48 protein-coding genes (1 of these 48 running past the window's edge) are annotated in these 57,671 nt (G+C 69.8%); 9 read left to right on the top strand and 39 right to left on the bottom strand.

The window, feature by feature from the left end; translation table 11 throughout:
* Positions 1-1,328, bottom strand: the 5' portion of a protein-coding gene (locus D7Y21_RS05665) for a WGR domain-containing protein (protein WP_121711727.1). 16 nt of this gene lie to the left of the window's left edge; only the first 1,328 of its 1,344 coding nucleotides appear in the window; its start codon is at positions 1,326-1,328; its stop codon lies beyond the left edge, outside the window.
* Between the two features lie 62 nt (positions 1,329-1,390).
* Entirely contained in the window at positions 1,391-2,701 is a 1,311-nt protein-coding gene (locus D7Y21_RS05660; protein ID WP_199735365.1) for an OmpA family protein, read from the bottom strand.
* A gap of 179 nt (positions 2,702-2,880) precedes the next feature.
* On the opposite strand from D7Y21_RS05660, the gene D7Y21_RS05655 reads away from it, so the two are divergent.
* Positions 2,881-3,633, top strand: a complete 753-nt coding sequence (locus D7Y21_RS05655; protein ID WP_158627237.1) for a biotin/lipoyl-containing protein — start codon at positions 2,881-2,883, stop codon at positions 3,631-3,633.
* A 13-nt stretch (positions 3,634-3,646) separates the two neighbouring features.
* Here D7Y21_RS05655 and D7Y21_RS43415 read toward each other — a convergent pair whose 3' ends face one another.
* Together D7Y21_RS43415 and D7Y21_RS05645 are read right to left on the bottom strand one after the other, a co-directional pair.
* On the bottom strand, positions 3,647-5,206 hold the full coding sequence (locus D7Y21_RS43415; RefSeq protein WP_121711721.1) for a ribonuclease H-like domain-containing protein: 1,560 nt from the start codon (positions 5,204-5,206) through the stop codon (positions 3,647-3,649).
* Between the two features lie 16 nt (positions 5,207-5,222).
* A complete protein-coding gene (locus D7Y21_RS05645) occupies positions 5,223-7,643 on the bottom strand; it encodes a DEAD/DEAH box helicase (RefSeq protein ID WP_199724259.1) in 2,421 nt (806 codons plus the stop codon).
* Between the two features lie 184 nt (positions 7,644-7,827).
* On the opposite strand from D7Y21_RS05645, the gene D7Y21_RS05640 reads away from it, so the two are divergent.
* The gene (locus D7Y21_RS05640; protein WP_120563208.1) at positions 7,828-9,075 is read left to right on the top strand and encodes an SLC13 family permease; all 1,248 of its coding nucleotides are present in this window, start codon (positions 7,828-7,830) and stop codon (positions 9,073-9,075) included.
* Here D7Y21_RS05640 and D7Y21_RS05635 read toward each other — a convergent pair.
* Positions 9,072-9,893 (bottom strand): hypothetical protein, encoded by an 822-nt coding sequence (locus D7Y21_RS05635; RefSeq protein WP_199735364.1) that lies wholly within the window; start codon positions 9,891-9,893, stop codon positions 9,072-9,074. The genes D7Y21_RS05640 and D7Y21_RS05635 overlap by 4 nt on opposite strands.
* Before the next feature lie 91 nt (positions 9,894-9,984).
* On the opposite strand from D7Y21_RS05635, the gene D7Y21_RS05630 reads away from it, so the two are divergent.
* Genes D7Y21_RS05630 through D7Y21_RS05620 form a run of 3 tightly spaced genes read left to right on the top strand, consistent with a single transcriptional unit; the run spans position 9,985 to position 14,796 of the window.
* Positions 9,985-10,743: a general secretion pathway protein GspE gene (locus D7Y21_RS05630; RefSeq protein ID WP_233611992.1), complete on the top strand. Its 759-nt coding sequence runs from the start codon at positions 9,985-9,987 to the stop codon at positions 10,741-10,743.
* A gap of 7 nt (positions 10,744-10,750) precedes the next feature.
* Complete coding sequence (locus D7Y21_RS05625) at positions 10,751-12,676, top strand: hypothetical protein (protein ID WP_121711717.1); 1,926 nt, start codon at positions 10,751-10,753, stop codon at positions 12,674-12,676.
* On the top strand, positions 12,673-14,796 hold the full coding sequence (locus D7Y21_RS05620; RefSeq protein WP_121711715.1) for a hypothetical protein: 2,124 nt from the start codon (positions 12,673-12,675) through the stop codon (positions 14,794-14,796). Before D7Y21_RS05625 ends, D7Y21_RS05620 begins: the two co-directional genes overlap by 4 nt.
* 17 nt (positions 14,797-14,813) lie before the next feature.
* Here the strand turns inward: D7Y21_RS05620 and D7Y21_RS05615 are convergent, their stop codons facing one another.
* The 23 genes from D7Y21_RS05615 to trpS all read right to left on the bottom strand — a co-directional run bounded on the left by D7Y21_RS05615 (position 14,814) and on the right by trpS (position 43,734).
* On the bottom strand, positions 14,814-15,326 hold the full coding sequence (locus D7Y21_RS05615; protein WP_120563298.1) for a hypothetical protein: 513 nt from the start codon (positions 15,324-15,326) through the stop codon (positions 14,814-14,816).
* Entirely contained in the window at positions 15,323-19,150 is a 3,828-nt protein-coding gene (locus tag D7Y21_RS05610) for a type VI secretion IcmF C-terminal domain-containing protein (protein WP_121711713.1), read from the bottom strand. The genes D7Y21_RS05615 and D7Y21_RS05610 overlap by 4 nt, the downstream gene beginning before the upstream one ends.
* 1 nt (position 19,151) lies before the next feature.
* Entirely contained in the window at positions 19,152-19,469 is a 318-nt protein-coding gene (locus D7Y21_RS05605) for a hypothetical protein (protein WP_233611991.1), read from the bottom strand.
* A complete protein-coding gene (locus D7Y21_RS05600) occupies positions 19,466-20,107 on the bottom strand; it encodes a DotU family type IV/VI secretion system protein (RefSeq protein WP_120563204.1) in 642 nt (213 codons plus the stop codon). The genes D7Y21_RS05605 and D7Y21_RS05600 overlap by 4 nt, the downstream gene beginning before the upstream one ends.
* A gap of 12 nt (positions 20,108-20,119) precedes the next feature.
* On the bottom strand, positions 20,120-21,766 hold the full coding sequence (locus D7Y21_RS05595; RefSeq protein ID WP_120563203.1) for a type VI secretion system baseplate subunit TssF: 1,647 nt from the start codon (positions 21,764-21,766) through the stop codon (positions 20,120-20,122).
* A 52-nt stretch (positions 21,767-21,818) separates the two neighbouring features.
* A complete protein-coding gene (locus D7Y21_RS05590) occupies positions 21,819-22,445 on the bottom strand; it encodes a hypothetical protein (RefSeq protein ID WP_014396958.1) in 627 nt (208 codons plus the stop codon).
* A gap of 13 nt (positions 22,446-22,458) precedes the next feature.
* On the bottom strand, positions 22,459-24,153 hold the full coding sequence (locus D7Y21_RS05585) for a hypothetical protein (RefSeq protein ID WP_121711711.1): 1,695 nt from the start codon (positions 24,151-24,153) through the stop codon (positions 22,459-22,461).
* Positions 24,153-24,542: a GPW/gp25 family protein gene (locus tag D7Y21_RS05580; protein ID WP_120563201.1), complete on the bottom strand. Its 390-nt coding sequence runs from the start codon at positions 24,540-24,542 to the stop codon at positions 24,153-24,155. The genes D7Y21_RS05585 and D7Y21_RS05580 overlap by 1 nt, the downstream gene beginning before the upstream one ends.
* 5 nt (positions 24,543-24,547) lie before the next feature.
* Positions 24,548-25,798: a type VI secretion system baseplate subunit TssK gene (gene tssK, locus D7Y21_RS05575; RefSeq protein WP_120563200.1), complete on the bottom strand. Its 1,251-nt coding sequence runs from the start codon at positions 25,796-25,798 to the stop codon at positions 24,548-24,550.
* A gap of 85 nt (positions 25,799-25,883) precedes the next feature.
* Positions 25,884-26,468 carry a hypothetical protein gene (locus tag D7Y21_RS05570; protein ID WP_120563199.1) on the bottom strand — a complete coding sequence of 195 codons (585 nt, stop codon included), beginning with the start codon at positions 26,466-26,468 and terminating at the stop codon, positions 25,884-25,886.
* A 55-nt stretch (positions 26,469-26,523) separates the two neighbouring features.
* Entirely contained in the window at positions 26,524-28,011 is a 1,488-nt protein-coding gene (gene tssC, locus D7Y21_RS05565) for a type VI secretion system contractile sheath large subunit (protein ID WP_120563198.1), read from the bottom strand.
* Positions 28,012-28,051: 40 nt separating this feature from the next.
* Positions 28,052-28,702: a type VI secretion system contractile sheath small subunit gene (gene tssB / locus D7Y21_RS05560; protein WP_121711708.1), complete on the bottom strand. Its 651-nt coding sequence runs from the start codon at positions 28,700-28,702 to the stop codon at positions 28,052-28,054.
* 136 nt (positions 28,703-28,838) lie between these two features.
* A complete protein-coding gene (locus D7Y21_RS05555; RefSeq protein ID WP_120563196.1) occupies positions 28,839-29,735 on the bottom strand; it encodes a hypothetical protein in 897 nt (298 codons plus the stop codon).
* A gap of 5 nt (positions 29,736-29,740) precedes the next feature.
* Positions 29,741-30,823, bottom strand: a complete 1,083-nt coding sequence (locus D7Y21_RS05550) for a type VI secretion system protein IglI family protein (protein WP_121711706.1) — start codon at positions 30,821-30,823, stop codon at positions 29,741-29,743.
* Positions 30,816-31,202, bottom strand: a complete 387-nt coding sequence (locus D7Y21_RS05545) for a DUF4280 domain-containing protein (RefSeq protein WP_120563194.1) — start codon at positions 31,200-31,202, stop codon at positions 30,816-30,818. Before D7Y21_RS05545 ends, D7Y21_RS05550 begins: the two co-directional genes overlap by 8 nt.
* Before the next feature lie 14 nt (positions 31,203-31,216).
* Positions 31,217-32,932: an AMP-binding protein gene (locus tag D7Y21_RS05540; protein WP_121711704.1), complete on the bottom strand. Its 1,716-nt coding sequence runs from the start codon at positions 32,930-32,932 to the stop codon at positions 31,217-31,219.
* Positions 32,933-32,938: 6 nt separating this feature from the next.
* Positions 32,939-33,853, bottom strand: coding sequence for a hypothetical protein (locus tag D7Y21_RS05535; protein ID WP_147469191.1), 915 nt, complete (start codon positions 33,851-33,853; stop codon positions 32,939-32,941).
* Between the two features lie 108 nt (positions 33,854-33,961).
* Complete coding sequence (locus D7Y21_RS05530) at positions 33,962-35,860, bottom strand: cyclic nucleotide-binding domain-containing protein (RefSeq protein ID WP_121711701.1); 1,899 nt, start codon at positions 35,858-35,860, stop codon at positions 33,962-33,964.
* Positions 35,861-37,978: a HEAT repeat domain-containing protein gene (locus D7Y21_RS05525; protein ID WP_120563190.1), complete on the bottom strand. Its 2,118-nt coding sequence runs from the start codon at positions 37,976-37,978 to the stop codon at positions 35,861-35,863.
* 97 nt (positions 37,979-38,075) lie between these two features.
* Entirely contained in the window at positions 38,076-40,688 is a 2,613-nt protein-coding gene (locus tag D7Y21_RS05520) for a pseudouridine synthase (protein WP_121711699.1), read from the bottom strand.
* Positions 40,689-40,718: 30 nt separating this feature from the next.
* Positions 40,719-41,720, bottom strand: a complete 1,002-nt coding sequence (scpB, locus tag D7Y21_RS05515) for an SMC-Scp complex subunit ScpB (protein WP_121711697.1) — start codon at positions 41,718-41,720, stop codon at positions 40,719-40,721.
* Positions 41,707-42,519, bottom strand: coding sequence for a ScpA family protein (locus D7Y21_RS05510; protein ID WP_370038178.1), 813 nt, complete (start codon positions 42,517-42,519; stop codon positions 41,707-41,709). Before D7Y21_RS05510 ends, scpB begins: the two co-directional genes overlap by 14 nt.
* Before the next feature lie 201 nt (positions 42,520-42,720).
* A complete protein-coding gene (gene trpS / locus D7Y21_RS05505; RefSeq protein WP_121711695.1) occupies positions 42,721-43,734 on the bottom strand; it encodes a tryptophan--tRNA ligase in 1,014 nt (337 codons plus the stop codon).
* A 245-nt stretch (positions 43,735-43,979) separates the two neighbouring features.
* Between trpS and D7Y21_RS05500 the strand changes: the two genes are divergently transcribed.
* Together D7Y21_RS05500 and D7Y21_RS05495 are read left to right on the top strand one after the other, a co-directional pair.
* Positions 43,980-45,167 (top strand): DUF4388 domain-containing protein, encoded by a 1,188-nt coding sequence (locus tag D7Y21_RS05500; protein ID WP_120563185.1) that lies wholly within the window; start codon positions 43,980-43,982, stop codon positions 45,165-45,167.
* Between the two features lie 4 nt (positions 45,168-45,171).
* Complete coding sequence (locus tag D7Y21_RS05495) at positions 45,172-46,146, top strand: RNA ligase family protein (protein ID WP_121711693.1); 975 nt, start codon at positions 45,172-45,174, stop codon at positions 46,144-46,146.
* Positions 46,147-46,428: 282 nt separating this feature from the next.
* Here the strand turns inward: D7Y21_RS05495 and D7Y21_RS05490 are convergent, their stop codons facing one another.
* The 3 genes from D7Y21_RS05490 to D7Y21_RS05480 are packed head-to-tail and all read right to left on the bottom strand — an operon-like array spanning position 46,429 to position 48,424.
* Positions 46,429-46,791, bottom strand: a complete 363-nt coding sequence (locus D7Y21_RS05490; RefSeq protein WP_121711691.1) for a DUF2019 domain-containing protein — start codon at positions 46,789-46,791, stop codon at positions 46,429-46,431.
* 20 nt (positions 46,792-46,811) lie between these two features.
* Positions 46,812-47,174 (bottom strand): DUF2019 domain-containing protein, encoded by a 363-nt coding sequence (locus D7Y21_RS05485; protein WP_121711689.1) that lies wholly within the window; start codon positions 47,172-47,174, stop codon positions 46,812-46,814.
* Positions 47,171-48,424, bottom strand: coding sequence for a hypothetical protein (locus tag D7Y21_RS05480; RefSeq protein WP_121711757.1), 1,254 nt, complete (start codon positions 48,422-48,424; stop codon positions 47,171-47,173). The genes D7Y21_RS05485 and D7Y21_RS05480 overlap by 4 nt, the downstream gene beginning before the upstream one ends.
* A gap of 81 nt (positions 48,425-48,505) precedes the next feature.
* Here D7Y21_RS05480 and D7Y21_RS05475 point away from each other — a divergent pair, with 81 nt between their 5' ends.
* Positions 48,506-48,889 (top strand): hypothetical protein, encoded by a 384-nt coding sequence (locus tag D7Y21_RS05475; RefSeq protein WP_121711687.1) that lies wholly within the window; start codon positions 48,506-48,508, stop codon positions 48,887-48,889.
* Between the two features lie 7 nt (positions 48,890-48,896).
* On the opposite strand, the gene D7Y21_RS05470 is transcribed toward D7Y21_RS05475, so the two are convergent.
* From D7Y21_RS05470 to xerD, 5 genes are all read right to left on the bottom strand, one after another.
* On the bottom strand, positions 48,897-49,424 hold the full coding sequence (locus tag D7Y21_RS05470; RefSeq protein ID WP_233611990.1) for a PAS domain-containing protein: 528 nt from the start codon (positions 49,422-49,424) through the stop codon (positions 48,897-48,899).
* 43 nt (positions 49,425-49,467) lie between these two features.
* The gene (locus tag D7Y21_RS05465; RefSeq protein ID WP_121711684.1) at positions 49,468-50,190 is read right to left on the bottom strand and encodes a glutathione S-transferase family protein; all 723 of its coding nucleotides are present in this window, start codon (positions 50,188-50,190) and stop codon (positions 49,468-49,470) included.
* 57 nt (positions 50,191-50,247) lie between these two features.
* On the bottom strand, positions 50,248-52,131 hold the full coding sequence (locus tag D7Y21_RS05460; protein ID WP_121711682.1) for a hypothetical protein: 1,884 nt from the start codon (positions 52,129-52,131) through the stop codon (positions 50,248-50,250).
* A gap of 24 nt (positions 52,132-52,155) precedes the next feature.
* Complete coding sequence (locus tag D7Y21_RS05455; RefSeq protein WP_147469190.1) at positions 52,156-53,679, bottom strand: hypothetical protein; 1,524 nt, start codon at positions 53,677-53,679, stop codon at positions 52,156-52,158.
* Between the two features lie 292 nt (positions 53,680-53,971).
* Positions 53,972-54,907: a site-specific tyrosine recombinase XerD gene (gene xerD, locus D7Y21_RS05450; RefSeq protein WP_120563175.1), complete on the bottom strand. Its 936-nt coding sequence runs from the start codon at positions 54,905-54,907 to the stop codon at positions 53,972-53,974.
* Between the two features lie 125 nt (positions 54,908-55,032).
* On the opposite strand from xerD, the gene D7Y21_RS05445 reads away from it, so the two are divergent.
* Positions 55,033-55,347 carry a hypothetical protein gene (locus D7Y21_RS05445; RefSeq protein WP_147443177.1) on the top strand — a complete coding sequence of 105 codons (315 nt, stop codon included), beginning with the start codon at positions 55,033-55,035 and terminating at the stop codon, positions 55,345-55,347.
* Positions 55,348-55,371: 24 nt separating this feature from the next.
* On the opposite strand, the gene D7Y21_RS05440 is transcribed toward D7Y21_RS05445, so the two are convergent.
* The 3 genes from D7Y21_RS05440 to D7Y21_RS05430 form a co-directional block, all read right to left on the bottom strand.
* Complete coding sequence (locus tag D7Y21_RS05440) at positions 55,372-56,358, bottom strand: hypothetical protein (protein ID WP_120563173.1); 987 nt, start codon at positions 56,356-56,358, stop codon at positions 55,372-55,374.
* Positions 56,359-56,381: 23 nt separating this feature from the next.
* Positions 56,382-57,002, bottom strand: a complete 621-nt coding sequence (locus D7Y21_RS05435; RefSeq protein ID WP_120563172.1) for an L-threonylcarbamoyladenylate synthase — start codon at positions 57,000-57,002, stop codon at positions 56,382-56,384.
* A gap of 52 nt (positions 57,003-57,054) precedes the next feature.
* Positions 57,055-57,671 (bottom strand): cation:proton antiporter (locus D7Y21_RS05430; RefSeq protein WP_199735363.1); only part of this gene is annotated, 617 nt, incomplete at its 5' end.

The following is a 57,671-nucleotide window of genomic DNA, read 5'->3' as shown; positions in this document are numbered from 1 at the left end:
GCGTAGCGCGACTCCTCGTCGTAGGGCTCGCGCTGGTTGCCACTCGCCACGGACTTCGCGACGTTGGCCACGGTCTTCTGCCCCGCCTTCGTCAGGAAGTTCTGGGTGACGTCCAGCGTCTTGAGGTGCGCGAAGGCCTTGGCGTTCTGGGCCAGCGTGTCCGCGCCCGCGTCGCTCATGGTGCCCATGGACAGATCCAGCGCTTCAATCTGGGCCAGGATCTTCGACTTGGACAGCGCCGCGCACAGCTCGTCCGTGAACTCCGCGTTGCGCAGCCCCAGCTTGCGCAGGGCCGGCACGCCCTCCGCGTCGAGCAGCGGCTTGAGGTCCTTCACCCCGCCGCTCGCGCCGTAGTTCTCCTGGCCGAACCAGATCTCCAGCGACTCCAGCTTCGGCCACTTCGCCTTCACGATGTCCTTCACCGAGCCCTGGCCGAGGCCACCCGTCTCCACGGTGAACGAGCGCAGCTCCGGCAGGTCGATCTTCCCGAACCCGATCTCACCGCCGCGCACGCGCAGCTCCTGGAGCCGGGGGTAGACCTTGTAGAGCGGCTTGAGGTCGCCCACCTGCGTCCAGGAGATCTCCGTCTCGTCCGGGAACTCGAAGTCGCCGATGAACAGCGAGCGCAGCGGCGGCGCGGGCTTCGCCTTCGCGAGCACCGTCAGCGCTTCGTCGTAGTCGTTCTCGCCGTCGAAGCTGGCCATGCCCAGGGTCAGACGGCTCAGGAACCGCGCGGAGGGATGGGCCAGCAGCTCGGCCAACAGGTCCGCGATGTCCGTCGTGGAGTCGTAGTCCACCTGGCCCAGGCGGGCCTCGCGGATGTAGCCCAGGTGCCACTCGAGCTTGAGGGACTCGTCGGAGATGGCCTCCGTCAGCGATTCGCCCAGGAGCTCGTTGGCGTGGTCCTCGATGAGCTTCGCCACCTTCTTGCGCGTGGCCGCGGGCGCGTTCAGCGCGGAGTGCTGGAGGAGGATCAGCTCAGCGCGCGGGTCTCCCTCACCCTTGAGCCATTCGGCGTAGGCGAGATAGCCCTTCTCGTCGTCGGGGTTCGCGAGGATGGCGGCCTCCAGGTCCGGGTTGACGGCGGACTCGGCGGTGGCCTCTCCGCCGTCGCTGTCCTCGCCTTTGGCGAGCGTGTAGCCCTTGCCTTCCTTTTCGCGGATCTGCGAGTCGTAGGCCTTCTTCGCCTCCGCCTTGGAGTCGAACTCCTCGACCTTCTCCTGGCCGTCGGTGCCGATGCGGCCCCAGCGCTTGGTCAGCGTGGTGCCCTCCAGGGTGATCTCCCAGAACTTGCTGGAGCTGCCTTCCGTGAACTCGTAGCGAGGCATCGCGCGTCCCTTTGGCGAAGAACGCCCGGGACGCTAGAGGAGCCCTCCAGCAACCTCAAGGCTCAGGGGCGCAGCAGCACCAGCTCCACGCGGCGGTTCAGCTCACGGCCGCGAGGAATCAGGTTGGGGGCCTTGGGGCTGCGGTCGCCCAGGCCCACGGCCTCCACGCGGGACGGGGCCACGCCGGCGCGGATCAGCATGTCGGCCACGGCGCGGGCGCGAGCGTCGGAGAGGCTCTGGCGCGCGGGCTCGGGGACCTCGCGCGAGTCGGTGTGGCCCTCGATGCGCAGGCGGGCCTTCGGGTCGCGCACGAGCAGGTCCACCGCCAGGTCCAGGCCCGTGAGCGAGGCCTTGGCGGGCACGGGCTTCTTCTCGTCGAAGCTCAGGGGATCGGGCAGCTCGATGCGGCCCTCCTGCACCTTGGCGGCCTTGGCGGCCTTGGGCGCGGGCACCAGCGCGAAGGCGAGCGACGTGTCCGCCCCGGCGGCCAGCTCCACCTGGCGCGTCTGCGCGAGGAAGCCGTCGGCGATGAGGTCCACGGTGTACGCGCCCGCGGACAGGGGCACGTCCTGCGGCTTCTTGCCGGGCACGGTGAGCTTCAGGGGCTCGCCCGTGCCGCGCACGAAGGCGGTGGCGTTGGTGGGCTTCTTCGACGTCACCTGGAGGCGCAGGCGGCTGGCGGCCACCGGCGGGCGCTCCACGGGCGGCGTCACGGAGACGACGGTCGTCGTGGGCTTCACGCCCGCGTCCGGCGTGGGCTGGGCGACCTTCACCGGGGCGCCGGCATCCACGGGCGCGGGCTTCACGGGCGGCGGCGCGGTGACGACGGCGGGCTCGTCCTTCAGCGGCTGGATCATCTCCGCGGTGACGGCGTGGGTGAGCTTGAGCTTGAGGCGCGGATCCGGCGCGTTGGGCACGACGCTGGGGGACGCCTTCACCACGACGCGCAGGCCGCGCTGGGTCTGGAAGCCGACGGAGGCGGTGATCTTCCAGAGGAAGCCGTTGGTCTCGCTGAACAGGCTCCAGGAGCCGTTGGTGTACGTGACGCGCGAGACGAGGGTGTGCTCGCCGGGTTCGACCTTCAGGTTCGCGAGCCGGTGGACACCGGGCGCGTTGAGCTCCTCCAGCCCCGGGACGGCGAGCGGTTCGCCATCCAGGAGGAAGTCGGTCTCCACGAGCCGGTAGCCGTCCTCGGGCTTGAAGCCCGCGAAGAGCACCTGCACTTCAGAGGGGGATTCGGGGACCATGTCGCGCAGCTGGCGTTCCAGCTCCGCGCGCACCTGTTCCTCGCGCGTCGGCTCCGCCGCGAACGCGCCCGGGGCGAGGAGTCCGGCGAGGACCAGGGACCCGAATTTGAGGAAGGAGGAATCCACGAGGCGCCATGCAGCATGGCACAAGGTGCCCCGGGACGATGCAGGGATACATCCCTGTAGGGCGAGCAGGCGTGCGCGTCCGTCAAGTTTCGGGGATCTGGTTGAAGGCCTGGCGGTGAATCCCGCGTTCCAACCAGTCCTGGCGCAGGGAGGCCGGGATGGATCATCCTGTTCCGTGCATGGATCCGCGGACCGAATCCCCTCCGACGCCTGTCCCCTCCTCTCCCAAGTCGGCGTCCCGCTTTTCACGGCGGGCGTGGGCCTGGAGCGCGGTGGGCGCGGTGGTGACGCTGGGGGTGCTCGCGGGGATGGTGCGGGTGGAGCGCTCCGCGCGAGGCCCGGTGCTCGTCCAGGTGGGAGAGTGGGTGGATGTCCCGGCCCCGGTGGCGGGGCAGGTGATGTCGGTGCACGTGGGGCTGAGCCAGAAGGTCCAGGCAGGTCAGGTGGTGGCGCGGCTGGAGACGGCGTCCGGGGCCGCGGAAGTGGTGGCGCCCCTGGCGGCGATGGTGGGCCGGGTGTCGGTGACGAAGGGGGCGCGGGTGGGGGCGGGGCAGCCGGTGGCGAGCCTGTTGAACCGGGACGCGGTGCTGCCGTCGCTCTACGTGCTGTTCTCGGAGGACTACCGGCCGGAGTTGGCCCCGGGAATGACGTTGGAATTCCAGACGCCGGGCATGCCCCACCCGCTCGAAACGGTCATCGAGCAGGTGGAAGGCCCGGAGGAGTCGCTCCAGTTCACGAAGGCGCAGCAGCGAGACGCGGCGTACCCGGAAGGCGCGGTGCTGATCCGGGCGCACGTGCCGGCCCGGAACTACGAGCGTGACGGCAAGAAGCGCGTCTACCAGGACGGCGAGTCGGGCCGGGCCCAGGTGAAGCTGGGCACGCAGCGGTTGCTCGTCGCGTGGTTCCCGGGCTTGCGTGATGCGCTGCCGTGAGGCGGCCCGATGCTCAGGCCCCCTGACGCGACAGCCGGCGTTCCAGACGCTCCAGGCGGAGCTGGTGGTCCTCGGGCAGCTCCACGGGGGCGGCGAGCCTGGCGTGGTACAGGGCCCGGGGCAGGTCCTTGAGGGAGTGCTCGTAGAGCTTCGTCAGGGACAGGTGCAGCACCGCGCCCTGCCCGGGCTTCGCGAACGTGAGCGCACGTTGCAGGTGCGCCACCGCCGTCTCGCAGTCCCCCGAGCGGCGGCAGAGGCGCGAGGCCAGCACCAGCGCTTCGATTCCCACCGGGCCTCCGCTCTCCGCCGCGGCCTTCGCGAACGTCAGCGCCCGCGCCGCGTCCCCTGCCCTCTCCGCCACCTGCGCGAAGCCCAGCAGATCCCGGGGGTCCTGCTGCTCCGTGCCTTCCGACTGGAAGCGGCGCACCAGATCGCCCATCAGCGCCGCCAGCAGCAGCAGGTCCTTCTGGTTGTGCTCCAGCACCGGCACCAGCTCCGAACCGTCCGTGCCTCGCAGGAAGCGGAAGTACAGCTCCGGGATCAGTGAACCGTCCACGTCCCCGACCCGGTGATGCCCCAGCACCTTCGACTCCAGGTGCACCAGCCGCGCGCCCTCGCCGCGGTGCTTGAACACGCGCCGCGCGCAGTGCAGCAGGTCCAGGTGCGGCAGCTCCTTTGGCACCGGCACCCGGTTGAGCACGAAGCGCGTGCGGAGCAGCGGCCAGTCGAAGCTCTTGCCGTTGTACGTGACGAGACAGGACGACGACGCCATGCGCTCGGCCAGCAGGCGAAGCATGGGCGCCTCTTCTCCCATGCGCCGCAGGAAGAGCTGCTGCACGCGCATCGAGCGGCCCTCGAACCAGCCCAGGCCCACCAGGAACGGCACCGTGCCCGTGCCGCCCGCGAGCCCCGTCGTCTCCGTGTCCAGCATCAGCATCCGCGTGAAGTCCACCGACTCCAGCTCCGGATGCAGCGCCAGCCCCGCCACCAGCCGCGCCTCCACGTCGAGCGCCGCCGCCACCGGCGCCGTGCCGTGACGGTGGTCCGGCGCATACACCTGATCGGCTACGTGCACCGTGCCATGCGGCGTCGACCGGGCCTCCACAGGCAGCGCCCGAGGCTCGGGGACCGGCGCCACCGCCTTCCGAGCGGACGCCGTGCCCTGACGCTCCGCCCAGAACGACAACATCTGGCGCAGCTCTTCCACCCGTGGATCCGAAGCGCCATCCGCCGCGCCGCCGCGCTTCGCAGCGAACCGCCGCCGCGCCTCCTCGCGCAGGTCCACGAGGCCGTCCGCCCGTGTGGCCTCCTGGGAGGGAACGTCCTGAGGAGGAGGCACATCGAGGGCAGGTTCCCCCTCCCCGTCCATGGACATGCGCTTGCGCAGCGCCTGGACCAGCACCTCCGCGATGGTGGTCGTCCCCGCCTCTTCCACCGGCGGAATCCGCGCCACCTCCGCGCCCTGCGCGCGAGCCTCCACCGCCGGTGTCTCCACCACGGCGTTCACGGGCGCCCGGGCCTGACTGCCGGGGCCCGCGTTGGTGAGTCGGGACAGCTTGCGCTTCAGGTCCATGCCGCGCCCGTGCTCCTCACTGCACCCCGGCGACGCCGAGCGCCGCCAGCAGGTCCAACGCCAGCCGCTTGCGCGGATGCGACCCCGACTGCGCGCTCCCCGGCTGCCCACCCGCCGCGGGCCCGATGCACGCCGGACACCCGTCCTCGCATGGGCATGACTCCAGCAGCTTGCGCCCTCGCAGGAGCAGCTCCTCGCGCTGATCGTACAGCCGCGCCGCCAGCCCCACGCCACCGGGCACGTTGTCGTAGAGGAACAGCGTCGGGTCGAAGCCCACGCCCCCCTCCTTGCGCGGCGGACCGTCCGGCTCGTCCTTGCTGCCCAGCGTGCGGCCCAGATCGCGCGGGTCGCTCATCAACCCCACGCACGCCACCGTGCGCAGCGCGGAGCCCAGGCCTCGCAGCGCGTCGATGACCGCGGGCCGGGGCGCGTCCATGCTCCGCACCACCGCCTCCGGCACCGTCAGCCACAGCGCCGACGTGTGCATCTGCATCTCCGGCAGCCGCACGTCGCCGTAGCCCACGTTCTCGTGCGTGTGGAACTTGATCTTCTTGTAGCCGACCACCTTCTCGATGACGGACACCTCGCCCAGCCCCGCGTGCAGCGCGGGCCCCAGCGGCGCGCCCTGGTCCTCCTGGATGACGCTGACGCGCACGTTCGTCATCGCGTCCGTGAAGTAGTCCGGCGCCACCTTGCGCACGAACGCCTTGTGGTTCTCCAGGTCCAGCATCTCCACCTGATACTGCTCGGAGTCGTGCTGGTAGATGGCCTGCTCGTGCAGCTGCGTGTGCGCCGAGCGGAAGTCCATCTCCGCCAGCGTCTTGTCCGTGCCGCGCTCGATGACCACCACGTTGTCCCAGCCCACGCTGCGCAACGACACGTGGTGCGCTGGATATGCGTCCGAAGACCAGTGGAACATCCGCCGCCCGCCCTCCGGCGCCTGCGACGGGTGCACCACCTGGTGCTGCGTGAGGAAGTCCAGCGCCTCCGTGGTGTTCTCCACCGGCACGTCGCCGAACGCGTCCCCTTCCTCGAAGGGCAGCTCGAACGCCGCGCACTTCAGGTGCTGGACCAATATCTCCACGTTGTCCGGATCAATCCGCGCATGCTCCACCGGTGCTCCCGTGAGCGCGCGTGGATCCGCCGCGAAGTACTGATCCAACGGCGCGCTGGACGTCACCAGCAGCGCCAGGCTCCCCATGCCGCGCCGGCCCGCTCGGCCGAAGCGCTGCGCCAGCGCCGCCACGGAGCCCGGGTAGCCCGCGCACACCACCGCGTCCAGCGACCCGATGTCGATGCCCAACTCCAGCGCGTTGGTGGCCACCACGCAGCGCACCTCGCCCGCGCGCATCGCGGCCTCCGTCGCGCGGCGGGTGCCCGGCAGGTAGCCGCCCCGGTAGCCCTGGATGAGCGACGGGTCCAGCTTCTCCTCCACGAACCGGTCGCGCAGGTACTTGAGCATCACCTCCACGTTGTTGCGCGACTGGCCGAACAGCAGCGTGGACACGCCCGCGCGCACCAGGTCCGAGGTGAGCCGCACCGCGCTCTTGAGATAGCTGGCGCGGATGCCCAGCTCCGCGTTCACCACCGGCGGGTTGTAGACCAGCACCCGGCGCTCGCCGGACGGCGCCCCGCTCTCCGATACGAGCGCCACCTCGCGCCCCAGCATCCGCTCCGCGTGCGCCTTCGGGTTGCCGATGGTCGCCGACGCCAGGATGAACGTGGGCGATGCCCCATGGAACCGCGCCACCCGCTGCAACCGCCGCAGCACGTTCGCCAGGTGCGAACCGAAGACGCCCCGGTACGTGTGCAGCTCGTCGATGACGACGTAGCGCAGGTTCGAGAACAGCCGCGCCCAGTTCGCGTGGTGCGGCAGGATGCCCGTGTGCAGCATGTCCGGGTTGGTGAGCACCACACCCGCGCGCTCCCGGGCCGCCCGGCGCGCGTCCCCCGGCGTGTCACCGTCGAAGGTGATGGCGCCGTGGCCCAGGCCCGCCTCGCGCATGAACGCGCGCAGCGATTCCTCCTGGTCGCGAGACAGGGCCTTGGTGGGGAACAGGTAGAGCGCCCGCGCTTCCGGCTCGCGCGCGAAGCGATCCAACAGCGGCAGGTTGTAACAGAGGCTCTTTCCGGACGCGGTCGGCGTGGCGATGACCAGGCTCTCCCCGTCGCGGGCCCGCTCGAAGGCCTCCGCCTGATGGGAGAAGAGCTGCTCCACACCCCGGCGCTTGAGCGCGTCCCGGACCTGGGGGGACAGCCCCTCCGGCAGCGGCGCGAACACGCCAGCGCGGGCCGGCGTCACGGCGTCGTGGACGATGTTCGGCCAGACCTGCCGGTCCGTCCGCCATCCCTGGAGGACTGCATCCAGCCCGCGAGCCCCCGACCACGGCGTGCGGCGCGGGCCGGAGAAGGCCTCGGTTTCCTTCTCGGGCTTCATAGGGCCGGCCACTGTACAGACGTGTACCCGGAAGGACAACGCGCGTCAGGACCCACCACGGCGGTCTTTTGGGGGCCCATCACCCACATTCCCACCCGACAGTAGCCGGCCCGATTCCCTGCTGGACAGGCGGCTCCGGCGGACCTCGACGGGCCTCCGGCGCGGACCCTAGTGTCCCGCGCCCGTGGCGCTCGCGATCTTCCTCTTCACTTACATCTTCATCGCCGGGGCGAGGCTGCCCTTCATCAAGCTGGACCGTCCCGGAGGTGCCCTGCTGGGCGCCACGCTGATGGTCGTCGCCGGGGCCGTCACGCCCGCGGAGGTCTTCGGTCACAGCGCGGACCGGGGCCAGCAGGCCATCGACATGGACACGCTCGTCCTCTTGCTGGGGATGATGCTGCTGGCCGTGTACCTGGCGCAGGCGAACTTCTTCCGCGCCGCCGGGGCCAAGGCCCTCAAGGTCGCGCACACGCCGCGGCTGCTCCTGGTGGCCGTGACGTTCGTGAGCGCGTTCCTGTCCGCGTTCCTCGTCAACGACACCGTGTGTCTGTTCCTCACGCCGCTGGTGCTGGTGGTGGTGGAGGACGCGCGCCTGCCGCCCGTGCCGTACCTGCTCGCGGTGTGCATGGGCAGCAACAGCGGCTCCGTGGCCACCTTCACCGGCAACCCGCAGAACATGCTGATCCAGGGCGCGTCCGGCCTGGGCTACGCGCGGTTCGCCGCGTACATGGCCCTGCCCGCGGTGCTCTCCACGCTCATCGTCGCCGTGGCGCTGCTCTACCTCTTCCGCAAGGAGCTGCCGTCCGCGCGCTTCGAGACGCACCCGCCCCCGCTGGAGGTGGATCGCCGGCTGCTCGTGCTGGGGCTGGGAGGCCTGCTGGGCGTGGTGGTGGCGTTCTTCGCCGGGCTGCCCATGAGCTGGAGCGCGCTCGCGGGCGGCGTGCTGGTGATGACCCTGTCCGGGCACGAGCCGCGCGAGGCCCTGGAGCGCGTGGACTGGGTGCTGCTGCTCTTCTTCGCCAGCCTCTTCGTCGTCGTGCACGGGGTGCACAAGGCGGGCTGGGCGGAGGAGATCCGCCACATGTTCTCCCCGCTGATGGCCGGGCCTCCGTGGCGCGAGACGCTGGGCTTCGCGGGCCTGACGCTGGTGGCGTCCAACCTCTTCAGCAACGTGCCCTTCGTGATGCTGGCGCGCGCGTGGGTGCCGTCCATGCAGGAGCCGGAGCTGGCGTGGCACGTGCTCGCGCTGGGCTCCACGCTCGCGGGCAACCTCACGCTGGTGGGCAGCGTGGCGAATCTCATCGTCTTCGAGGCCGCGCGCGGCAAGGTCCGCATGGGCTTCATGGACTACCTGCGCGTGGGCGTGCCCGTGACGCTGATCAGCTTCGCCGTGGGCCTGGGTGTGCTCCTGGCGGAGCACGCCCTCTTCTAGGCATCCGGATCCGGCAGCTCGCCCGGGGGCAGCTGGTGCTCGGGCGGAGTGGGCGCGGGGGTGACGGCGGAGGGCACGGTGTCCGGCGCGTTGCTGCCCGAGGGAGCCGCGCCCTTGCGGTTCGTGGGCGTCAGGTCCTTCACGAACATGTCCGCCACCTTGTCCAACAGGTCCGTCATGGCCAGGCGGAACAGCTCCGGATCCTTGCCGACCTTGAACGGATCCAGGTGCTGCGCGCCCTGCTCCACCGCGTCCAGGTCGAACGGCCGGCGCCACAGCTCCGAGCGCCCGTCCAGCCGGAACATGCGCCCGTAACCCTTGAGGTAGGCCCCGGCGTGCCCGTCATCGCTGCGCATGCCGTAGTCCTGGATGACGAACTCCACGATGGTGTCCGCGCCCAGCGGGGCCATCAAGTCGTAGTCCGGCGCGTTGGCGGGCACCTCCTCCACCAGGAAGCTCTCCAGCGCGGAGGCCACCCGGGCGGGGTCCACCGCGTTCGTCCAGGGGGCCTCTTCCGGCAGGCGCGACAGGGTGGTGACGCGCAGGCGCTCGGAGAGTTCGAAGCGCGTCACCGCCTGCTGCAGCTTCACGGTGAGCCGGCGGTCCGCCTCCTTGGGCTCCAGCTTCTTGAGCTTGTCGGAGTACGCGCTGTCCTCCTGGAACACCTTGCTCTTGGGCCCCGCGCCGTCCTCGATGCGGGAGATGAAGGCGGGCCGCTGGACCCGGTCCAGGTCCGCGCCGGACAGGCGCTGGGAGGCGCAACCGGCGGTGAAGGCGACGAGGACTGCCGCGAATAGGACGCTTCGGCTTCGCACCATGGGGCCCAGGCTATCCCATCCCCGCCCCCCTGGCCTGTTTGTGACCCCCCGAAGGCCTGGGGAGTGTCCGGCGCTGATATGATGCCCGGCCGTGAATCCTCCCCCTTCTGTTCCTCCCGGCCCGGGCCCCAATCGCAAGCGGCGGTTGGGCGAGATCCTGATGGACGCCGGACTGCTCACCGAAACCCAGCTGCGTACGGCGCTCGCCGAGCAGCGCAAGTGGGGCGGCCGGCTGGGCCTCACCCTGGTGCAGATGGGCGTCGTGGACGAAAGCTCCATGGTGCACGCCCTGTCGCGGCAGCTGGCCATCCCCACGGTGAACCTGGACACGCACGTCCCCGTGCCGAACGCCCTCCAGGCGCTGCGCGTGGACATCGCCGAGCGCTACACCGTCTTCCCCATCGCCTACGAGCCCGGCACCAAGATGCTCACCGTGGCCACGTCGGATCCCACCAACGTGGAGTCCCTACAGGAGCTGGCCTTCCACTCCGGCCAGAAGCTCCAGGTGGTGGTGGCGACGGCGTCCTCCATCGAGCGCGCCATCCGGCACCACTACCACGGCGAGGTCACCTCCACGGCCGCCACGCCGCTGAGCTTCGGCATGGAGGAGGCCACGTTCGAGCTGGCCCCGCCCCAGCAGGCCGAACCCGCCGCGCCGCCGCGAACCCCCACGCCGCCGCCGGTGGTGCGCGACATGGAGCTGGCGTCGAAGGTGGAGGCGCTCACGCAGCAGGTGGCGGACCTGGAGCGCATGGTGGCGCAGCAGGCGCGCGTGATGCGCGCGATGATGGACGCGCTGGAGGCCCGGGGCGCGCTGACCCGCGAAGAGGTCCAGGCGAAGGCCCGGTGAACACGGCATGGCGCTCCCCTTCTCCGAAAAGCTGAAGCTGGAGCTGACCGTCACGGCGGGCGAGCAGGCCTTCGCCATTCCGGGCGGCCAGGTGCGGGATTTCTCGCTGCGGATGACGCCCACCGGCTTCCGCTGCGAGCTGACGTTCTGGACCGCGCTGGAGAAGGCGGACGCGGCGCTGTTCACCGCGTTCAGCAAGCCGGACCTGGTGCGGGTGCGGCTGGCGCTGTCCGGCGTCTTCGACCCGCCGCCCGCGCCGCTCGTGGTGCAGGGCATCGTCACGGAGAAGCGCGTCGGCGGCACCGCGCACGGCAAGAAGGACAGCGTGGCGGTGGCCTTCCGCCAGTACACGGTGACCTTCGAGGACCCCGCGCGCGTCCTCTGGAAGCAGCACCGCCCGGTGGAGCTGCACACGGCGAAGAAGCTGTCGGAGCTGCTGGACGCGCACAAGCCCGGCGGCCTGCTGCTCACCTACGACTGGGACGCGCTGGAGGCGAAGCAGGCCCTGGTGTGCCTGGGCATCGGGGATGATCACGCGGCCGCGAGCTTCTACGACTTCGTCCTCTGGTACGTGGACACGCGCGGCGGCGTGCTCACGTATGACAGCCCCAAGGACACGTACACCTTCTCCGCGAAGAAGCCGGCCACGGGCGCCGTCACCGGGCTCAGCCGCAAGCACGTGTCGCGCGTGGACGTGGAGATGCCGCCCGTCATCCGGCACAGCGCGCGGGTGCTCAACGCCTTCGGGGCCGGGGCGACCACGGTGGCGCTGGAGCAGTCCCAGGCAGTGGCGGGCATCCAGCACGACATGCTGGTGCGCACGCCGATCGCGACGGAGGCGGAGCAGCGTCAGTCGCTGGAGAAGGGGCGCCTGCGCGTGCGCAAGCGGCGGCTGCGGCTGACGTTCCTGGACATGCCGCCCATCGCGCTGCACCCGGGGGCGTTGATCAAGCTGGACGGCGGGCGCTGGAGCCCGGACCTCACGGGCCTGGGGGAGGACCATCGCGTCGCGGAGCTGGCCTTCGACGGCGTGGGGCTCCAGGCCGGTCCGCACGACGGGCAGCAGGAGACGATGCAGGGCTTCACGGTCTCCCTGTCCGTGCTGCTGGAGCAGAAGTCGGATCCGGTGCCGGAGCTGCCCGCGTACCGGCCGCCCCGCTACCCCATCTACGTCGAGGGTAAGATGCACAGCCCCGGCGGCGAGGCCTCGGACCGCATCTACCTGCAGGTGGATGATCAGAAGACGTCCGTGACGAACTACCGGGTGGCGATTCCCCTGTGGAACAAGACGGTGAGCGTGCCGGCCGAGCCCGGTGAGTTCCCTGGGACGTTCTACTTCCCGCCGTACAAGAACGAGCGGGTGCTGGTGGCGCTGCACTTCGACCACGCGGCGCTGCACCGCTTCCTGGACTGGGGCGAAGGCGTGCGCATGCCCCAGGACAGCCAGGGCGATCAGATCCTCTTTGGCAAGAACGGCGCGAACCAGACGGCGCTCACGCACGACTTCAAGGACAACAAGCCGGTGTGGAACCTGGGGCGGGTGAACTCCAACGACACGGAGATCATCCGCATGTCGGAAGGGCACCTCCTCATCCAGACGAAGGAGAACCCCGGCGGCGCCGCCACCACGCCCACGTATGACGTGACGCCGCAGGTGGAGACGGCGAAGGGCGACCTCACCGCGGGCGTGGACGGCGCGGTGAGCAACGCGACGGCGGCGTACAAGGAGTCCTCGGCGGCGGTGAACGCCAAGCTGAACGCGGCGACGGAGGAGACGGGCGCGGCCCTCTCCGCCGCGGAGGCCCAGGTGAAGGGCAAGGCCGCTGAATCCCGCGCCAAACTCACCGGCGCGCTCAACGGCGTGGATGGCCAGGCGGGCGCGCTCTCCGGCGCCGCCGCTGAAGCCAAGGCCGCGCTCGCGGGGCTGAAATGAACGAACTGCGCGCCACCGTGGCGAAGCACAAGTCGGCCGTGGAGGGCTTCGGCTCCGGCCTCACGCCGCGCCTCGCCACCGCGAAGGGCGAGGTGGAGACCCTGGCCCAGGGCGTCGTGGAGCAGGTCGCCGCGCTCCGTCCCTCCATCAGCGCGTCGCTGGGGGCGCTGCTCACGCAGGTGACCGCGACGAACGTGACGCTGGCGGACCCCTCCCCTCGCTTCGACGCGCTGGCCTCGGAGGTCGAAGGCCACCAGCAGTCGCTGACCGCCTCCAGCACCACGGCGCGCACGAAGGCGGAGTCGCTGGGCCAGGAGGCGACGGCGAAGAGCCAGGGGCTGGAGGCACAGGCGAAGTCGTCCGCGGAGTCGTCGCAGGGACAGCTCACCGCGCTCCAGCAACAGGTGGCCCAGAAGTGTGACGCGGACAAGAAGTCCTTCGACGCGAAGCTGGCGAAGCGCAAGGGCTCCAAGCAGGAGACGGAGGCCCGCCGCGCGCAGGGCTACGCGCTGATTGATCAAACACGCTCGCAGCTCACGCAGGACCTCACGGGCGTGGGGTCGACCCTCACTGCGGCGCTGGCGGCGGTGCTGGTGCGGCTGACCACCTCGCGCGACGCGGCGACGGGCCGGAGCACCCAGCTCACCTCCACGCTGGACGGCGCGGTGAAGAACCCCGTGAGCGCGCTGAAGACGCTGCACCAGGAAATCGTCAGCGCGGGCACGACGGCGAAGGACACCCACCAGCAGCAACAGTCCGCGCTGGAGGGCCAGCGCAAGACGCTGGTGGATCAGCTGATGGCCGCGGCGGCGGCGGCGGCGGCCATCGTGGATCCGCTGGACACCCAGGTGGCCCCGTCTCTGACGGTGGGCAAGGCGCAGGCGGACGGGGCGCTGGACACGCTGGGCAAGACGATTGGCGGACAGGTGGCCAGCGTCACGGCGCAGCTCACGGCGGTGGAGAAGCTCATCGACCAGGTGCAGAAGCAGGTGGAGACCGCCATCACCACGGTGAGCGGCACCATCGACGGCGTGGTGCAGGGCGCGCTCACGGCGGTGGAGACCCTCAAGGCGCCGCTGAAGGCCACGCTGGAGGCGGCCTTCACCACGCTGGATACCCTGGTCGCGACCATCAGCGCCCTCAAGCAACAGGTGATGGCGCTGTTCGAAGCGCTGCCGCAGATGCTGGAGCAGCTCCAGACCCTCTTCCAGCAGATCGTCGGCTCGCTGGAGTCGCTGCTGGAGCGCGCCATGGGCCTCCTGGACGCCATCCCTGCCGCGGACCTGCCCAAGCCGCTGGTGAGCCCCGCGGTGCAGGGCATCAGCCAGGTGGTGGGGCAGATCACCACGCAGCTGGGCACCCTCTCCTCGCAGGTAGGCACGCAGCTCCAGGCGGTGCAGAAGACCATCGTCTCTCAGGTGGAGACGGTGCAGACCCAGGCCCAGACGCAGATAGACACGGCCACGACGCAGGCCGTGACGCAGATGGGCACGCTCACCCAGTCCGTCCTCCAGGGCATCGAGCAGGCCACCGCGCAGGTGGGCCAGATCGTCGCCGCGGCCGTCACGCAGATTGGCACCGTGAAGGACCAGGGCGTGCAGCAGATCGAGGCCATGAAACAGCAAGTGGCCGCCCGGGTGACGCCGCTGGACACGCAGGTGCCCCAGCGCCTGGAGGCCCTGGACGCCCAGGTGGGCTCCGGCATCGACGCGGCGGTGCAGGCCATGCAGACGGCGAGGGACTCAGCGGAGGGCCAGGTGACGTCCGCCAAGGGCCGGCTGGACTCGCAGCTGGGCGGCACGAAGACTTCCGTGGCGGCCGGGCTGACGTCGCTGGAGCAGGCCCGCGCGAGCGCGGACACGTCGCTCGCCTCCCAGGCGGACTCGGCGCTCGCGGCCTTCAAGCAGCGCGCGGAGGGCCTGAAGACAGGGGCCCAGACGCAGGTGGACTCCGTCTCCACCCAGGCCACGGGACAGAAGCCGCAGCTCCTCTCCCCTCTCGACGCGATTGGCACCCAGCTCCAGGGGGGCGCCTTCGCGAAGCCGGTGACCGCGGCGAACGGCCGGGTGACGTCCGCGCTCAACGCGCTGGGGCCGAAGCTGGACGCGCTCGCGTCCTGAGCCCTCCGCCGCCGCTCCTACTTGGGAGAGGCCAGGGACATCTTGGGCTCGGGCACCTTGGGCGCTTCCGGGGCCTTGGGCGCTTCGGGCGCGGCCGGCGTGGACTCCTGCGCGGGCACGCCCTTCGGCAGGTCCGTGCGGATGCGGCTCTCCTGGAGCTCGATGTCCACCGTCTTGGGCACCGGCACGTCCAGCAGCGCCTGCCACGCGCCGTTGGGCGTGGTGAAGAGGAAGCTCACCGCCACCGCCTGCTCCGGCGGCAGGGGGATCTTCACCTGCTTCGTGCGGCTCGGGTAGATGACCACCGTCTGGAGCACGGAGTCGTCCGGGCTGATGACCTTGGCCGCGACGTCCGCGTAGCCCTCCGTCATCGCCGTCTTCGACACCGTGCGGATGAGCATGTACAGCGGCCGGCCCTGGTTGGTGCCCGCGGGCGCATTGACGTTCACCGTCAGGCTGGGCGCCGCGCAGCTGCCCACCACCACCGCCGTCACCAGCCCCGCCGCCAGCCTCACGCTCCTGTCCTTCATGGCACCACCCCACGGAATGGCGCCCAAGGCTCGCCGCGCAACCCGAAGCTGATCTCCAGCACCTTCTCGTTCGCCGCCAGCCCGCGGCCCGGCAGCACCCACACCACGTTGGACTGGTCCGTCAGCGTCGCGGACTCCAGCAGGCGGAAGCAGTTCCACGACGACTCGGACATCTCCATGGAGCGGTAGCGCTTCCCGTCCCGCTGCGGCGAGCGCAGCTCCACGCCGATGGACGACGGCTGCGGGCTCCACCAGCTCAGGGGGAACTCACCCCACGCCGGCCGCTGGTTGAAGCCGAACGACGCCGCCCCGCCGCACTTCAGGTACGACAGCGTCACGAAGCTGTCCGGCGTGGGCGCCGTCGGCAGCGGCAGCGGACGCACCTGCATGGGGATGGGCCGGGGCTTGCCCTCGTCGTCCCACAGGAGCTTCGACAGGCGGCCCAGCTGGCCCAGCGCGGAGAGCATGCGCGGCGGCAGCAGCAGCCGGGACTTCAGCGGATAGCGCACCGACCAGTCCGTCCCGCGCTCCTCCACCACCGGCGCCAGCACCTGCGTGACGAAGCCCCAGAAGGCCCCGTCCTTGCGGCGCAGGACCTCCAGCTCCACCGGATCCACTTCCTGCGACGCGCTGGGATTGAACGGATAGCGCTTCACCAGCGGGTCCAGCGTGCGGCGGGCCTGGTAGGTCCACTGCTCCGCGATGACACGCTCCAGCTCCGCGCGGCCCCGGTTGCGCACGATGATGAAGGGCTGGCGGAACGGCTGCCGGAACTCGCCCACCAGGCCGTGCTGATCCAGCCACGCGTCCACCCGGCGCAGATACGAGTCCTCCTCCTCCAGCAGCATGCTCAGCGCCACGCGCCCCACGGGCGACAGCATCTCCGCCAGCTGCGAGCCCGCCGAGGACGCCGTCGCGCCAGCGGCCCCGGGCGCCGCGGGAGTGGTGGGGGCGGCGGGCTTCGCGGCAGCGGGCTTCACGCCGGACAGCTCCTGCTGCAGCTGCGACACCAGCGTGGTGTAGGCCGCCAGCTCCACGATCGCGCCGCTCTTGTCCGGCGTCATCAGCTGCACGATCGGCTTGAAGGGCGCCACCGCGTCGCGCATGGGCGCGTAGTACTCGCTCTCCAGCGGGCCCACGCCGGCGCGGGTGGCCACGTCGCGCAGCATCGCCTCCAGCGGAGACGACGGCTGCAGCAGCACGGACAGGTCGCTGGACAGCGAGCCTCGCGGCGTGGTGCGGAAGCGGTAGCCCCGGAACGTCGCGTAGAGGTCCTGGCCGTAGCGCTTCGCGAACGTCTGCACCTTGCCCTGCACGAAGGTGGCGCGCTCCACGGCCTCCTCGCGCGACAGGCTGGACTTGGCGAGCCGCTCCGTGAACTCGTCCACCAGCGGGCTCAGCTGCGCGTCGAAGGCGGCCTTGCCCAGCACCTTGCCCACCACCGGAGCCGTCCCGCTGGTGAACTCCGTGTCGTCGTCCCCCACCCCTTCGGTGGCGACCTCCGACGTCATCTCCCCCGTGCGCGGGTTGAGCGCGTTGCCGTCGAACGGCGTACGGCCCGTCTCCTTCAGCGAGCGCAGCACCTTGTCCAGCAGCTGCCGCGACACGTCCATGGGGCGGAACTCGAAGTCGCGCCGGAGGACCTCCACCTGGTAGCGCGCGTCACCATCGCTGGGGGCGAAGAGGCCGTCCGCGCGGGTGAGCAGCTCCGCGGGCGTCATGCGGGCGGCGGCGCGCAGGGCGGCGTCCGTCTCGTCCTCCATGCGCAGGATGGCCTCCAGCGTCTGGCGGTTCTGGCGCAGCCAGTCCAGCGAGTCCAACAGGCTGCCCACGCCCTTCAGCTGGCTGGCGTCCGGCTCCGCGTCCGACGCGTTGATGAGGTCCATCACCTTGCGGGCGGAGCTGTACGGCGCGCTCTCCACCAGCGAGGCGCGCAGGCGCTCACGGTCGTCCGCCAGCGCGCGCCACCGGGCCAGGTCCAGCTCCTTCGCGGCCAGCGTCTCCTGCAACTGCATGAAGTGGTCGCGCCACGGGCCCAGCAGCCCGTCCATGGTCAGCCAGCCGTAGGGCCAGCGCGTCCAGGGGACGTTCTCGTCGAAGGGCTTGTCGCTGGCGATGACGTAGTTGGCGATCATCGGCTCCGCCAGGCCCATCGCCTCCAGCCAGTTGTGCTCCTGGTCGGTGCTGGCCAGGCTCAACCCGAAGGCCTCCGCCGTCCACCCCAGCTGCTTCTTGTGCGCCCCGTGCACGCTGCGCAGCACGAACTGGCCCAGGTCCTCGTTGCGCGAGGCGTAGAGCACGCCCAGCGTGTAGAGCACCTGCTCCGGACGGCACAGCGTCTCCATGTGGCAGCTGTCATCCACCGAGGGCGCCGGGACGAGCGGCGTGGCGCGCGTGCCGCGGCTGGCGAAGGCGGGCGCGGGCTGGCAGCCGGGAATCTGGCCAGGGCAGCGCCGGCACTGGTCCTGGCACTTCTCCAGCATCGGCTTCAGGTAGGACATCCGGATGCTGCGCGCGAGCCGCGCCCGCAGCTCCTCCCACTCGTCGGTGAAGCTGTGGGTCAGGGGCGGCCAGAAGCGCGTGGCGCCCCAGAGGTCCTCCATCGCCTTCACCGCGTCGCCCGTCTGGGACTCCACCACGGAGCCGGACACGCTCTGGTTGCGCTGCTCCAGCCGCTGCACCGTCACCTGGAACGCGTCCAGCTTGTCCTGCGCGCGCAACAGCAGCCGGTAGAAGTGCGCGTACGCCAGCAGCACCGGCAGGCACCCCACCGCGAGGATGGCCGCGCACCGGCGCAGGTGCGTCCAGCGGTAGTCCCGGACGAGCAGCTCCGCGGGTTGATCCGCCTGCACCGCCAGCGCGCCCGTGGGCTGGGCATCCGCCCCTCCCGAGGACAGGAACACGCGCTGGAGCTTCAGCGGGTACGCCAGCGAGCCGCCCTCCAGCAGCGTGGACACGAAGCGTCCCAGCGCCGCGAATGCATCGCCGCCGCGCGAGTAGAAGGACGCCAGCCGCTCGAACGCGTCCGGCGACAGGGAGGTGAGCCCCAGCGACAGGTACTTCTCCATGGGCTGGAGCGCTTCGCCCAGCTCCCCTTCCCTGCCGGGCGGCGGCACCGCCAGCTCCAGCGGCACGCCGTTCTTCCGGAGCAGCTGCGCGAAGTCCGCGTAGCCGTCCAGCGTGTCCATGTGCGTGAGGACCAGCCGCGTCTCCACGGGCGCCTGGCACACCTCCGACAAGAGATTGACCTTGCCGCGCAGCAGCTGGGTGACGCGCTTCACCTCGTCCGGAGACGTCTCCAGCAGCCAGTCGACCTTTAGGACGATGACGGCCCGGCCCACGTGCCGGCGCCCGAAGGTGGCCTTCCACAGCCGGCGCAGCGCGCGCCGCGCGTGGCGCGAGTCGTCCTCCAGCACGGGCGCGGCCAGCTCCTGCACCACGACCTCCGGCCCCAGGAACACCTTGAGGAGCGGGTCGTCCGTGTAGCTGGGCATGAACTGGCGCTGCTGCCGCTCCCAGTCCACCTCCGCTTCGATGAGGTCCGACTTGCCGCTGCCCGCCGGGCCCAGCACCACCAGCGTGGGGAAGTCCCGCACGGACGCGCGGAAGCGCCACGGCAGCTTCGCCAGGAACTGCTTGCGGATGGCCAGCAGCTGCCCCGACCCGAGCGGCTTCTGCTCGCCCGCGAGCGCAGGTCCGCGCTGCTGCCGCTTGCGCCACCAGAGCGTCACGCCCGCTCCAATGGCCGCGAGCACCACCACGATGCCCAGCACGAGCACCCAGTGGGCCTTCAAGGCCGCCAGCATGGACTGAAGCGCGCCCACGTCAGCCGCCGCTCCTTCCGCCCGGCTTCACGGCCAGCTGGAGCGCTTCCAACACGTCCTCCGCCTCCTCCAGCGTGGACGTCAGCTTCGCGCGCAGCTTCTCCTGCTCCTGCGGCGACGGCAGCATCCCGTCCCCGGGCGGATCCAGCGCCACCAGGCCCTCACGCACGGAGTCCAGCAGCGGCTGCACGCCCTCCTTCAGCGACCCCAGCTCCGCGTCCACCTGCTGCTCCAGCGCGTCCAGCAGCGCGACCGTCTTGGGCGGAGCCTTGGCGGCCGGCGCGGGAGGCCGGCTGTCGTGTGTCGGGAAGGGCCTCAATTGGAGACCCACCACAGGAGGATGGGCAGCCCCAGCACGATGGCCGCCGTCACGGCGTAGTAGTGCACCGGGAAGTCGTAGACGGTGGGCACCGCCGCGGGCACCACCGGCGCGAGCGGCGCCATGGCCGCCGGCTGCGGGATGCGCTGCGAGATGCGGTCCTTGAGTTCGCGGATGCGCTCCGGCTGCCCTACGAGGCGGCCCGTGAAGCCCGCGGCCAGGCAGAAGCGGATCATCTCGAAGACGATGGAGGGCGTATCGTTGCGACGCAACTTCTCTTCCACGAACTCGTAGAAGAGGTCTCCGCCTGCATCAACCTGAAACAGGTTCTGCTGCAGGAGCGGCCAGAGATGTTGCTCCGCGTCCGACAGCCGCCGCAGCACCCACTCATCCAGGAAGAAGACGAAGGGGCGGATCAGATCCTCCACTTCATCCGGGCGCATGTCCGCGCCGAACGCGGCGCGCAGGCGCTCCAACTCCACCATCAGCGCCTGCTCCAGGTGGCCCAGTGCCTCCGGCCCCACCCTGCCCTGCGGCCGGCGCGCACCCGGGGCGGGCTCGGCGGGCAGGGCCCGGTCGAGGAGCTGGCGCACGCGACGCTGCGTGGCCAGGAGTGCGTTCCAATGCTCCAGTTTCATGAGAGTGTTTGACTATGTTGGAAGCTGTAGCGGCCCCAAACCCGCCACCGAGGCCTTGAGATCAACAGTCGCCTCGTTGTTCCAAGCATCAAGCAGGTCCCTCAACTGCTCAAGAAAGCAGATGACGACAGGCTCGAAGCTTTGGTCGAAGGGCTCCATCACGGCTTCATACGCGTGGCGGATCCCCGAACCCTTGAGCGCGCTGTCGGGCACAACACTGAACTTCAACTCCTTGAGCCATGGAAGGACGCGGCGGAACGGGCTCTCCGCGGGGGTCCCCAGGTGACCCAGCAGGGCGACCACCTCGTCGCGGCCCAGCGTGGGCTTGGCCTTCCACGCGAGGAATTGGGTCAACGCCTCGACATCATCCCGTAGCACGCTGTCGCGGTGGGGCTGGAGGCTGCCCACCGTCTGCCATTTCAAGCCTTCGATGTGACGGCCCGGCACGGACACCTCCACCCTGCCCGCCGCCTGCGCGGAGAACTGCGGCTGGTGCCACAGCGCCTCCAACACAATCTTTCGCGGCGCGGTGAAGGCCTCCGGCATGCGCACGATGAGGCTCTGCCGCGAGGCGAGCTTCTCGTCGAAGGTCTCGTCCACCTCGTAGCTGGGGCCCTTGCCGGGCAGGAAGGCGGGCCGCAGCGGGGCCAGGCCTGCCTTGGTCATCTCGAAGACGCCCGTCACCGAGTGCAGCGTGAACTCGCGCCCCGCGCTCATGCTGATGATGGGGTGCTCCGCGCGCGTGCCGTCCGCCACCACCACCTGCGCGGGCTCCGCCTTGAGGTTCACCACCGGCACGGTGAAGAGCTGGAAGAAGTCCGGGTGCAGCGAGCGGCCGATGTTCCAGTCCTTGTCCAGGTCCAGGCAGATGCAGAACCGCATCCAGGAGCTGCCGCGCGGCGGCGGCACCTTCACGTGCACGAAGAGCTGCTGCTCCGGGAACTGGAAGAACGCGCGCAGGCGCTGGAACGGGTGCGCGTAGAGGCCGCTGTCGTCCGGCGCGGGCGGGTCGCGGTTGAAGGACACCTCGCAGGGACTGCCCACGGAGTGCTCATCCGCCTCTTCGTCGTAGACGACGCTCACCTGCTTCACGTGCTTGCGCAGCGCATGGAACACCGCCAGCGACGAGCGGTAGTCGTCCAGGTGCCGCACGTGCAGGCTGAGCACGTCGATGGCGTCCTTGCGCGCGAAGCGGGACTCGAAGCGCAGGATGAGCCGGTGGCCGCTTCTCACCTGCGGCACCACGTCCGTGCCCTTGAGGAAGATGGGCAGCACGCGCAGGTCGCGCTGGAGCCGGAAGGAGCCGGACACCCCTTCCGCGGGCGTCAGGCGCAGCTCCGTGCCCCGGGTGAGCAGCACCGGCTCCACCATCTTCTCCGTGGGCACGGCCTGCGCCATGGCGGCGGCGGGCACGGGCTCCAGGAGGAAGTCGAAGAAGCCCGCGAACAGCCGGCGCCAGGTGGAGCGCAGGTTGTGCAGCGTGGCGTGCCGCGTCTGCACGGAGAAGAACGCCATCGCCTCGATGAGGCGGCGCACGTCCGGGTCCTCGCGATCCAACGGGGCCGCCGGGTGCCGCTCCTGGAAGCGCTGACGGAAGCGCTCCAGCCCGTCCAGCTCCGACAGGAAGTCCAGGTAGATCTTCTCTGAGAAGTCCTTCACCGCCCGCTCTCCCGCCGTACGTCTGTTGTTGCCATGTGTGAGTCAGCCGTCTTCAGCCCAGCTTCACCAGGGTGCCGCCCACGCTGGTGATGGAGCCCTTCAGGTTCGCCATGCCGGAGCTCTCCAAATCGAGCTTGCCGGTGCCGGACACCTTGGTCATCGCGCCGGACATCTCCGCCTGCGACTTGCCGGCGAGCTTCAGCGTCACGCCGTCCACCTTCGCTTCGCCGCCGGACGTGACCATCTCCGCGCCCATGTTGCCCTTCATGGCCAGCTTGGACGTGGCCTCGATGTTCACGTTCGCACTGGAGGACAGCTTCGCGTCGCTGGTGGCCGTCTGCGTGAGCTTCGCGCTCGTCTTGAGCGTCATGTCCTTGGTGCTCTCCACCGTGAGCGTGTCCTGGCTGGTCCACTTGGACACGCCCTTGGACTTCATCGTGATGGTGTCGGTGTCGAAGGTCAGGTCCTTCACCGTCACCACGATGCTGTCCTGCTTCTGCACGATGGTGCTCGTCTCCTGCTGGCCCTTCACCGTGATGGTGATGCTGGTGCCGTCCATCACGATGGTCTGGGTGATCTGATCATCCCCGTTGTCGACCTGGACGGTGATGCCCCCCTTCTTGTCCAGTTCGATCTTGCAGACCAGCGTCCCTGCCGCTCCCGGTCCTGAAGCTCCCATCGTCCCTCCCGCCTCAGGCGGACTCTTCCTTCACCAGGATGAGCAGGTTGCCTTCCTTGAGTTCGACCTTCTCCGTGTCGCTCTCGTTCGTGCGCTGCAGGCGCCACAGCGGCTTGTTGTCCTCGTAGAAGTGCCTCATGGACGTGCCGCTCGTCGTGGTCTTTCCGACGAGCAGGTGCACGCCCTGCCCGTCCGAGGGCAGCCGTGCGCCCGCCCGCCAGTCCAGGTTGCGCTTGAGCCACGCGCGCAGGAAGTCCAGCGCCACCAGCACCCGGGCACCCTTGTAGGCCGGGAAGTAGAAGTGCCCCGGCTGCAGGTTCGCGTTGAAGGGCACCTGGACGATTTGATTGGCGAAGAGCGGCAGCTTCACCTTGTAGCTGTCCAGCGACGTGGCCTCGTCCGTGTACGCCTGCCAGGTCTCGTCCTTCTTCTCGCCCACCTCGCTGACGATGAGCCCCTCCACGAAGCGCGGGTACACCGGCGCGGTGAAGGGCGGCAGGTCCACGTGCGCTTCGGCCTTCTTCTCCAGCCGCGTGGTGAACGAGATGAGGAAGCGGCTCTCCGGCTTCGGCCGCCGCACGGGCTCGTCTCCTCCGGGGCCGGGCCCGGACGCGTCCCCGCCCGCGGGAATCTCTCCCTCCTCCACGGGCAGCGGCTCCGCGCGCAGGCTCATCCGGCGCACCCGGAAGTCCTGCGTGGCCGGCACGCCCGCCGCCGTCCACCCGGCGGTGTCCGGCAGCTTCACCAGCGCGCCCGGGGCGAAGGCCACCGCCGGGAAGCGGTTCCAGTCCAGCTCCACCTCCAGGCCGCGCACCTTGAGGCGCGCCGTCTCCAGCGTCACGCGGGCCTGCACGTCGTCCGCGATGTCCGTGCGCAACAGCACGTCCTGGCGGACGCCGGTGACGGCCTGGGTGTTGGTGATGGCCTGGTTCTTGGGGCTCTCCGCGGCGGCATTCAGGATGGCCACGTCGTGGCGCGCCACCTCCGGGAACACCACCGACACACGGTCCACGTCCGCCGCGCGCAGGGTGATGGGCGTCCCGCTGGTGTCCTTCGCCGCGCGCAGCTGGTAGCCCTGCGCCGTGTAGTCGTACGCCAGCACGCCGTTGCGCGTGTGCACGAACCAGACGACGAAGTCGTAGAAGCTGGCGCCGGACTCCGGGGCCAGGCCCAGGAAGATGAGCGGCAGCGTCTTGTCCAACTGCGCGGCCCAGTCATTGGCCAGGGCGATCTTGTCGCCCTTGTGCGCGTCCAGCACGTCCTGGAGCGTCTTCTGCGTGTAGAGCACGCAGGGGTAGTGCTGCGTCCACAGGAGCCGCGCGGGGTCCACGAAGCGCACGGTGTAGTGCCGGTAGGTGATGCCCGCGCCCTTGGCCTGGGCGACGGCCTCCTCCGTGAGCGACTTCTCCTGCACCAGCCCCTTCACCTTCAGCGACGTGAAGGTGGGCTTCGTCGCCGTGTCGGAGTGCAGGGCCTTCAGCTCCAGCGCCACCTCCGCCAGGTCCGGCTTGAGGAAGTCCGCCAGCAGCTTGTCCTGCTTCTGGCCGCCGTGCCCCGTCTCGTCGAGCACGCGGAACTCCACCCTCCCCTCGTGCCCCCAGCCGTGCAGATCCAGCTCGAAGGCGAGCACGTCCGATGAAGGGATGGCGTGCGCCGTCCCGCCAATGGTGAGCGTCAGGCCCAGGTCCAGGCGGTCGGCGAAGGCCATCAGGTGTCCTCCGCCTGCACGCGCACCCGGCCGGTGGTGGAGTGGAACATCAGCGACAGGTGGCAGGGCTGTCCGTTGAAGGTGCCCTTGCAGTCGAAGTAGAGCCACAGCGCGCTGTCGCGGCCCCGCAGCTTCACCTCGGGCTCCACCAGTCGCGGCTCGTGCCGCGTCACTTCCTGCTGGATTTCGGCGGTGAGCGCCTCCACCAGCTCGCGCGTGCCCAGCTTCTCCGTGTACCCGCCCAGCCCGAAGTCATGCATGAAGAAGCCGTAGCCCTTCTTCGTGTTGAGCACGGCTTCGATGTTGTGCATCACGTGCTCCAGGCTGTCGCGCGAGTCGGAGCGCTCCCTGCGGGTCGCGAACTTGTCCAGGAACGGTGCGCGCGCCATGGCGTCTAGCTCCTCCGCCAGAACAGCGAGGTCTGGGCGCCCCGGAGCGCGGGCGTCACGTAGAAGGCCAGGCCGTCCTCGCGCAGCGCGTGCTGCCACTCCTCGCCGTTGCTCAACAGGTACCAGTCGATCTCCGGCCCCAAGGCATGCGGGAACGACGGATACGGCACGTGCTTGAAGGGCACGCCCTTCAGGGCCTGGCGGCGCACCAGCGGCAGCCGGGACGGGCTGGCCAGCTTCACGCCGTCCAGCGGCGTGCGCTCCCCGGGCTGGGTGCGCTGCACCAGCAGGTAGGCCTCGCTGGCGGAGCGGATCTCCGGAGGCAGAGGCGTCATCTGGAACTGCCCTTCCTTCGCCTGGAAGGCCTTGTGCGTGGAGCGCGTGGCCTCCGGCTGGAAGCTGCGCTGGAGCAGGCGGATCCACCCGCCCAGGGACTCGTTGAGCCCCTCGTGCTGGTACACCGGCATCTGGTCGTCCGGGAGCATCTCCAGGTAGCAGCACGCCTCGAAGTACAGCCGGCGAAGCGCGTCGAACAGGTGGTACGGGTGCACGTACACCTGACGGAACATGTCCCGGCGCAGCGCGATGAGCCGCTGCACTTCAAAGAGCGCCCGGCGCGCGTTGGTGAGCCGGTCCGTGCGCAGGTACGTGTCCGAGATGTTGGTGAGCAGCTGCTGGCGCACCTGATCCAACAGGTCATCCAGCGTGGAGAGCAGCTTCTCCAGGAAGGGGTTGGGCCCCACGAGAAGCAGCGGCGGCACCCAGTCCGGGGACGTGTGCCACGCGCCGTCCTCGTCCTGCGACACGGCGGCCAGCCCCAGGGAGCCAATGGTCCCGTCCAGCACCGGCTCCGTGGACAGCTGCAGCTTGTGCAGCACGCGCTGGAGCACCGGCGGATCATCCGCGTACAGGCGGATGCCCTCCGCGCTGACGGTCTCCTTGAGCACGTGCAGGTAGATGATGAACTCCGTCTTGCCCACGGCTTCCAGCGACAGGGGCGAGATGACGGAGTTGCCCGGGACGTCCAGCAGGTCCCCGGACTTGGTGACGACGGTGAGCGCGGAGATGGACAGGCTGCCGCTCTGCAGGAGCGACTCGTTCCAGGCCAGGTTCGCGACGCCGTAGGAAGGCAGGCCGGACAGCGTGGAGTGGAGGCGGATCTCCGCGTCCAGCGCGTCCTCCTGCGCGACGAAATGCTCCGGAAGAAGCGTCTGGCCTACGTGCCAGCGGACCCGTGCGAGCTTGTACCGCTGCATGCGCCTTGTGTTCCTTCCACCCGCCTGACCCGGCCGGGAGCGAATCCTGCTCCCGGCCCGGTTTAGACCCGGACCGCGGCCGATGCTACTTGGCGGCCGCTTCGGTGATGCCCCACTTCTTCGCGATCTTCTTCGCGGAGGAGGTGGCCAGGTTCAGCGACTGCTCGCTCGCCTGGGGCTTGATGCCGATCTGGAACGTGAAGTTCTTGGGCGACTGCACTTCACGCGACTCGTTGTCCGCGACGGACATGTTCAGGTCGTCGCCGTTCTTCTCGAGCAGGCCCTTCATCTCCGCGTCGAGGAAGTTGGACTTGAAGTACTTCTTCCCGATGGGGTCGTACTCGTAGATGACGTACTTGAAGTTGACTTCAATGTTGCTGAAGTTGCCCAGCAGCATCTCCGCGATCTTCTGCTTGTTCGCCACCGACACCTGGCCGGAGAAGTACATGGCGTCCGTCACGCCCGTCTCCCACAGGTAGTGGTTGAGCACCGCGACGACCTTGTCCGCGATGGCCGCGTCCGGATTCTCAGGATCCTTGATGGTCTCCTGGTCCGCCGCCAGCGCCTCGCCGCCAATGGTGATGGCGGTGATGTAGCCCACGGGGCTCTGCTTGTCCTTCTTGAAGTTGAAACCCTGATACACGTCCAGGTTGCGCGAAAACTGGGGCATCGTTCACTCCAGGGTAAGCGGGGCAGGCTCTCACCTGCCCCAAGTGGGATGCGGCTTAACCGAGCCGCGACTCGAGCATCAGCTCCACGTTGAGGCCTTCGAACTGGATGTGCGGGAGCACGGCCAGCTTGCAGTCGTACCAGCCGATCTCACCGGGGCGCGGGAAGACGACCACGCTGCTCGCCTTGAACGGGAAGCGGCGCACGGTGAGGTCGTCCGGGTTGGCCACGGTCGTGACGTAGTTGGACAGCCACGAGTCCAGCTGCCGCTGGATGTAGGGCGCGTCCGCCGTGTTACCGATGTTGTCACGCATGATGCACTTCACGTAGTGCGCCAGACGCGTGATGGAGAACGTGTAGGCCAGGTTGGTGACCAGCTGCGAGTTCTCCGAGTCCTTGGGGTCCTTGAACGTCTTGGCGACCTTGGCGGACTGGGTGCTGAAGAACGTCGCGTCGCTGGAACCCTTGCGGTACACGAGCGGGATGAAGCCGGAGCGCGCGAACTCGTACTCGCGGTAGTCCGGGATGGCGATCTCCACCGGGGCCTTGATCTCCTCCTGGCCGCGCAGGGAGAAGGTGTCCACGGGCAGGCCGGAGATGAGGCCACCGCCCTTGGGGCCGCGGATGGACTGGCACCAGCCGCTGATCTCGAACGCCTTCACCATGTTGCGCGCGAGCAGGATGGCGGAGTTGCCCCAGAGGTACTTGTCGGAGTCGCCGCGCGCCGTCTCGGTGAAGTTGAGGACGTCGCAGGGGTTCTTGTCCGGGTGCCAGGGCAGGCGCAGCACGTAGCGCGGGAAGGTCAGGCCCACGTACGCGGCCTCCTCCGTGTCGCGGAACGCGTTCCAGCGGCCGAACCGCGGGTGGGCGAGCACGCCCTCCAGGTTCTTGATGGCCTCCATCTCCTCGATGGTCTCGCAGCCGAAGAACTTGTGGTTCACGGCGGAGATGAACGGCGCGTGCGCGGCGTTGGAGACCTTGGCCATGCGCTGCAGCCAGGTGAGGTCCGCGGGCGACGAGGAGAAGTCGTACAGGCCCACGATGGCGCCGAAGGGACGGCCGCCGTACTGGTCGTACTCCTGGATGTAGACCTTGTCGAACAGCGCTCCGGCGAAGATGTTGCTGGAGTTGTTCTCGAAGTCCTCCGCCAGCTCATCCTTGGCGACGTCCAGGATGTCGATGGCGATGTTGGCCTTGAAGTTGGTGTGGTCGACCAGGTCCTCCAGGCCGCGCCACGTGGACTCCAGCTTCTGGAAGGTGTCGTTGTGGAGGATCTCGTTCATCTGCGCGTCGATCATGCGATCGATGCGGCTGATGACGTCCAGCACCTGGCCCTTGTCGAAGCGGGCGGTGTTGTCCGGGCCCTCCACGGGGGCCACGTTCTGCAGCAGCGCGGCGACGCTGGAGAGGAAGCGGCTCTCCAGGGTGACCTGCTGCTCGTCGCCGGCGGGCGCGAAGTTGGTGGTGATCATCGGCGCCGATTCCTGGGGCGGATCGAGCCGGACGCTGGTGAACAGGCGCTTCAGGTAGGTGGTCTCAGCCATGGCGGAGTCCTTTTAGAAGTCGAAGGGTTGGGAAGTCGGATCAGGAAGCAGCCGGGGGCTTGGCACCCGCGGCGACGGTGGCGGCGACCGCGGCCGTGGCGGCGGCGGCACCCCCGGCGGGCTTGCCAGCGGCGGCGGCGGCACCGGCGGCGGCGGGCGCGTCCGTCTTCACCGCGGTCTCTCCGGCGGGCAGGCGCATGGTCTCGTAGCCCTTCAGCTCGTTGAGCAGCTCCTTGAGCGCGTCCGGCTTGGAGAACAGCTCGTAGAGTTCGCGGCGCAGGTCCTTGCGGTTGTCGATGTTCGACTGCATCTCCACGAGGAGCGTCTTCAGCAGCAGCAGCGCCTTGAGCTTCGGCACGTGCTTGACGATCTCATCCGGGTGGAAGGACTTCATCCGGTCGATGGGGAGCGTGACGTTCAGCTCCTCCTCCACGTCCGGATTGATCCGGTTGGCGACCTGGAAGTTGGCGGACATCTTCATGTCCTTCATCAACTCGTCCAGGTTGCGGCCGTCCACGGAGCGCAGCTTGCGCGTCTCCAGGTCCGTCTTGCGGTCCTCGGAGGTCCCCAGCGAGTAGTCGCCCATGACCAGGAGGCGCAACGGCAGGTTCACCGTCTCCTGCTCGCCGTTGATGGTGGTGCGGTACGTGAGGGTGATGCGGGATTTGGGAAGCTGGTCCTGAATGGCCACGGTGACTCCCTGACATTCGCAGCGCGTTTGATTCCCCCCGTCCTACTGGAGCCGCCCCGGGAGTACGCCCTGCCGAGTGAACATTTACAGCCTAGGCGCGATCAGGAATTCCCGTCAACCAGCCGACATGACAGGTCTAGCGGGGTTCTGATGATCGCAGTTGAGCGGTGTCCCCCGTGAACAGGAGGACCTCCTGGGTCTGTTCCGGACCGCCTACCAGCGGTTCGTAACCCAGATGACTTCCGTCGATGAGCCGGGCGTAGCTGCTCTGATCACGCAGGCACAGGATGACGGCGAGCGCGAGCGGGGTCTCCGCGAGGCTCGGGAGGATGCGGGCGTTGAGGCGCCGGCGGGCCTCCACGGCCCAGGGGGTGCCGGTGCCGGAGTGAGGCTCGTTGAGGAACAACCGCACCTCCACGCCGCCCGTGGGAACGGTGGCGAAGCCGCCCACCGCGCTGCCGTCTCCGAGCGCGGCGGCGCCCAGGCGGATGCCCTTGGCTTCGATGCGCTGGCGGCGCGTCTCGCGGCGCACCACCACCTCCGCCTCCGGGAAGACCTTGGCGAACAGCCAGTGCAGGCTGCTGGGACACGCGAGGCGAAGCAGGCGCAGCCGGTGCGCGGTGGAGTGCTCCCAGCCGGGCAGCAGGGATTCGTCGCGGTCCGGGAACTGGCCCGCGAAGCGGGTCCGCAGCAACAGGTGGTCGAAGTAACCCAGGAAGTCAGCCATCGTGTCCTGCTCCAGGCGGTCCATGGCCTGGAAGAGGAAGGATGGCAGCGGAGTCTGGAGACTGAGCAGGCCCAGGTTGACGGTGATGACCACGCGTCTGCGCGGGTGGCGGGTGAATTCGATGGCATGCACCAGGTGGGGTTGGTGCACGGTGCTGCGGTGGCTGCGGAACTCCACCTCCGCCTCGCCGTAGCCCTCCTTGGCGAGCAGGTCCAGGAGGGCCGGCACGTCGAAGCTGCGGATGCGTTCGCTGATGCGCTCCTCGACGGTGAGCTTGCGGTTCGGCTGTTCGCGCTCCAGTGCCATGGGGGCTATTCGTCGTATTCCGAGCCGCCGCCGCGCGGCTGGCGCTGCTGGGCGACGAGGAACGCGTCCAGGTCCACGCGGTAGAGCTGATCCATGGCGCGGAAGGACAGCGTCTCCGTGTTGTGCAGCATGGGCTCAATGGCTTCCGCGTGCTGTGCCAGGCCATTGAAGAAGCCGGAGAAGAGCTGCGGCAGGTACACGCGCGGGTCGAAGCGCTCCACGGTGGCGAGCACGTCCACGGCGATGACGCTCGCCTTGGAGTAGTCCTCTCGCTCCACCAGCGCTTCAAAGGCAGACAGCTTGCGGACCAGCTGCGCGAGCGCGGGCGACATGGGCACGCTGGGGCCGGAGTCCTGCTCCTCCTGGCGGGCGGCCTTCTTGCGGCGCGCGGGGCGGACCTCCTCTTCCTCCTCCCCTTCGTCGTCCTCTTCCTCCTCGTCGTCCGGAGCGGCGGCGAGCTCCGGCTCGGGGGCCGCGGCGGGCCCGGGCTCCTCCGGCGGGGGCAGGAAGGGCACGGCCTGGGCGTGGGAGCGCAGCGCGCCGAGCAGCGTGCGCATGGCGTCCATGCACGCGCTCTTCTGCAGGATGGCGAGGGCGGCGATGAGCGGGTCGCCCAGGGCCAGGGCCTCTTCGATGGGCTCGCGGTTGCCGGGCGCGCTCCACGTCTGCCATTGCGCGTCCTTGAGGCGCGAATGGTGTTCCAGGTGCTTGCCCATCATCTTCAGCAGCCAGCGCAGGCCGGTGTCCGCGAAGACGAGCTTCTTCTCCAGCGGGCCGAAGAAGTCCCAGTTCTCCGTCAGCGTGCGCTTGAGGGAGCGGAACAGGACGGGCAGCGCCTTCATGCCCTCCGCGAAGAAGTGGCCGAAGAGGTACGGCCCCACCACGCGCACGTCGCGCACGCCCTGGCGCAAGAGCCCCGCGGCGGCGTGGGCCGCGTCCGCGTACTCGCTCTTGGCGACGAAGCCGGTGATGGCCTCCAGGCGCGGATCCGGGCCCTCGGACTCGTCGAGCGGTACGGGGGCGGTGGTGAACTCCACGTCGAGCAGCGTGAAGTCCACGGGCTCCAACGCCTGTGCGGGGCTACCCATCGATGGCCACCATCTGTCCGGGGGAGACGACCTGGATGACGCCGCCGTAGCTGCACATGCACTTGGAGTTGCTCTCCAGCGCCGGCATGTTGCCGATGAGCACCTTGGGGCACCCGGGCATCCAGGGGGCCGCGGTGGCGGGGATGCAGGGCATGGGGGTGAGGACGCCGAAGGCCGCCGCGGTCGCCGCCGCTACCATGGGGTTGGCCAAGGACTGGCACATGCCGAAGGGCAGCACGTTCAGGAACGGCTTGTTGTCCATGATGTTCGCCGCGGGTGTGGTGGCCATGATCCGGTTCACGGGCAGCACCATCAGCGACGAGGGCGCCATCCCGAAGCTGCATTGGAGCATCGCTCCCATCACGACCTGAGCACCCATGTGCCGCTCCTCTTTCAGCGCCCTGGCGACGGGTCATCTTCGCCCGAAGCGCCAGCGCTTTCCAGCAGTCGTTCCCGCAGGGCGGTGAGGGCCTGGAACATCGGGTCCTTCGCCTTCTTGTGTAGCGCCCCGGTGAAGAACTGCGAGGCGCACCACGCGTCGTCGACCGCGCCCTTCACCCGGTGGGGAAAGAGCGGGAAGAACTCGATGCGGTCGGGCAGGAAATCCCCGCCGAGCAGCATTTCGATGCGCCGGTGGATCTCCTGCTCGCCGGACGAGGGAGCAGGCGTGGCCCCCGTGAAGGCCAGGAGGATGAAGCGGGAGTGGCTGGCGAGGCCGCCGGTGGACACCGGCACCACGCTGGTGCCCACGAGGAACGGCAGGCCCTCCAGCGCGGCGGTGACCTCCTTCGCGGAGTACGTGCGGCCGTCGTGCCGGAAGCCCAGCGTGCCCGCGTAGTGGTAGCGCTGGCGGATCCGCGCGAGCAGGACGTGGCCCGGCGGGTACTCCTTGTCCGGCAGGAGCGTGAAGACGCCCACGTCCGTGGGAGCGCCCTGCCCGCTCGCGTTCGGATCCTTCAGCGTCCACGCGCGGCCCGGGACGGGGAAGACGTCCGTGTGCACGTCCGTGGTCGCCTCGCTCACCCCGCGCGACGACGCCAGCACCGCGCCGCCGGCGGACGCGTCGATGAGGACGTTGGAGGACGGCACGGCCTGGAGGCCGCACTGCTTCACCCACGCGCGCCACGCCTGGGCGTCGAAGGGCTCCTCCGGATTGCGGAACCAGTGCTGCACGTTGCGCAGGTTGGCGCGGTGGCGCAGGAGCAGGTCGCGCAGCTTCGGCGTGACGCCCAGCGCGCGCAGCGGGTGCTCCAGGAGCGGGGCCGGGTTGAGCGCCAGGTCCGCCATCTCCAGGTGCAGGTAGGTGGCGCCGCGCAGGAGCGTGGCGAAGAGGAGCGCCGGCAGGTGCTGGAGCACCGGGAAGTCCGGCGCCGCGAGGATGTCCCCTGGCGACAGGCCGAAGGTGAGCATCCCGTCGCCAATGGCGCCCTTCCACGCGTTCTCCGCGGTGAGGGGCACGGGCGTGTGCGGCGGATCCACCAGCGGCGAGAAGAGCAGCCCCACCACGTCCGTCGGCTTGTACGTGTGGGACGTGAAGCCCGGCGCTCCCCTCCCCTGGCTCTTGAGCAGCAGCTGCTCGTGGCCCTTGAGGAGCGGGAGCTGGTGGGGCTCCGCGGCGATGAAGTCCGGCGTCAGGGACTCCAGCCGGGTGGCCATGGCGCGCGGGCCCATGGGCGGCAGGAGCGTGAAGCAGCCGCCCAGCTTCAGCGTGGCCAGGAGCGACACGAGCATCTCCTGCCCCACGCCGTGCACCAGGCACACCTTGGCTCCCGGCTCCACGCCCTGATCCGCCCATTCGCTGGCGCGGCGCGAGGCCAGGTCGTGCAGCGTGCGGTAGCCCAGGGCCTGCCAGCCCTGGATGCGCTGGTGCGTGCGGAACGCGGGGCGCTCCAGCGCGACGTGGCGCACGATGAGATCATGGAAGAAGTCGTACTGCTGGCCCGGGCGGCTCTTGGGCGGCGGGACGCCCCGGCCCGCGTGGGCCTCCGCGAGCGCCACGGCGAACCCTTCCGGATCCTCCCAGCTCTCCTGCCACCACTTGGGGGCCCCGGACTCCGGAGCGAAGCCGGCTTCCTGCTGCCGGAGGATGTCCTTCACGTCGAAAGGCATGGGTGTCTAGCGGGAGGGAAAGTCGAAGCCGACCTTCACCATGAAGCGGACCTTGGAGCGCACGTTGCTGTCCGGGGCGTAGTCGATGGGGGTCGCCCCTCGCTTCGCGGGCGTCTGCTGCTTCGCGCGTTCGATGGACGTGGGCTCGACGGCGCGCACCAGCGGGTGGCGGGCCAGGAGCGGCGGCACGTGCATGTCCACGTCCCGGCCGAAGAGCCACGCGCCACAGCGCCAGAGGACGTCGTGGCGCCGGGTGAGCAGCGTCCAGAAGCGGTCCCGCGTCTCCGTGGCCTCGAAGAGCAGCGGCGAGCTGTCGTCCTCGCGGGCCTCTCCCGGGGCCGCGAGCAGGGCGCGCAGTTGCTGCGCGACGCGCTCCACCTCGTTCACGTCCTCGGGGGAGACGGGGGAGCGGCCGGCGAGCTTCTCCTCGTGCCTGCGGAACAGCGCCACGAGTCCCAGGCAGTCCCCCACCACGTCGCGGTGGCCCTCACCGTGGGCGGCCGCCACGTCCGTGGCGGCGAGGAAGGAAGCCTCCGCGAGCGCCTCCGCGGTCTTGAGCAGCTTGCGGCGCAGCTGCTGGGCGCGGTCGAAGAGGGCTCCGAAGGAGCTGGCCCGCATGTCGCGCTGGACACGCAGCGCGGCCCACGCCAGGCCCTGGGCGAGCAGCGGCAGCTCGCGCAGCTCCTCCACGTTCACGCCCGGGAGCGCGGCGACCTCCACCTCACGGGCCAGGACGCTCTCCACCCCGCGCTTCGTGTTGTGGAAGGCGAGCGCGATGTTGGAGCGGCACTCCTCCACGGGGCCTTCGAGGGCACGCGCGGGGGCCAGGAACACGTCGTAGCCGGGCTCGGAGCCAAGGGCTTCCAACTCGGCGATGTCGTCGGGCCCCAATCCCGCTGTCGCGTGCTGGCCTCCAGCCATGCCGGCCAGGATAGCGGGCGCTTCCGGGCGTCACAACCTGGCGCCCTGCCCGGCTGCGTCAGGTGACTCGCGGGGTGGGATGCGGGCCGGGGGACCCGCGAGGCCACGTCAGACGAGGATGAGGTCTTCTTCCTCGTCGTCCGGCGCGGTCCCTGCCTGACCGTCCAGCACGTGCTGCGTGCGGCGCAGGCGTTCGTCGCTCAGGTCCGAGACGAGCATCAGGACCTGCGGGTGGCTGGAGATGAGCGAGTCGAAGTCCTCGCGCGGCAGGCGCAGCAGCGTGGTGTGGCGCGTGGCCTCCACGGTGGCGGTGGCCGGCGTCTTCTGCAGGAGGGAGATCTCTCCGAACAGGTCGCCTTCCTTCAGGGTCGTCAGCCGCTGCCCGCTCTTGTGGACCTCCACCTCGCCGGAGAGGACGACGTAGAGGCCGTCCGTGGCGTCGCCTTCGCGGATGATGACGTCACCGCGCTCCACGTCGCGGGCCCGGAAGCGCTCCACGAGGTTGCGGCGATCCTTGCGGTTGAAGGGGCGGAACAGCGCGGAGCTGTTCATCACGTTCGCGAGGAGCCGCTCGCGGCAGAACTTCTTGAGGGCCTTCGCCACGGGCGGATGGCTGAGCGAGAGCGTGGCGAGCACGGCGGCGGAGATTTCGAGCACCTGCGTGTCGTCGGACACGGACTCCACGGAGGCGGCGCGCGGGGCTCCGGACAGGAGCGCCATCTCACCGAAGAAGGCGCCGACCACCAGCGTGGCCAGGTCCTGGCGGCGGCCGTCCTCTTCACGGAAGACGCGCACGCTGCCTTCGCAGATGACGTAGAATGCGTCGCCGTGCGTGCCCTGCGCGAGGATGCGCTCGCCGGGGCCGAAGCGCCGCAGCGGGCAGCGTTCGAAGAGCTGGATGAACGCGTCGCGCGGCAGGTCGGAGAAGAGCGGGATGGACGGCAGCGCGTCCCAGGTGCCGGGGCCGGCCTCCTCGGTCAGCTCGTAGACGGGCTCCTCCTCCAGCGCTTGTTCTGACAGTCCCCGCTGGGCCGCGAGCTCCACCGCGTGCAGCAGCGAGTCCGCTTCGAGCTCCAGCTCCGTGAAGCTGGAGACACGCAGGGACGCGCGCCAGGGCTCCGGGGCTCCGGCGGTGGTGGGCACCACTGCGGCTCCGGCGGCGACCGTGGCCGTGGGCCTGGAGGGCGTGTCCACGCGGCGGGGGCGCAGGCCCGGGGGCGCGGCCTGAGAGGGAGACTTCGGCTCGGTGGGGGCCGGCGCGGTGTCGGGACCCGTGATGGGCGGCGCGAGCGCCTGCCAGCGTCCGCTGGGCGTCCGGATCTGGGGAAGCTCGGGCATGGGAGATGGGGACGGCGGTGCGACCTGGACGGACTGGCCCGTCGGTGCGGGGACGGCGGATGGCGGCGCGGCGGCCCCGGTCGCCGTTGGCGCCTTGGGCTCGTCCTGCGTGGGCTCGAGCTCGAGCTCGACGGAGAGGACCACCTCGGTGCCGTCCGCGACGGGCGCGGGCGCGCTCGACAGGGCCAGCTCGGGCGGGAGCGCATCCGACAGGTCCACCGGTGCTCCGCCGGCCTCCAGCGGCTCGGGCCTGGGGCTGGCGGCTTCGGGCGGGACCTCCCGTTGGGTGATGAGCTTCTCGGAAGTCGATGGGGGCGCTGCGTCCTTCGGCTTCGCCCTGGACGTGGCCGGCGTGCCCCTTCGCGCGTACAGGTCCGCGAGCATCTGCTGCACGCCCTGGTGGGACGGATCCAGCTCGAGGATCAGCTTGCTCGCGGCGATGGCGCGCGGGAGGAAGCCCTCCTTCGCGAAGCCCTCCGCCGCGGACTGGTACGCGGAGACGGCGCGGTCACGCTGACCGGCCTTGGACCACGCATCCCCCATGCGCAGGCGGCTCTGGTGATCCTTCGGCTCCTCCTGGCAGTAGTCCTCGTACAGCTCGGCGGCCTTGGCGAAGCGGCCCTTGCCGAAGGCCTCCGTCGCCTTGTCCTTGAGCGCGCGTGACTCCATTCACTGCGCCCCGCCGGCCGCCGTGCCTTCCTTCGCCAGCGAGGCGCCCGCCGCGACTCGGACCTCGCGGAAGTAGTCGGCCTTCAGCGCGTCCAGCGGCTCGGCCTCCGCGCCGGTGTTCATCTTGCGCAGTGCCGTGGCCGCCGCGGCCCGGATCTCCGGCAGGTCGTGGTACAGGTCCCGCCCCACCACCTCCGCGGACTTCGCGTCGCCCATGGCCCCCAGCGCCAGCAGCACGTCGCGGCGGGCCACGCTGTTGGAGTCGTCCAGCGCCTTGAGCAGCGTGGGCACCGCGTCCTTCGCGCCCATCCGCCCCAGGAGCTGCGCCGCGAGCGCCGCCTCCGCCCCACCCTCCTTCACCACGCCCTGCAACGCCTCCGACGCGGACGCGGGCGGCGGCCCCACGCGTGACAGCGCATCCAGGACCACCAGCTTCTCGCTGCCCATCTTCGGCAGCGACGCGATCAGCGCGAGCTGCCCGGCCTCACCCTGCTCCGCCAGCGCCAGCGCCAGCGTCTTCTGCAGCTCGCGGTCGGGCTCCAGCAGCGCCGCGCGGGTCACCTCGAGGCCCTCGGGGCCCACGGACGCGAGCCCCACCAGCGCCGCCGCGCGCAGCACCGGGCTCACGTCGTCCGCGTAGCCCTTGAGGATCTCCAGCGCTCCGGGCGCCTTGAGCGCCCCCAGCGCGGTGAGCAGCGTGGCCAGCGGTTGCAGCTTCGCGGGCTCCACGTCGTCGCTCAGCTCCGAGGGGACTCGCGGCGGCACCACCACGCGCCCGGCCTCCTTGGCGCGGGCCGCGTTGAGCGCCTGGAGCCGCTCGAAGAGCTGCGCGTGCTTGGCGGACCGTGGGTCTTCCTTCCCCTTGGCCACTTCCGGACGCGGGGCCGACGGATCCAGATCCGCGGCGTACTTCCGCGGCAGCACCTGCGGGATCCAGTCCGCGCGCAGCGCCGTGAGCCCGGCGACCTCCTGCTCGTAGAGCTTCTGGATGACGGGCACCACGGAGGCATCGCCCACGTGCGTCACCGCCTCCACCGCGAGCGTGCGCAGCCCGGCGTCCGGCTGGTTGAGCCACGGCGTCACCTTGGGCAGCAGCGCCTGTGCCGCCGGGCCCAGGCCCGTCACCGCCTGGAGCCCTGACGCCGCGGAGGCCGGGCGCGACAGCCGGTCCGCGATGGGGTCCGCCGGGCAGCCGCCTCGCGAACGCATGGCGCGGGCGGCGTCCACGGCCTCGTCCCGGGCGCCGTCGAGCGCGATGGCGCACAGCGCGGCGTCCGTCGTGGGCGTGCGCGGGAAGGTCAGGATGGCGTCGGTGGCCAGCGGGCTCACCGCGCTCTTCTCCACTGCCACGGCCTGGAGCTTCGTCGCGGCCGTCGGGTCCTGCAGCTTCATCAGCGCGCCGATGGCGGACTCGCGAAGCTCCGGGAAGCTCTCGTCGAGGAGCAGCGCGATGGGGGCCACAGCGCGGGTGTCGCCCGCGTCGCCCAGCCCGCGCACGGCGGCGGCGGCGAGGATGACCTGGCTGTCGCGCACCATGGGCAGCAGCCGGTTCACCGCCTCCGAGCGGCCGCTCTTGCCCAGCTCTTCGGCGGCGCCCACGCGTTCCGGGAGCGCCCCTTCGGTGAGGGCCAGGAGGTTGCGCTCCCAGAGGCCCTTGGATTCGGCGGCGACGACGGTGGCCATGGCGCCGGGGACGTTGGCGCTCTTGAGGGCCTGGACGATGACCCGGCGCGTGGCGCGGCCCCGCCGTCCGTACTGGAGCGTGAGGTACGCCTTGGCCTTGTCGTTCTTCACCTTGGCGAGCGCCAGGGCGGCCTGGCCCTGCACGGCCTCGTCGGGATCCTCCAGGAGCTCTCCGAGCAGATCCACGACGCGAGGGTCCTGGCTCTCCCCGAGCGCGCTGGCGGCCTCGCCCCGGACGAAGGCGGAGAGGTCCTTGGCGGCGCGGGTGAAGAGGACCAGGTCGTCCGCGTTGTTCTGCTCGGCCAGCTTCCTCACGGCGGCGGCGCGGACTTCGGGACGGGGGTCCTGGATCTCCGCGAGGAGCTGATCCCGGTTGCCGTTGCACCCGACGAGCAGGGTCAGGGCGAGGAAGAGGGGTCGCACGCGGATTCGCATCGTTCTCCCGGAGCGGCGGACGCTGGAGGTAGGCGGCGGTTATATCAACGCCCTCCCGGGCCGCCCACCGACGGAGCGACCCAGGAGGAGGGGTGGTTCAGCGGGAGCGGCCACCACGAGGGGGCGGACGGCCTGCCCCTCCCCGAGGCGCCTTGCTGCTCCAGCTCGGCTCGGAGGCGCGCGTCTTGCGCTCCTTGAAGTCCTGGTAGCCGCCGCCGCGCTCGCCCGAGGGGGCCTTCTTCACGCCCGCGCGGACGATGCGCTCGCCGGAGCCGCTGGACGAGGACTCACCGCCGCCGCCGCGAGACCGGCTGCCGGAGTCTTCACCCCGGGGCGTCCTCTCACGACGCTCGGGACGGCCCGCGGACTCACCGCGCGGCTTCCATTCACGGCGCTCCGGACGGTCACCACCCGCGCCCGCGGGCTTGCCGAAGCGGGCACCACCGCGAGGCGCACCGCCTTCTGCACCGAAGCGGCCGGCGGGCTTGCCGAAGCGGGCGCCGCCACGAGGGCCCCCACCCTCTCCGCCACCGAACCGACTGCCACCGCGAGGCGCACCGCCCTCGGAACGACCGGCACCGGCGGGCTTGCCGAAGCGGCCACCGCCGCGAGGCGCACTGCCCTCTTCACGACCGAAACGGCCGCCACCGGCCGGCTTGGAGAAGCGGCCGCGAGGAGCGCCGCCCTCGTCTCCGAAGGAGCGACCCCGCGGGGCGCGCTCGTCACCGCCACGGCCCGCACCGGCGGGCTTGCCGAAGCTGCGACCGCGAGGAGCACCGCCCTCGTCACCGAAGCGGCCCGCCGGCTTGCCGAAGCTGCGACCGCGAGGAGCACCGCCCTCGTCACCGAAGCGGCCGGCGGGCTTGCCGAAGCTGCGACCGCGAGGCGCACCACCCTCGTCACCGAAGCGGCCCGCGGGCTTGCCGAAGCGGGCACCACCGCGAGGCGCACCACCCTCGTCACCGAAGCGGCCGGCCGGCTTGCCGAAGCTGCGACCGCGAGGAGCACCACCCTCGTCACCACCACGGCCCGCCGGCTTGCCGAAGCTGCGACCGCGAGGGGCACCGCCCTCGTCACCGAAGCGACCCGCCGGCTTGCCGAAGCTGCGGCCACGAGGAGCACCGCCCTCGTCACCGAAGCGACCCGCCGGCTTGCCGAAGCTGCGGCCACGAGGAGCACCGCCCTCGTCACCGCCACGACCCGCACCGGCCGGCTTGCCGAACCGACCGCCACCGCGAGGCGCGCCGCCTTCGGCACTGAAGCGACCCGCGGGCTTGCCGAAGCTGCGGCCACGAGGAGCACTGCCCTCTTCGCTGCCGAGACGGCCAGCACCACGCGAAGCACCGCCCTCGGAACGACCCGCACCGGCGGGCTTGCCGAAGCTGCGACCACGAGGCGCGCCACCCTCGTCACCACCACGGCCCGCGGGCTTGCCGAAGCTACGACCGCGAGGGGCACCACCCTCGTCACCACCACGGCCCGCCGGCTTGCCGAACCGGCTACCACCGCGCGACGCACCACCCTCGGAACGACCCGCACCGGCCGGCTTGCCGAACCGCGCGGCGCCACGGGGAGCACTCTCACCCTCGGGCTTGCTGAAACGGCCCGCGCCTCGCGCGGCCTTACCGTAGGTGGCTCCCTCGGCGGCGTCCGACTCCGTCTCGTCACCGTCGTCGTCGAATGTCGGCACGTCATCCAGAGCCGCGTCGTCGTCCGTGGTCAGCGTCGCCCCGCGCTTCGCGAACTTCGGCGGCCGCGTGCCTCCGTCCTGCACGCCCTTCCACTCCTTGCGCTCTGGACGCGCCTCGCGAGTCTTCGGCCCCGTCGGAGCCTTCTTCGCCGCGCGCTCCGTCTTGCGCGGAGCCGCCGGCGCGTCGTCGTCCATCGACAGCTCGATGTCGTCGTCATCCGCCCCGCCGAAGCCCGGCGCCGAACGCCCGTGACGGCGCGGCGGCAGTTTCAGGTCCGAGGACGCCGGCTGCGCACGGCCTTCCGCCACCTCCGTGAGCTGCAGCACTTCCGCGACCTTCAGCGGCCGCAGCTCGCCGGGGCGCAGCCCCTCCACGCCCACGCCCGCGTAGTTCGGACGGAACAGGCGCACGACCGGGTGCCCCACCGCCGCGCACAGGCGCTTGATGAGGTGCGGACGGCCTTCCGCCACGACGATCTTCAGCCAGGTGTTGCGCTCGGCCTTCTCGAAGACGTCCACGGACACGGGCGTGGCCATGCCGTCTTCCAGCCGCACACCACCGCGCAGCTTCTCCAGCGTGGGCATGTCCGGCGAGCCCTTCACCTTCGCCAGGTACGTGCGAGGCACCTGGAAGCTCGGGTGCGTGAGCTTGTGCGCCAGCGCGCCGTCATCCGTGAAGAGCAGCGCCCCTTCGGCGTCGTAGTCCAGACGTCCCACGGGGAACAGGCGGCGGCCCGTCTCCTCCACGTAGCTGGCCACCGTGGGCCGGCCCTGCGGATCCGACAGCGTCGTCACGACGCCCACGGGCTTGTACAGCAGGTAGTAGGACGACTCTTCCGGCGGCGTGACGAGCTTCCCATCGACGGTCACCAGGTCCACTCCGGGCTCCACCCGGCTGCCCAGCTCCGTCACCGTCTCGTTGTTCACTCCGACGCGACCGGAGGTGATGAGTTCTTCCGCGTGCCGGCGCGAAGCAACTCCCGCGCGAGCCAGGTACTTCTGCAAACGTTCCGCCGCCATTCCGTGCCTTCTTCCAGTTGTTGCCGCCCATCACTCGGGCTTGGGCCCCTCGCTATCACCCTTCTCGGGCGAAGGGGGGCTTTCCAGGATGCTGGCGCTGACCTTCTGGCTCCGCTCCGCGGCGGCCATGGCCTCCTCCAGCTCCTCCAGGGCGGCCTCGCTGGCCGCCTCGTTCTTCTCCATCCGCTTCGTGAACCCCGGGTCCGACAGCGCCGCCACCGTCCCCGACGCCACGGGTACCGGCGGCGCCGCCTCCTTCTCCACGATTTCCCGGTGCTCCTGGGTCAACTCATGGAATTCCCGGAGCGTGGGCAGCGCGGAGAGGTCCTTCAGCGCGAAGAACTCCAGGAACTCGCGCGTGGTTCCATAAAGAATGGGGCGGCCGACTTCTTCCCGCTTGCCCAGGATTTTCACCAGCTTGCGGTCCATCAGCGCCTTGAGCACCGCGCCGCAGTCCACGCCGCGGATGTCCTCCAGCTCCGGCCGGGTGACGGGCTGCCGGTACGCGATGATGGCCAGCGTCTCCACCGCCGCGCGGGTGAGCCGCTGCGGCTTCACCCGGAGGTAGCGCCGGACGTACTCCGCGGAGTGGGGGTCCGTGCGGAACTGCCACCCGCCCGCCACCTCGTAGAGGACGACGCCGCTGATGCCCTCGCGGTGGATGCCGGAGAGCTGATCCATCGCCTGGAGGATGGGATCCCTGGGGATGCCGGTGGCCTGGTAGAGCTCGTCCACGGACAGGGGGCGCTCGGCGACGAAGAGCACGCTCTCCAGCACCGTGCGGATGCGGTCCGGGGAGAGGTTGCGGCTCTTGGCGACCAGCTTCTCGAAGGAGGACTGGAGGTCCGGGACGTTCTCATTGTCGTCCGAGTCCTCCTCGATGGCGGCCGCCTCCACTCCGTCCAGCTCCGCGTCGTCCGGGCCAGGGCCGGTGACGGCGGCGATTTCCTCCTCGGAGAACTGTCCGGGGCCGCCGGGCGTGCCAGGGGCGGGCGTCTCGTCACCGTCGTCGGGACCGTTACCGGTAGTCACTCTCGTCGACCTCCGTGGGGACGAGCTTCTCCAGCGCGTCCCCGTTGGGCGTCACCTGGATGGGGCCCAGGGGCTCCTCCTGGAAGACCTTGATGAGGCGGCGCTTCACCATCTCCAGCATGGCGATGAAGGTGATGACCACCTCCTGGCGCGTGGCCGCCTCCGTGAACAGCGCCTCGAACACCACCTGCCCGTCCTTCTTCACGCGCTCCGCCAGCCGGAGGATGGCCTCGGACAGGCTGACGCGCTCCAGCACCACCTCGTGCTGCACCTTGGGCGTCAGCCGCTCGAGCACCCGGTCGAGCGCCTCCACCAGCTTCAGGACGCTGATCTCCTGGAGCCCCACCTCGTCCTCGGGGATGGGGATCGCCTCCACGGGCACCTTCCGGGCGAACACGTCCCGGTCCAGGATGTCCTGCTTGGCCAGGTGCTCCGCGGCGTCCTTGTACTTCTGGTACTCCAACAGCCGGCGCACCAGCTCCGCGCGAGGGTCCTGCGCCTCCTCCACCGCCGCGAGCGCGTCCGCCCCTTCCGGCACCTGGGCCGCGTCCTGCCGGGGCAGGAGCATGCGGCTCTTCAAGTGGGCGAGCGTGGAGGCCATCACCAGGAACTCCCCGGCGATGTCCAGGTTCAGCTCCCGCATCCGCTCCAGGTATTCGAGGTACTTGCCGGTGATCAGCGCCAGCGGGATGTCGAAGATGTCAACCCGGTGCTCCTTGATGAGATGGAGCAGCAGGTCCAGGGGACCCTCGAAGTTGGGCAGCGCCACCCGGAAGGCGTCTCCGGGCGTGCGCGGCAATCCCTCCCCGTCGGGGTCCGGCGGGAGGTCGTCGGGCGGTGGGGGCTTGCGACCTTCGCTCACCGGCCGGCGTCCTTCTGGGGGGATGGGAACTTCGTCATGCGTAAGGGTCCGAAATTCCGGCCTTTACGCGCGCCGGGGGGACAGACCTCCTTAGCAATGCCTCCCAGGGGGGTCAAACATTTGAACAGGAACGGGCGTTCAGGGGATTCCCACGGCCTTGCGGACCTGCTCCATCAAGCGGGTGGCTTCGGCCCGGGCGCGGTTGGCGCCGTCCGCGAGGATGCGCTCCAACTCCCCGGGGTCGTTGAGCAGCTCCTGCCGGCGCTGGCGGGCGGGGCCGAAGGTGACGTGGAAGGCGTCCAGGAGCTTCTTCTTGAAGTCGCCGTAGCCCTTGCCGCCGGCCTTCCAGGACGCGTCCACGTCGGAGAACTCGCCGGGCGGGAGCATCAGCTTGAGCAGGTCATACAGCGGCGCGTCCACGGTGGGCTTGGGCGCGTCCACGGGCGTGGAGTCCGTCTTGATGGACATGATGCGCTTCTTGATGTCCTTCTCCTCGCCGAACAGCTCCAGCGTGTTGCCGTAGGACTTGGACATCTTCTGTCCGTCGATGCCGGGCACGGTGGCGGCGTTCTCCTGCACGAAGGCGGAGGGAAGCTTGAGGATGCCGGGCGCGTGGCCCCGCTCCTTCCCTTCCGGATCCGCCGGGTCGTAGCCGGGGACGTACGTCGTGTTGAACTTCACGGCCCAGTCGCGCGCGAACTCGATGTGCTGGATCTGATCCTTGCCCACGGGCACCTGGTCCGCGCTGAAGAGCAGGATGTCCGCGGCCATGAGGACGGGGTACGCGTAGAGGCCGAAGTCCGCGCTGATGCCCTTGGCGACCTTGTCCTTGTAGCTGGTGGCCCGCTCCAGGTGCGCCATGGGCACCACGGTGCCGAGGATCCAGTTGAGCTCCAGGACCTCCTTCACGTCGCTCTGGCGGAAGAGGACGGCCCGCTTCGGATCCAGGCCCAGCGACAGGTACGTGAGCGCCGCGTCGCGCGTCAGCTCCAGCGCGAGCTTCGGATCCCGGATGGTGGTGAGCGCGTGGTAGTTGGCGATGAAGTAGTAGGCCTCGCCCTGATCCTGGAGCTGCACGAACTGCCGCATCGCCCCGTAATAGTTGCCGATGTGCAGCTTTCCGGACGACTGGACGCCTGAGAGAATCCGCATCGCGATTCGCGCTCCCAATGACGGGTGGAGGACACGGCTCGTTCGCACACCCGCCGTCACGCTGCAACCTTCCGTTGGGACAGGTGGGCCCTTCCAATGCCTGACACTCGCGCGCCCGGCTTCCGTGGAACATTTCGCCCGGGCAGGAAAAGTCCAACAGTTTCAGGGGGTTGAGACGTCTCAAGTCTCCCAGGTACCCTGGCGGCCGGCGCAGCACATCGGACCGCCTTGGAGGGCGCCCACGGATGGAAGCGTTCACAGGAAACCTGGCCAGCTACCGGCTCCAGTTGGTGTTGCCCCCGCTGTTCGCGACGCCTGGGGTGGAGGGGACGCTGCGGGTGGAGCGGGGCGCGGTGCGCCGGGAGTTCTACCTGCGGGACGGGCACCTGGTGGGGGTGGCCTCCACGGATCCGAGGGAGCACCTGGCGCAGGTGCTGGTGAACCTGCGCATCCTGGACGCGCCCCGGGCGGCGGCGGCGTTCGAGGCGGCGGAAGGGGCGAACCTGCCCTACGGCACGTTCCTGGTGCAGCGCTGCTTCGTGGAGCTGTCGCAGCTGACGGAGGCCATGGAGCACAAGGCGCGCGAGGCGCTGTTCGACTGCTACGCCTGGGAGTCAGGCGAGGTGGAGTTCACGCCGGGGCTGCCCCTGTCCGGGCGGGCGGTGGGGTTGCGGCTGCCGTTGAGCACGCTGCACCGGGACGCGGTGGCGCGGGTGCTGGAGTGGGCGCAGTTCCGGGAGATCTTCCCGCGCCTGGACACCACGTTCCGGGTGTTCCGTGAGTTCGCGGTGGAGACGTTCTCCGAGGAGGAGGACGTGCTCCTGGACCTGGCGGCCGGAGGCGCGACGCTGGGCGAGCTGCTGGCGAGCGCGAGGGAGGCCCCGCTGTTCGCGGCGCGCTGGGTGTTGCACCTGTACCGGCGGGGAGCGCTGGCGCCGCACCGGTCGACGGGCCCCAAGGTGGGCGAGTCCACGGAGTTCACGGAGCTGCTGACGCTGGTGCGCGCGTTCCTGTCGTCGCGGAAGTACGACCTGGCGGTGGCGTTGGCGGCGCAGGTGTTGGAGCGGGGGCCGGTGCCGGAGGCGCACGCGCTGTACCGCGAGGCGGAGGTGGGGCTGACGCTGGCGTTGAGTGACGCGCTGTTCGCGTTGGACGGGAGGCTGGTGTTCGAGCCCATCCCCCGCCCTTCCCCGCCGGATCTGACGGCGGACGACCTGTATCTCTATTCGAAGCTGAGGGGCAGCCGGAGCATCCGTCAGGCGCTGCGCACGGCGGCCATGGGAGAGCTGGCCGCGTCACGTTCCGTGGAGCGACTGAGGGCCGCGGGGCTGATCCGCGTGGCCCCGTTGGCGCCCGGTGCGCCGGAGCCTGGGCCCAGGCGGACGACGACGGAGCCCTATGGTTTGAATCTGGGGGACCTGGGCGGAAACTGAGCCCATGCGCTTCCGACCCTTCCTGAAGATGTCCTCCGCGGGTGATGCACGGGGGCAGGCCAGTCCTTCCGGGAGCTGGGTGGCACTGGAGAAGCTCCATGGCGCGCAGCTCGTCCTGGGTGTGCAGGATGGGGCGGTCCACTTTGGCAAGCGCAAGGCCTGGCTCGAGGAGGGGGACTCCTTCTTTGGCTGGCAGCTGTTGCGACTGTCCTTGAGCAACGCGGCGCTGGAGGCGGTCCGGACGCTGGGGCTCACCGACGCGCGCGTCTACCTCTACGGAGAGCTGCTGGGAGGCCGCTATCCCCACCCGGAGGTCCCCGCCGTGCCCGGGATGATGCCGGTCCAGACGGGCATCTGGTACGCGCCGGGCCTTCACTGGGTGCTGTTCGATATCCTCGTGGCCCGGTCGGACGAGGATGAAGGGGTGATGCTCTCGCATCGCGACGTGGAGACAGCCGCGAGAGCCGCGGGAGTGCACGCGCCTCCGCTCGTGGCGCGAGGAACGCGGGCGCAGATGGAAGCCGCGCCCACGCGAGCACTGACGCGACTCCCGGCGATGCTGGGCTTGCCCCCGCTGGCCGACAATTGGGCGGAAGGGCTCGTCATCAAGAGTGAGCAGTCCGTGGCACCGGGGCAGCGCGTCGCCTTCAAGCGGAAGATCGAGGAGTTCAACGAGGCCCGCTTCGACGAGAGCACGGCCTGGGATGCCCACCAGCGGCTGTCCTTCACCGAGCTTCAGGACTGGTCCTCACGTCTGGTGAATCCCGCGCGGGTCGCCAGCGCCCTCTCGAAGGTCGGGCGCGATGATGCCGAGGCCGTGGTGAGCGAGGTGGAGTTGGATGTCCGGGTGGATCTGGAGCTGGCCTTCCCCACCGCGTGTCAGTCCCTGGATCCGGCGAGCGAGGAACGTCTGGCCGCTCATGTTCGTGAGCTTGCCCGGCCGCTCATCCGGCAGGCCTTGGATGCCGCCAGGAGCTGAGCTCCGCCCACGAAAGTCCATGCTCGCACCGGACCTGGGGCCGCACGACAAGGTGCGTGCCCTGCTCGCACGTGGCTATCCGCGACAGGCTCGGGCCTGTGCCGAGCGCATCGTGGAGCGAGGTGACGATCCGAACGCCACGGGGCTGCTCGCGGATGCGCACTTCGCGCTGCGAAGGTTCGACACGGCATCAAGGCTCTATGCGCAATGGTTCGACGGCAACACCCGGCTGGACGCGGCCCGCGTGTTGCGCCACTACCTCCCCGCGCGGTCGGAACCTGATCAAGGGAACTCGAGCGTACCCTCGCGCCAGGCCTTGAGCGCGTATTCCGCAGCGAGTCCATTGATCCCCGGACGTTTCGCGATCCAGAGCAGTACCGGCTCGCCAAGCTCGGGAGCGAACTCCAAGGCGTGGACCGCAACGTTCGTTCGGACGGTTTCGTTCTCGCTCTGGAGCAGAGGAAGGAGCTGGGACGTCTCACCACGGCTCCGAAGTTCCCGATAGGCCCCTGTGATCTTGTCCTGGGCGCGATTGGCGGACCGCGAGTCCGCGGCATCCAGGGCTTGTTCGTATGCGATGGAACCCTCCGCGTACCACTGGACGAGTTCCTCGACGCTGGCCTTCTGGAACTTGCGGGCACTCAAGGAACGACTCCGCAGTGCGATCAGGAGAATTTGAGCGTGCCCTCGCGCCAAGCCTTGAGGACGTACTCCGCACGGAACCCGAGGAGTCCGGGACGCTTCGCGAGCCAGAGCAACGTCGGCTCGCCAAGCTCGGGAGCGAATTCCAGGACATGGGCCGCGACGTGCATCCGGAGGGTTTCGTCCTCGCTCTTGATCAGGGGGATGAGCTGGGACAGCGCATCACGGCTCCGAAGCTCATGGTAGGCCCCCATGATCTTGTCGTTGGCTCGGTTGGCGGCCCGCGAGTCCGCAGCCTCCAGCGCCTGTCCATACGCGACCGAGCCTTCCGCGTACCACTTGACGAGCTCTTCGATGCTGGCCTTTTGAAACGTGCGGGCACTCATGGAACGACTCCATAGCGCATGAGGATCATCATCCCGAAGTCACGTTGGGCCTGGAGGGACTGACTGCTCAACCATTGCCGCACGGTCATTTGTCCCCCTGTGGTGAAGGGATCCTTCGATGAATAGTACCTGCTGATCCGCTGGTGGATGGCTTCGTCGATCGCGATCACGTTCTCAGTGTTGTGCAGGGACTGGGGACCGAAGCGCCGCACGTTGCCGTCCGTCTGCTCGACGATGTGGTGCCACTGCTTCCCCGGCCCCGCGGGTCCTCGGGCCCGCTTGAGGGCACTGAAGGAGTTCCAGGAACGCGCCCCGCCTGGCGTGGTGCTGGCCGGAGGCTTCGCCGCCATGGCGACCGCCGTGGACGGCAATGAGAGCGTGATGACTCCGCCCGAGACGGACACCGCCCTCACCTGATCGAGGCCCGCGATGTGGATGCCCGCGCGCGAAGCCACCGCCGCGCCTCCCGGGAAGTCCGGCAGCGTCGCGAGCCGGGCCGCCAGCAACGATGCGCCTCCGGTCAGGCCATGGCTCACCGCGACGGTGGTCGCGAGGACCAGGACTCGCGCGATGGATGGACCGACCCGAGCGGCGAAGCGCTGGCCGGACGCATCCAGCTCCTTCCAGGTGGTGGCCTGGTCCGTCGCGAGCTTCAGATCCTGGCTTGCGTCAATCAGCTCCAGGAACGTCTCCGCGCCCAGGTAGATCAGGAGCAGCGCGGAGATGACCGCGGCGGCCTTGGTGAAGGCAGGTTCGGGATTCGCGGCCAGAGCCGCCCAGGTCACGAGTCCGGTCGCGATGACCGAGTAGAAGAGCTGCGGCGCCAGGGTCTCCTCCACGGCCCTGGAGATGCTCTCCTTGAGCGGGTCGAGGGACAGGGCAAGCGCCACGCCGAACTTGTCCCAGTCGCTCAGCCCCATCACGTCTTCGAGCAGCGAGATGCAGTCGCCCCGCCGGAGTCCCGGCTCGCAGAAGCCTCCAAAGGCACGGTCCGTATCACTCGTGGAATAGGAGGCGCGCACCCAGTCGCCTGGACGCGAAGCCCGGAGGCGCAGCGGTGTGACCAGAACCAGCTCCGTCAGCGCCTCCTCAAATGCACCCTCCCCCACCGTCACCGCCCGGACGGCAGATGGCGGGCTGTACTCGATGGGAGCACCGTCGCCGGTATCCAGCCGCACCCTGCCCCTTGGGGCGGCACACGCACTGAGCAACGCGAGGAGCAGGACAGCGAGCTGGACTCGAAAGGCCATGGCCCCCTCCGGGTCCACTCCCTAGCGTGTGGCTTGACCTCAAGGGAAGCCCGGTGGGTGTTCGAAGAATGGAGCACAGGGATGAACCCAGCAGCCCGTGAGCGGATCACCCTCGTGGAGGTGCTCGAACGGACAGCGCCCTTCCCTGTCTTCACCGCCACCCTTCAGGCCGCGGTTCAACGCCTGGAGACCGAAGGCGTGAGCAGCCTGCTCAGCATCCAGTTCCACGCCCGGCCCGACGACACGGAGGTCGGCGCGGTCATCACGTTCGCGGACTCGCGCCAGGTCATGGAGCACATCCGGCGCATCTCCGGGTGGCCGGAGTTCAAGGCGCTCCTCGGTGTCGCGAAGCCCGTGGACGTGCGCGTCTACGGGCTTCTTGGCGAGGAGGCGCATGCCTGGCTCCGGACGATGAACGTCGTGAGCAAGGTCTTCGAAAGCCCCGTTGCGGGCTTCGTGCGCTGAAGCGGCTTCAGCGCGCGTCGGGCATCTTCTTGTCGGACACCAGCACCCAGACCGAATCCGTCTTGTCGCTGTAGAACAGCGTAATGGCCACGTGGCGCGCGCCGTGCGCGAAGCGGAAGACGAAGCCAAACGTCTGGTAGAGCTTCTTCGCCCGCACGCCCTCCTGGAACAGGCCGAAGAACTGCCGCACGCGCGTGCACGGCGCGACGTCGTAGAAGAAGTTCTTGCCGATCTGCTCGCGCGCCTGGATGCGCGCCAGCGAGGCCTCGGTCCGGTTGAACTTGAGGATCCGGCCCTGTCCGTCGAGCTGGATCATTCCCAACGGCAGATGATCCAGCTCCGTCTCCGACATGCCGTCGACGCGCTGGATGAGTGCGTCGATCGACTCCAGCGAGGTGGCTTGCAGGGGAAAGGGTTCGCCAGTGGGGGGAGTGTGCGGGGCCGGGCTCATGCGCGAAGCGTAGAAGGCGTCCGCACCGGCACGTCCGTGCGATGCCGGTGTCCAACGTTTGATCGTTGGGTGGTGTGCTTCCACGCCCGCGCAATCCTCCGCTATCGGACGGAAGCCCTCGCCCGCCTCAGCTCGCGGTGCGGGTCGCCACGTCCACCCGCCCGAGCCACACGCTCAAGCGCTCGCGCCGCTCCACCTCCGCGCCCTGCCAGGGCGTGAGCGGCGTCCGCAGGCTCTGCAGCTGCGCGAACAGGGCCAGGTCCGCCACGCTCAGCGCCCCGGACAACCAGAAGCCCTGCTCCGGCGCCCGCGCATCCAGCTGGTCCAACAGCGCCCCGAACCGTCGCCAGCAGGCCTCCGCGCCCGCGCGCCAGACATCCCGCGCCACCAGCCGCTCCACCTGCTTGCGCCGGATCAGCGTCGGAACCACCGCGCGCACCGGCGCCGGCATGAAGTGGAAGAACGCGGCGCGCGTCCGGGGCCAGTTGCGGTCATCCGCCCAGCGAGAGGCGACCAGGAAGCCGTTGAGGGACGTGTCCGCCAGCTCCTCCCAGAGCAGCGCCTCCGGTGACGCGTCGATGCGGCCCGGCGCCAGCTGCTGGATGCGCGCGAGGATGGCCGTGGAGTCCGGCACCGCCTCCTTCCCCACCAGCAACACCGGCACCTGGCCGGTGGGGTTGTGCGCGCGGTGCGAGGCCGGGTTGTCCTCGCAGCCCCGCGCGTAGGGCAGCCCCGCGTACTTCAGGGCACGGTGGGCCTTGAGGCAGAAGGGAGAGTAGCTCTCGATGCCCGGCAGGCCGGTGTCGGCCAGCTCCAGCAGGGTCAGGGGTGGCAAGGCGTTCGTGTTCATGACGCCACCCTGGACCCGCCTCGTGACAGCCGTCTGTCAGGATAGTGACGGCGCGGCTCAGCTGTCCCAGTGGATGTCCAGCCACTTCAACGTGGGGATCTCCACCTGGAACGGGGTGAGCATCAGCTTGCGGTAGTCCATCACCACCTGGGTCATCTTCTTCTCCAGGAACCTCCGAACCTCCGCATTCTTCTCGAAGTAGTCGTCGATCCGCTTCAGGGCGTCCTGGATGCCCCGAATCTCCGTGCCGGTGTAGCCGTTGGTGAACTCGTCCCGCGTCCGCACGAGCATGAGGAAGGTGGTGAGCTCATCCGCGACGACCGGGGGGATGAACTCGTAGTGCATGGCGATGAAGGCGGCGATCTCGTTCTTCGTGCCGCCCAGGAAGTTCGCGTTCGTCGGATCCAGCGAGGCGCCACTCAGGCTGTTGCAGTACGCCCGCATCACGTCCTTGAGCGCCGCCAACTGGCGCACGTCCGCGACGGATTGGATCTGGTAGTTCGTCAGGGGCTTCAGCTTGCTCCCGAGCTCCCCTTGCGGAGGGACGAGCATGAAGGACGCCGCGCCCAGGACGTCGATGCGGCAGCGCTCGGAGAACTTCTTGCGCAGCCCGATGGCCGCCTCCTTCAGCGCCCCCTTCCGCTTCGACAGGCTCCGGAAGAGCCAGCCTTCGTCGTAGATGGCCTCCAGCTTCGAGTCGTCGACCTTGTTGGACTTCACGTCCACGAGCTTGCTGTCGACCAGCAGCTTCGCGACTCCCGACGGGCTGTCGTTCACCTCATTCCCGATGCAGTAGACGTAGACGTGGACGTCGTCGAGGGTGGCCAGGAGCGTCTTCGACTTGTTGCTCTCCACCTTGTAGGCCTTCACCTGCAGGGTCGTGCCCCCGGTGCTTTCGACCTCCGAGTAGCTCACGTTCTTCTGGAAGGTCGACGTGACCCCCTGGTTCAGGAGGGTCCCGTTGTCGGCGAGCTTGGGGGCATGCACGAGCAGGGAGTTGGCGAGGATGTTCACCCCGGAGCGCACCAGCCAGTGCACCTTGTGGCCGTACCGGACGGTCTGCTCGACCGCGTCGATGGCCGCGTTTCCGCCCTGGATGCAGATGGTCTTGCCCGTCGCCCCGCTTGTCGCCAGGTAGCGCATGAGCTGATCCATGTCCATGATCCGCCGGTCCTGCTCCCAGTTCTCGGGGGCCTTGATGCCGTTGGCCTCCGTGGGCTTGAGGTAGCTCCCGTTGCCCGTCATCAGGAGCAGCTCGCGGGCCTTGATGGGCTCATTCACCTTCTCGAACTCCGCTGGCGCGAAGGTGATCTCGAAGTGCTTGTCGTCCTCGCCTCCGGTGTCCTTGAACTCGATCTTCGTCACGTGTCCCCAGAGCCGGGTCAGGCCCAGGTTCATGGCGCGGGCGATCACGTCCAGCCACTCGTCCTTGAAGCTCTCGCGGGTCGTGTAGCCCTGGGACTGCGCGAACAGCTCCTCCTCGCCGACCACGGGGTCGCTCGTGCTGAAGACCTTCTGCCACTCCTCCTTCACCTTGGTCCGGGTCTGGGAGTTCTGGAAGGAGGAGAGCGGCCGGGTGCTGATCACCTGGCGGGTGTGATTGACGACGTAGTTGCTGCCGCGTCCCGTTTGCGTGTCGGTCTTGTTGATGTGCCACGGGTTGCTCATGCCGATGAGCACCGTGTTCGCGAACAAGGCGCGCTTGGACGTGAGGTCCAGGAGCGACTTGTCCTCCGGGGCCTTCTTCATGTCGATGTCCTTGTCACCGACGAACATCAGGTGCTCGAGCGCCTTCTTGCGCGACTCCAGGTTCTCGATTTCACCGAGCTGCTTCGTGAGCTGCTCCCGGATGCCCGACGTGAGGTCGGACCCCATGCGCGCATCGAGGTAGTACATGGCACCGCCACCAGCACCGATGATGGCCTTGTCGAAGATGGGCATGGGGTCCTCCCTGAGGTCACGGGCCTACTGGCCGTTGTACTTGAGGTCGCGCGGGTTGACGGGCTGCGTGCCGCGGAGCAGGTCGACGGCCTCGAAGGCCTTCATGCCGCTGTTGCCCTGCGTCGCCGCCTGCCACGCGGGCAGCGATTTGAAGGCGAACACCATGTCGAAGTCCATGGGCACCGTCCCGGGATCCAGCGGCACGTTGCCCGGGTTGTCCTGGAACCACTTCATCCAGGCCGCGGACCCGGGCTGCTCGAGCACCAGGGCGTCGCCCACGACCGTCGGCGGCATCGTGGTGGTGGGCAGCAGGAACGTCTTCATGGGCCATTCCGCCACGCTGTGGCAGCTCATGCACGACGAGGCCTGCACGGCCGGCACGATCTGCCCGTTGATGGAGGCCGGCGCCACCACCGCGCCGTCGTTCGGGCCGGACAGGCGGCCGCCCCACCCCAGCGTCGCCGTGGAGTACGCCGGCGCCGCGGGGTTGATGACCGTCTCCTGCAGCGGCGTGCCCGGGTTCAGCGTGGAGTTGACGTTGGGATCATCCCCCCACATCGCGCCCAGGGGGATCATCTTGTCCCACGGGCTGCCCGGCACTCGCATGTCGTAGACGAGCGTGGAGAACACCCAGCCCGTCTTGGGCGACGTCTTGCTGTCCTTGACGATGATGTCGAACTGCATGATCGACGCGTTCATCGTCACCGGCTTCGCGTTCGACGGACCGTTGGGCGGCGGCACGTAGACGGGCCACAGCGACGCGCCCTGCATCACCGGCCAGTCCTTCGCCAGCGCGCTGGTCAACGCCACCTTGATGACGATGGACCCTTCCGGGAACTGCGCGGACGTGTTGGTGAGCGTGGGCGTCATCGCCGTCTTGCCCCACACCTGCCCCAGCGCGTACGCCGCCACCTTGTCGTAGTAGGTCAGCACGTACGTCGTCATGTCGACCTTGAGGCCGGACGCGGCGAAGGTGGCCGCGGGGAACTCGGAGCCCACGTACGTGCCGTGGATGCTCTCGCGGATGGAGGCGAGCCACGGCTCGTTGTACCAACCCTCCTTCGCCGCATCCCACCGGGGATAGTTGTAGAGCAGCGTCTGCATGGACGGCGCGATGTAGGCCTTCAGCGCGTTGACGTACGCGAGCGCGTTCGCCTTGGAGATGGGCTGCCCCTTGAGCGCGGCGATCCACGGCGGATTGGCCGGCGGCGCCACGGGCGTCTGCGGATAGTCGTGGCTCAGGCTGAACATCGGGCCCTGGTACTGCCAGGACGGCGGGATGTTGCCGTTGTTGTCCGCGAAGGGGTTCGCGTTCACGGAGTTGCGCTCGTACGCCTCGCGGGCCGCGGCGAACGGCGTGCGGACCTTGCCGGGCTCGGCGGGCGCGGTGGCGGAGACCGGCACCACGTTGGCGGTGGGGGCCTTCTTGGGCGGAGACTTCGCTTCCGCCGCGTCGGCCTCCGGCACCTTGCAGCCGGAGAGGGACAGCGCCACGCAGCCGGTAAGGCCCAGGACGCCTGACTTCAGGGATTGGCGAGAACGCTTCATGGACGAGCAGACCTTCGTGGGCCACACCGCGCCCGAGTGGGGTGGAACGCGACGACCGTGAGACAGGGCGGCGGACGCCATGTCCGCCGCCGCCGTCCTGCACTGCACGCGGCGATCCACTTCCCTGGAATGCGTCGTTTCCTCTGCGAACCGGCTTCGGCGGCCCGCGCCCGCGCCCGGAGCGCGTCTTCACCGCAAGCGATTGCGTTCGCGCGCGACGCACGCCCCGCTCCCCTCCCCCCGGTCCAGGGTCCCCCTCACCCCGTGAGGGATGACGGCTCGACTCCTGGCGTCACGGCGCGGGCGGGCGCTTGCGCGCGGAGGGCTTGGGCTTGAACGCGTCGCTGCGCGGGTGGAACTCGTCGTACACCTTGCGAAGGCGGGCGCCGTTGACGTGCGTGTAGATCTGCGTCGTGGCCAGGTCCGCGTGGCCCAGCATCTGCTGCACCGCGCGCAGGTCCGCGCCGCGCTCCACCAGGTGCGTGGCGAACGAGTGGCGCAGCTTGTGCGGCGACAGCGGCTTCAGGATGCCGGCCTTCAGCGCGTAGCGCTTGAGCAGCTTCCAGAAGCCCTGCCGCGTGAAGCCTCCGCCGCGCGGCGTGACAAACAGCGCGTCCGCCTGGCGCTTGCCCAGCAGCTCCGGCCGCGACTGGGACAGGTACTCCTGCACCTTCTCAATCGCCACGCGCCCCAGCGGGACGATGCGCTCCTTGGAGCCCTTGCCCTTGGTGACGAGATAGCCGGCCGTGAGCTGCACGTTGTTGAGCTCCAGCGTGCACAGCTCCGTCACGCGCAGGCCGGTGGCGTAGAGCACCTCCAGCATGGCCTTGTCGCGCAGGCCCGTGACGGTGCGCTCGTCGGGCGCGGCGAGCAGCTGCTCCACCTCCTCCAGCGTGAGGAACACGGGCAGCTTGCGGGGCGACTTGGGCGTGTCCACGTCCTCCGTGGGGTCCTTGTCCGCCATCCGCTCCGCGACGAGGAAGCGGTGGAAGACACGCAGCGCGGCCAGGTGGCGCGCTTGGCTGCGGCGCCCCAGGCCCCGCTTGCCCAGCGTCACCAGGTGCGCGAGCACGTCCTCCTGTTTGACGCGCGCCACGTCCTCCTTGCCGCGCGAGCGCAGGTCCTCGAAGTACACGGTGAGGTCCGCCGCGTAGGCGTCCACCGTCTTGCCGGACAGGCCCCGCTCCGCGCGGATGAAGGCGATGAACGCGTCGAGCAGTCCTTCCATGGTCCCCGGAGGCTACCGGACGTGCTCCCGAGGGCAACTCCCTGACGGCCCCACCCGTCACGACGTTGCCTTCACCCCGGGAAGCGGTCCACCCTGCCGCTTCCCACACTCAAGGAGTGACGAAGATGCGTGCACAGGCATGGATGTGGATGGCGGTCCTCACGCTGGGCGGCGTGGGCACGACGTCCCTGGCGCAGACGCCCGCGCCCACGGCGACGGCGCAGAAGACCCGGACGGGCAAGGTGAAGAGCGTCAGCCCGTCCAGCATCCAGTTGGAGGGCACCACCGCGGACGCCCCGCCGCTCACCTACGTGGTGGACACGACGAAGCCCCAGCTCACGCAGACCCTCCAGGGCATCCGGGCCGGGGACTCCGTGAAGCTGACCTACGCCCCCAACGACGTGGGCGCGAAGGTCGTCACGGACGTGCAGAAGCAGTAGCGCCTGGCGGCGGCCCCAGGCACCTCAGGCCTGGGGTTCCGCAGAGGCCTCCTGGGCGTGCGCGCGCTCCAGCGCCTCCACCACCCAGGGCCAGCCCACCAGGATGTTGCCCGGCGAGCGCAGGCACGCGTCCGCCACCGCCAGCACCTCCGCCGGCCGCGAGCGCACCGCCAGAGCCAGGTGACGGCTCAGGAACGGGTGTGGCAGGTAGCTCAGGTTGTGATGCCGCACCGGCACCCAGCGCAGCGTGGGCTTCCCCGTGAAGCGCTCCACCGCGTACGCCACCGCCTGCGCCAGCACCTCCAGCGCGTAGAACGGCAGCCGGAACGCGCACGTCAGGAAGGCCACCAGCGCGCTCGCCGCCACCGCGCCCGCGAAGGACACCGTCGAGGCGCTGCTCCACACCAGCATGGGCACCAGGCTCGTGGCGATGGCCGCCACCTGCACGTTGCGCACGGACGGCCCGCGCCCGCTGGCCAGGCCGCCAATGCTCCCCGCGGACAGGCCGGACACGATGCCCAGGCACAGGCCCACCGTCATGGCCGCTCCGCCGCCGTGCTCCGGACCGAAGGCGCCGCCCGCCGTGGCGTGCAGCCCCGCCAGCATGGACACGCTCGCCAGCGAGCCCAGCAGCACTCCCGACGCGAGCCCCGACACCAGCGCCACCACCAGCCCCACCGCGCTGCACAGCGCCGCGGAGACCAGGTACACGCCCCGCATCGGCACGCCCATCAGCCGCAGCCCCAGCCCCGCGAGCACCGTGAGGGTGGGCGACAAGACGACGAGCAGCAGCAGCATCCGCGCCACGAAGGCCCCGGCGGCGCGGCCTCCTTCGGCCTGCTCGCGCCACAGCTGCCCGATGCGGCCCGCGGGCGAGCGGATGCCCGCCTCGCGCAGCCGGTAATGCAAATCAATGGGTCGGAACACCAACAGGCCCAGCAGCGCGAGCGCGCCCGGCACCCGCTCCGGTGAGTCGACGACAGGCGTTGCTGGTAGGTCCCCCTCGGCCAAGGCTTCCCCCTCTAGAAAGGATTTCAGGACTCCAGACTACCCTTGCCTTGCCTCAGGATTTCAAGCGTATCGCCTATCAGTGAAACCACCGTGGACGGCTCGTTCAAGGTGACGCCTCCGTCAAGAATCAAATCCAGCCCGTGCCCCAGCGCCGTCTTGATATCCCGTGCGTCGGAAAGAACCGTACCGTCGGTATGGGTCGCCGACGTGGTGATGAGCGGGCGGCCGAGCGCTTTCGCCAGCTCGCGGGGCAAGGCGGCGTCCGGCACGCGCAGGCCCACCTGCTTCTGCTTCGTCATCATCACCTCCGGCACCAGGCGCGTGGCCTCCAGGATGAAAGTGAAGGCCCCCGGCGTGAGCCCCTTCATGGCGCGGTAGGCGAAGTTGCTCACGTGCGCGTAGCGGGCCACGTCCGACAGGTCCGGGCACAGCAGTGACAGGGGCTTCTTCTTGTCGCGGCCCTTGAGCTGGTACAGCCGCTCAATGGCTTTCTTGGCGTTCAAATCACAGCCGAGCCCGTAGTACGTGTCCGTGGGGTAGGCGATGAGGCCGCCCTTCTCCAGCACCTCCACCGCGCGTGCGACATGGCGGGGCGAGGGGTGATCCACGTCCACCTCGAGGATGGGAGCGGCGGCGGCGGGCATGACGGGAGGCTCCTGGGAGAGGCCACCCCCGGGGTGAGGGGGTGTGCCCCCACTATGCGCCGCCGCCCGCCTCCTCCGCACGGATTTCGCCACTGCCCAGGAGCGCACGCCGGGTGAGGACGGGCCCCACCAGTTCGTGCGCGGTGATCATCGCGACGATGAGCACCTCCACCTGCGGCCCGAAGGTGGGGAAGGTGCGCGACACGAGCGCCGCCAGGCCGAACGTCACGCCCGCCTGGGAGATGAGCCCCATCCACAGGTAGCGCTTGAGGCGCGGGTCGTCCGCGGGCGCGAACCTGCGGCACGCGCCCCAGATGGCCAGGCCGCGCAGCGCGACGAGCAGCAGCGCCGCCGGCCCCACGGTCACCAGCGCGTCCAGCTTCAGCCCCGCCCCCGCCGCGGCGAAGAAGAGCGCGAACACAGGCAGGCCTGCCTGGTTGATGGCCTGATGGATGCGCCGGCCCTCGCGCTCGTCCAGGTTCGCGATGAGCGCCCCGGCCGCCAGCGATACCAGGAGCGGCGACAGGTGCAGCCGCGCCCCGCCCTCCGCCGCCGCGAACGACAGGCCCACGAGGAACAGCGGCAGCTCCCGGTTGACGCCCCGCATGTACAGGAGCATCGCCAACGCCAGCAGGCACCCCACCGCCACGGAGCCGAACAGCTCCCACC

The organism is Corallococcus sp. AB045 (assembly GCF_003668895.1).
Lineage (GTDB): Bacteria > Myxococcota > Myxococcia > Myxococcales > Myxococcaceae > Corallococcus > Corallococcus coralloides.
This window is presented reverse-complemented; position numbering and strand designations above follow the sequence as displayed.

Coding starts and splice junctions, on each gene's coding strand:
- D7Y21_RS05655 (WP_158627237.1), top strand. CDS start 2,881: ATGGATCCGCGGACCGAATCCCCTCCGACGCCTGTCCCCTCCTCTCCC.
- D7Y21_RS43415 (WP_121711721.1), bottom strand. CDS start 5,206: ATGGACCTGAAGCGCAAGCTGTCCCGACTCACCAACGCGGGCCCCGGC.
- D7Y21_RS05645 (WP_199724259.1), bottom strand. CDS start 7,643: ATGAAGCCCGAGAAGGAAACCGAGGCCTTCTCCGGCCCGCGCCGCACG.
- D7Y21_RS05635 (WP_199735364.1), bottom strand. CDS start 9,893: ATGGTGCGAAGCCGAAGCGTCCTATTCGCGGCAGTCCTCGTCGCCTTC.
- D7Y21_RS05625 (WP_121711717.1), top strand. CDS start 10,751: ATGGCGCTCCCCTTCTCCGAAAAGCTGAAGCTGGAGCTGACCGTCACG.
- D7Y21_RS05620 (WP_121711715.1), top strand. CDS start 12,673: ATGAACGAACTGCGCGCCACCGTGGCGAAGCACAAGTCGGCCGTGGAG.
- D7Y21_RS05615 (WP_120563298.1), bottom strand. CDS start 15,326: ATGAAGGACAGGAGCGTGAGGCTGGCGGCGGGGCTGGTGACGGCGGTG.
- D7Y21_RS05600 (WP_120563204.1), bottom strand. CDS start 20,107: ATGAAACTGGAGCATTGGAACGCACTCCTGGCCACGCAGCGTCGCGTG.
- D7Y21_RS05590 (WP_014396958.1), bottom strand. CDS start 22,445: ATGGGAGCTTCAGGACCGGGAGCGGCAGGGACGCTGGTCTGCAAGATC.
- D7Y21_RS05585 (WP_121711711.1), bottom strand. CDS start 24,153: ATGGCCTTCGCCGACCGCCTGGACCTGGGCCTGACGCTCACCATTGGC.
- D7Y21_RS05580 (WP_120563201.1), bottom strand. CDS start 24,542: ATGGCGCGCGCACCGTTCCTGGACAAGTTCGCGACCCGCAGGGAGCGC.
- tssK (WP_120563200.1), bottom strand. CDS start 25,798: ATGCAGCGGTACAAGCTCGCACGGGTCCGCTGGCACGTAGGCCAGACG.
- D7Y21_RS05570 (WP_120563199.1), bottom strand. CDS start 26,468: ATGCCCCAGTTTTCGCGCAACCTGGACGTGTATCAGGGTTTCAACTTC.
- tssC (WP_120563198.1), bottom strand. CDS start 28,011: ATGGCTGAGACCACCTACCTGAAGCGCCTGTTCACCAGCGTCCGGCTC.
- D7Y21_RS05555 (WP_120563196.1), bottom strand. CDS start 29,735: ATGGCACTGGAGCGCGAACAGCCGAACCGCAAGCTCACCGTCGAGGAG.
- D7Y21_RS05550 (WP_121711706.1), bottom strand. CDS start 30,823: ATGGGTAGCCCCGCACAGGCGTTGGAGCCCGTGGACTTCACGCTGCTC.
- D7Y21_RS05545 (WP_120563194.1), bottom strand. CDS start 31,202: ATGGGTGCTCAGGTCGTGATGGGAGCGATGCTCCAATGCAGCTTCGGG.
- D7Y21_RS05540 (WP_121711704.1), bottom strand. CDS start 32,932: ATGCCTTTCGACGTGAAGGACATCCTCCGGCAGCAGGAAGCCGGCTTC.
- D7Y21_RS05535 (WP_147469191.1), bottom strand. CDS start 33,853: ATGGCTGGAGGCCAGCACGCGACAGCGGGATTGGGGCCCGACGACATC.
- D7Y21_RS05530 (WP_121711701.1), bottom strand. CDS start 35,860: ATGGAGTCACGCGCGCTCAAGGACAAGGCGACGGAGGCCTTCGGCAAG.
- D7Y21_RS05525 (WP_120563190.1), bottom strand. CDS start 37,978: ATGCGAATCCGCGTGCGACCCCTCTTCCTCGCCCTGACCCTGCTCGTC.
- D7Y21_RS05520 (WP_121711699.1), bottom strand. CDS start 40,688: ATGGCGGCGGAACGTTTGCAGAAGTACCTGGCTCGCGCGGGAGTTGCT.
- trpS (WP_121711695.1), bottom strand. CDS start 43,734: ATGCGGATTCTCTCAGGCGTCCAGTCGTCCGGAAAGCTGCACATCGGC.
- D7Y21_RS05500 (WP_120563185.1), top strand. CDS start 43,980: ATGGAAGCGTTCACAGGAAACCTGGCCAGCTACCGGCTCCAGTTGGTG.
- D7Y21_RS05495 (WP_121711693.1), top strand. CDS start 45,172: ATGCGCTTCCGACCCTTCCTGAAGATGTCCTCCGCGGGTGATGCACGG.
- D7Y21_RS05485 (WP_121711689.1), bottom strand. CDS start 47,174: ATGAGTGCCCGCACGTTTCAAAAGGCCAGCATCGAAGAGCTCGTCAAG.
- D7Y21_RS05480 (WP_121711757.1), bottom strand. CDS start 48,424: ATGGCCTTTCGAGTCCAGCTCGCTGTCCTGCTCCTCGCGTTGCTCAGT.
- D7Y21_RS05475 (WP_121711687.1), top strand. CDS start 48,506: ATGAACCCAGCAGCCCGTGAGCGGATCACCCTCGTGGAGGTGCTCGAA.
- D7Y21_RS05465 (WP_121711684.1), bottom strand. CDS start 50,190: ATGAACACGAACGCCTTGCCACCCCTGACCCTGCTGGAGCTGGCCGAC.
- D7Y21_RS05460 (WP_121711682.1), bottom strand. CDS start 52,131: ATGCCCATCTTCGACAAGGCCATCATCGGTGCTGGTGGCGGTGCCATG.
- D7Y21_RS05455 (WP_147469190.1), bottom strand. CDS start 53,679: ATGAAGCGTTCTCGCCAATCCCTGAAGTCAGGCGTCCTGGGCCTTACC.
- xerD (WP_120563175.1), bottom strand. CDS start 54,907: ATGGAAGGACTGCTCGACGCGTTCATCGCCTTCATCCGCGCGGAGCGG.
- D7Y21_RS05445 (WP_147443177.1), top strand. CDS start 55,033: ATGCGTGCACAGGCATGGATGTGGATGGCGGTCCTCACGCTGGGCGGC.
- D7Y21_RS05435 (WP_120563172.1), bottom strand. CDS start 57,002: ATGCCCGCCGCCGCCGCTCCCATCCTCGAGGTGGACGTGGATCACCCC.